Origin of the sequence: Serratia sp. P2ACOL2, from assembly GCF_003691565.1 — a bacterium.
In the GTDB taxonomy this organism is placed as follows: Bacteria; Pseudomonadota; Gammaproteobacteria; order Enterobacterales; family Enterobacteriaceae; genus Serratia; species Serratia liquefaciens.
This window is the reverse complement of the sequence record NZ_CP033162.1, coordinates 1,890,942-1,946,999: the sequence shown is the minus strand read 5'-3', so window position 1 is coordinate 1,946,999 and position 56,058 is coordinate 1,890,942. Positions and strand designations below refer to the sequence as shown.

The window sequence follows — 56,058 nt, the reverse complement described above, 5'->3', positions numbered from 1 at the left end:
GAAACGCACCGGGCTGTCGATCAAGATCAATCGGTAAAGGATGGGAATCGCCCACTTCCCTGCAACCAGATTCACGAAGTCCACCATCGGACAAGGTTCGCCCGCTGTCGGCAACCCGGCTAAATTTTTTTCCGTAGCAGAAAGCCCAGCTTTGCTCATTTCATCCCTCTTCGCCCGTTAGTATCCAAAAGGTGCCTACTATGCAAAGGATACTATAGCGCAAATAATGGCCTTATCGACAATAAACAGGAGTGGGCTATGTCACGACTACAAGGCAAATACGCGTTGATCACCGGCGGCACCAGCGGCATTGGTTTGGAAACGGCGCGTCAGTTTATCGCCGAGGGGGCCACCGTGGCGATCACCGGCCGCAGCCAAAGCGGCCTCGAAGCAGCGGGAAAAGAACTGGGTGACGTGTTGCTGTTACGCAGCGACGCCGGAGATATCACTGAACAACGTACATTGGCGCAGCAGTTGGCCAACCACTGGCCGCGCCTCGACGTGCTGTATATCAACGCCGGTGACGTCACGCACCATCCTTTGCAGGAGTGGGATGAACAAAGTTATCAGCGACTGATGGACATCAACCTGAAGGGGCCGTTCTTCCTGATCCAGGCGCTGCTGCCACAGCTGGCTAATCCGGCGTCGATTATTTTGTGCGGCTCGGTCAGTGCACATATCGGGCTGCCGTTAAGCAACGTTTACGCCGCCAGCAAGGCCGGGCTGTTATCGCTGGCCCGAACGCTTTCCGGCGAACTGCATCCGCGCGGCATCCGGGTTAACGGCCTCAGCCCCGGCCCGACAGAAACCCCGGCGCTGGGCAAGCTGGGGTTAAATGATGCCGATGAACAGGCCCTGCGCGACGAGATCCGCGCTCTGGTGCCTATCGGCCGCATGGGTACGGCATGGGAGCTGGCAAAGGCGGCAGTCTTCCTGGCATCGGATGAGTCCGCCTTTATGGTGGGCAGTGAGTTGCTGATCGACGGTGGCGTAGGGAATCTTTAGTCGTGTTGATAATCTGAAAATAAAGACCGCTCTCGCGGTCTTTATTTAATAATTACTCAGCCCACTCCCTGAATAGGGTTGGTGTTAAATGTATAAACTACAATTTTCCAATACCCCTGCTGTTTTTCTAAAATAAAGACTTCCCGATTCAAATCAATTAGCGTTGCGCCATCGCTAATTCGACTAACCGTCGCCCCACGGTGATGGTGAGTACGCACATAAGCCATATTGCCGTTAACGCGAACGCTGTCATAGGCGAATTCTGTTTCAAACTTCTCTTTCTTAAATAATTCGTCATATTGCTGGCGGCGTTTTTCGCTAGTGTCCGCGGTTGGCTTTTCATTCCATTGTGAGTAACTCTCACTCGCGAACAACGATAAAATAGTGTTGGTATCACCCGCATTAAGCGCAGTCTGATAGCGATTTATCGTATCGTAAACGGCTTTTTGTTCCGCCGCTATACCAGCATCAGCAGAAACTTTATAACCTTGATGCGCCAGATTATTTTCAGCCGCGTAGGCTTGAGTGAACAAACCTGGCCCCACCAGCAATAAAGCAGCGATTATTTTTTTCATTGAATATCCTTAACATATTATATTTAACCATGCGGTAAATTACGTCATCATTAAACGACAGATGATGAAAATAATTTAATCAACTTCGCACCTGATTGACAGTGGGCAAATTTAAAAATATTCTTTTAAAAATTTAAATAATGGACGTAGCCAAAATGAATGAATTGCACGCCCTGCGCGTTTTCTGTCAGGTAGTGGAAATGGAAGGGTTCAGCCAGGCTGCAACTAAACTGGGTTTATCACCCGCCAGCATCACTTACAGCATTAACCAGCTCGAGAAGCAGTTTCAACAGCCGCTTTTTAAACGCTCAACCCGCCGTTTTTCGCTGACTGCGGCCGGTGAGCGCTGCTATCGTTCGGCGCAAGAGATATTGCAGCAGTTTGATCGACTGAAGAACGATATGTCGGATGAATTTGAACAACCCCGCGGCCCCTTGCGCGTTGAGATTGCCTCGATGCTCAGCAGTATGCATATCGCCCCTGCACTGCCGGCATTTCTGGCACAGTATCCGGAAATACAGCTCAGCGTGTCGGTAAGCGATCGGCTGGTCAATCCGGTAGAGGATCGTGCAGACGTGTTTATTCGAATCGGCGCCAACGATGTTCCGGATATGGTCAGCCGCAAACTATTCCAACCGCACTACCTGTGTTGCGGTTCAAGTGTCTATTTTGACCATTATGGCCGGCCGGAACACCCGCAACAGTTGCAACAACATGTGCGGCTTGGTTTTATCCGCTCAGGTGAAGCAATGGCAGATCCGTGGCAATTTATTCGTAACGAGCAAGTCTATCAACTGTCCCCCAGCCCACTGCTGAGTTTTAATCATTCGCAGTCTTTATGCGAAGTGGCCAAAAACCATCTCGGACTGGTCTATTTGCTGGATTGCACGTTAGAAAGTTACCTGCTGGCGGGGACACTGGAGCCGGTCTTACAGGAATGGGCTCCCGTTGGCGCCCCCGTCAATATCCTTTACCCAAGGTTGCGCGACCGCAGCCATAAAATACGCGTATTCGTCGACTTTATCAGCACGCTTTTTTCCGGGAAGCAAGAAAAGGGAGCGGCGTAATCTGAGGTAAAAAACTCAATGAGATGAGACGGATAACTACGCCAACCCTGCCTTTTCTACCTTAAATGAAAGGTTAGGCCATAAAACTGTTTGCAGGACCCCGAATATTATAAACATGCGAATTATTTCTCATGAAACAGTTTTACATGTCCGCTTAGAAATGAATGATTCCGTTTACATCAACGCCACCGCAGCCGCTGGAAGCCAGGCCTAGACTGTATGAACAGGGCGTATTGCGGATCCCAAACCGCCAGCCGTTAGTAGACTGACTTAAGGCTATCCCTCCCCCCTCAATTGTTTATCACTGATAACGCTATGGCCAAACCACCGTATGCCATACGCATTAAAGGACATTGAGATCATGAAAATGAAAGTCGTTACTCATGCCACACTGGTCATCCTGCCTCTGTTGTTAAGCGGGCTCGCGCGGGCCAACGATCAAACCATTCCCTGGGCGGAAAATACCGGCGGTGTGGAGTCTAATCATATTGCTGCCGTTGGCCAAAACCTGAATGCCGCTCACCAACAGGTCACCAAGACTCAGGAAGGCGTATGGGCGGCAAATACCGGCAGCATCTCCGACGATGAGAAGGCTCTGACCCAGGGACAAAACCCAACGCCAAAAACGACGCCTTAACGGGAGCTCGCCGTTGCCAGGCCGTGACACTGGGTTGCACGGCTTGGTATCAGCCCAGACCGGGAATGGCGACACCGAAGGTTTGCAGCAGCAGCACCATGTTGAGCAGAATAATAATCACCGTACCGATGATCGATACCAGGCTGGTCAGGCGGCTATTCACGAACTCGCCCATGATGTCGCGGCGACGCGTGAACATCACCAGGGCAATCATCGGCGCCGGCAGCGCCAGGCTCAATACGACCTGGCTGTAAACCAGCGCGTCGGTGGCATTAACCCCCAGAGCTACCACGATGAACGCCGGCACCATGGTGACCATGCGGCGTACCCATACCGGGATACGGAAACCGACAAAGCCCTGCATGATCATCTGGCCTGCCATCGTCCCCACTACCGAGCTGGAAATGCCGGAAGCAATCAGCGACATCAGGAAGATACCCGCCGCCGCAGCGCCAAACAGCGGCGTCAGCGTATGGTAGGCGGTGCCAATCTCCGCCACGTCGCTGTTACCGGCATGGAAGGCGCTGGAGGCCATAATCACCATGGCAATATTCACCAGCCCGGCGACAGATAAGGCAATCACCACCTCAATATTGGAAAAGCGCAGCAGTTTACGCCTTTCACCACTGTCACTGGCCGGCGCACGGTGCTGAGTCAGCCCTGAGTGCAGGAAGATGGCATGCGGCATCACCGTGGCGCCGATAATCCCCACCGCGATGGTCAACGCCTGTGCATCCGGCAACTGCGGCGTAACCATGCCCATGCCCGCCGCAGCCCAATCCACCGGTACAATGAACATCTCGACCAGGTAACACAGGGCAATAATCGCGACCAGGCCGCCGATCATCAGCTCTACCGGGCGGAACCCCTTTTTCTCCACCATCAGCAAAGCGTAGGTAATGACCGCGGTCACCCCCATTCCCGGCAACAGCGGCATATGGAACAGCAAGGCAAGCGCTATAGCCCCGCCGAGGAACTCCGCCAGATCGGTTGCCATCGCCGCCACTTCACTGAGCAGCCACATGCCGATCACCACCGGGCGCGAAAATTGATCGCGGCACATCTCTGCCAGATTACGTTGAGTGACGATACCCAACTTGGCCGACAGCGCCTGAAACAGCATGGCGATCAGGTTGGCCATCACTACCACCCATAGCAGGCTATAGCCGTATTTCGAGCCGGCCTGAATATTGGTGGCGAAGTTACCGGGGTCCATATAAGCAATGGAGGCAATCACCGCAGGCCCGGCGAACAGCAGCGGCGTGAATGCGCCACGCTTGCGCCCGGCAAGCGCGTTACCTATCGCCGTATTGGTTCGTTCGGTTAACGATGTGGTGGTTGCCGCATCACGCATGGTTTACCCTCAATCTTTTTCTGGTTATTTTTCACCCAACACTCTCAGCAATGTAGCATCGGCTACACTTTATGCAAAATGGAAGATACTCTACCTTTGTGTACAAATATTTCTAATTTCCACCCAATGCGTCTGGCGAATTGATAATGCGTCGCCTTTGGACTAACGTATGGCGGAACTGCATTAATCTGCAACTCACTGGATTTACGTTTAAAGGACGTCTCAGAATATGGCAACAAGCGCACCAGATGACGCCGACCGCCCCGTTGTGGCCGAAATGCCAGACGAGGCTGAACATGCCCTGCGCTTCACCCGCGCTCGAGAGGCGCAGTCCAATGCGCTGATTGAAGATTATGTCGAGCTGATAGCCGACCTGCTGGTCACCACCCGCGAAGCAAGAACCACCGATATCGCCAAACGTTTCGGTGTGTCGCACCCGACCGCGATCAAGAACATTGCCCGGCTGAAGAGTGCAGGTCTGGTGGAGTCACGGCCTTATCGAGGGGTTTTCCTGACGGAGGAAGGTGAACAACTGGCGCAGAAGGTACGCCGTCGTCATCGGATAGTGGTCGACCTGCTGGTGTGCCTTGGGGTACCGAACGAAACGGCGGAGTTGGACAGCGAAGGGATCGAGCACCACATTTCCAGCGACACTCTGGCGGTGTTTGAACAGTTCCTGCAAAAACACGCGGAAAAATAGCGCCTCCCGGCTCTTGCTTTCTCTTCAGTCTTAAGGACCCCTGGCTGCGCCGGCGGCTTGAGATCCAATAGGTCTTTCACCCAGTGAGAAAACGCTGGGTGAAATGCAGAGGCTGGAATACTCAACTTCTACATTTGACCAGCAGTGCTAAGGGGAAGTCATTGCATACATGACTACCGAACCAAGGGCATTGTTTCTCTTCTCTACAAAGATCTCGTTATCGAACGCATAGTTACCCGCGGGATGACATATTCTTATGTTCGTCCCCAGGTCCGGATCGTCAACATCGGCGCCAGAACAACTTTTCCTGCTACCTTCAGCATAAGAGTAAGCCGCCGTGTAGGTCACGACCGGCCCTGGCAGCAGGTAGGTCATGGTGATTAATGCCATAGCAAAGACAAAGAACAAAACAATGCAGGCCCCGCCATAAAACTTGAGATAATCAATGTGCTTATTGCTTTTTACGGCGCCACGGCCAATAGCGTAAATTGAAATAAACAAAGCCAGTATCATCGCTGCAACGATCATATAGCGCGTTGTCGAGACACTGAGAAAAGTAATGCGGTAAACCTCTCTATGCCACCACATCACTCCATACACCAACCCTAAAAAAGCGATGGTCGCAGAAAAGAGAAAAGGATAAGAATACTTTTTCACGCTCCAAAATCCTTCTGGCAGATCACCTACTCATTGAAGTAAAACCATTATCTTTGTTGGCACTGCCACATGCAATCATCCCGACGGGTTGCACCACGTTGGTAGAAAATGGCCTTCAGAGATTTATTTAAAAGCCGACAAAAAACCAACAAAAAAGGGAGGCTTTCGCCTCCCTTAAAACTCCCCTGCCTGACCTGAATTAATGGTTACGGATGTACTCGTCCATATCCGTTTTCAGGTTGTCAGATTTGGTGCCAAAGATAGCCTGAACACCCGAGCCTGCGACGACAACGCCGGCAGCACCCAGTTTTTTCAAGCCAGCCTGGTCAACCTTGCTCACGTCCGCCACGCTAACGCGCAGTCGAGTGATACAGGCATCCAGGTTGGTGATGTTCTCTTTACCACCGAAAGCCTGAACCAGTGCTGCAGACATTTCAGAACCGCCCTGGGCAACCTGCTCAGAAGCCGTGTCTTCGCGACCTGGTGTTTTCAGATCCAGTTTGGCAATCAGCACGCGGAAGATGGTGTAGTACACCAGACCGTAGATGATACCGACCACTGGGAACAGCCAGATTTTGCTGCTGTTACCGCTCAGTACGATAAAGTCGATCAGACCGTGCGAGAAGCTGGTGCCGTCACGCATCCCCAACAGGATACAGATCGGGAACGCCAGGCCAGCCAGAATGGCGTGGATTGCGTACAGGATCGGCGCAACGAACATGAAGGAGAACTCGATCGGTTCGGTGATACCGGTCAGGAACGAGGTCAGCGCAGCGGAGATCATGATACCGCCGACTTTTGCGCGGTTTTCCGGCTTGGCCGAGTGCCAGATGGCAATCGCAGCAGCAGGCAGACCGTACATTTTGAACAGGAAGCCACCGGACAGTTTACCCGCAGTCGGGTCACCTGCCATATAACGTGGGATGTCGCCGTGGAATACCTGGCCCGCCGCGTTGGTGTATTCACCAATCTGCATCTGGAAAGGTACGTTCCAGATGTGGTGCAGACCAAACGGCACCAGCGCACGTTCAACCACGCCGTAGATACCAAATGCCACTACCGGGTTCTGATACGCAGCCCACTGTGAGAAGGTCTGGATAGCCGTACCGATAGGAGGCCAGATGAAGGACAGCACTACGCCCAGAACGATTGCCGCCAGGCCGGAGATAATCGGCACAAAGCGCTTACCGGCAAAGAAGCCCAGGTATTCCGGCAATTGAATGCGGAAGAAGCGGTTAAACATATAGGCCGCGATGGAGCCGGAGATAATCCCCCCGAGCACACCGGTATCCGCCAGGTGTTTGGCCGCGATCTCTTCAGCCGGCAGGTGCAGCACCAAAGGCGCTACTACTGCCATGGTTTTCACCATGATGCCGTAAGCCACTACTGCGGCTAACGCGGAGACACCGTCGTTATTGGTGAAGCCCAGGGCAACACCGATGGCGAAGATCAGCGGCATGTTGGCGAAAACGGAACCGCCGGCTTCCGCCATCACGTGGGAGACTACCGCAGGTAGCCAGCTAAAGTTGGCGGAACCGACGCCCAGCAGGATACCTGCGATAGGCAATACGGACACCGGCAGCATTAGCGACTTACCTACTTTTTGCAGGTTTGCAAATGCGTTCTTGAACATAGTTGAGTGTGCTCCTGAGTAATAGTGCTTTGCTACTTTCCGCGATTCTTCGCGTTGCAAGGGGGGGAGAAAAAACCCCTGCAATTCAGGGTGTCTGAGCACCCCTTGAATTTTTACGCAGAGTAAAATAAATAGGCTGCGCAATGTTTGATGGCAGTCACGTTTCAATGAACAAAACCGGGTATTTTTCTTAAATCGCCTATTTTTTGTCAAAAAAGAGGAAAAAACGCCCGCACCTCGCCCTAAAACGGGTGGGAACATTACCCGTTTCGGCGATTAATTACGAGCTTAAAAAAAATTCCAGAATCGATGACTACAGCTATAGCCTAGGCCAAAGATCAGAGTTCGATGTGAAATAAGCGTGAAAAGTTGGCGGTAGTGGCTTCGGCCAGCGTTTCCAGGCTCACGCCCTTCAATACCGCCATGTATTCAGCCACATCGCGCACGTAGGCAGGTTGGTTTTCTTTGCCGCGGTGCGGCACCGGAGCCAGATACGGCGAGTCGGTTTCCACCAGAATGCGGTCCAGCGGCACATAGCGCGCCACATCACGCAGCTGCTCGGCGTTGCGGAAGGTCAGGATGCCGGAAAAGGAAATGTAGAACCCCAAGTCCAACAGGGCTTCGGCCGTGGCGCGATCTTCGGTGAAGCAATGCAGTACGCCGCCACAGTCCTGGGCATTTTCTTCCCGCAGGATCGCCAGCGTGTCTTCACGCGCATCACGGGTATGCACAATCACCGGTTTGTTCAGATCGCGACCGATGCGGATATGCTCACGAAACGAGGCTTGCTGCAGTTCAAGATTGTCTTTCTGATAGAAATAATCCAGCCCGGTTTCCCCCAGCGCCACCACCTGCTCTGCCGCCGCTAAACGGCGCAGTTCCGCATAGTCGTAGCCGCCTTCCAGATTGAGCGGATGCACACCGCAGGAGAAAGCCACGTCGTCGCGTTGGCCAATCAACTGCGTCATGGCCTGATAGCCCGGCAAGGTGGTAGCGACCGCCAGCACGTAACCGACATCGCGCGCCTTGGCTTTGGCCAGTGCGTCATCCACGTTTTGGTGCAGGGTTTGGTAATCCAGGCCATCGAGGTGGCAATGAGAATCTACTAACAACATAATATTTAACTCTTTTACAGCGAATGAGGGTGAGAATAGCCGGTAGCGCCGAGCATCTGCTCCCAGCCAAGTAACTGTTCTGTCAGCAGCAGTTCACGGTTAACGCCGACCACGCTGAGCAACTGGTGGCGGCAATTAAGCCATTGTTGCACCACTTGCTGCAGCGAGCTGCTGCTCAAACAGCTGGCCAGTTGGTGCACCAAGGGTTGCTGATCCTGGTTGAGGGCAAAACTCGCCGCCCCCTGCTGCCATTTCATGGCGTCAACCAGCAATGCGCATAACCAGTGTAGCCGCTCGGCGACGTCTTCGTGATTCAACACCGGCAGCAAGGACAGCATGTCATGCTGCGGCAAAGCGGCGCTCAGGGCGGTACACAGCGCGCTACGCTGCTGCCAACGTTCCGGCTGCAACAACTGCTCGGCGGCCAGAGGAGCGCCATCATGCAGACGCAATGCGGCCAGCAGATCGACCTGATTTCCCGACGTCTGTCGGTTTAACCACTGCAGGCTGAGCTGTTCGTCCGGGCTGGCGAGGTGCCAGTACAAACAGCGGCTGCGCAACGTCGCCAACAGGCGGGAAGGCTCACGGCAGCTCAGCAGGAAATAGGTTTTTTCCGGCGGCTCTTCCAATGTTTTCAACAACGCATTGGCAGCCGCCTCGGTCAGCAGCTCCGCCTGCGGCAACCAAATAACCTTGGCTCCGCCCTGCTGAGCATGGGAGTAAAGGATCTCAATCACCTGACGAATGGGCTCCACGCCAAGACTGCTTTTGCCCTTTTCCGGCGTCAGCACATGATAATCCGGATGATTGCCCGCCAGCATTAACCGGCAGCTATGACATTCACCGCAGCTTTTCTCTCCGTTACGGCGCTGGCAAATCAGCCAACGGCTCAGCCCATAGGCCAGTGCTTCTTCGCCATTGCCCGCCGCCGCGTGCAGCAGCAAGGCATGATGACCGCGATCGGCAGCATATTGCCCGACCAACTGCCGGTAAGGGGTATTCAGCCACGGGTACCAGTTCATTACGCGCCTTCCTGCTGCAGCCATTGGCTGACGCTGTGACGAATCGCTGCCGTCACCTGCTCCAGCGATTGGGCCGCGTCAACGGTGACAATGGACTCGTCCTGCGCCGCCAGTTCCAGGTAGCGCGCGCGGGTGCGTTCAAAGAACGGCAGCGCCTCTTGTTCGATGCGATCCAATTCGCCACGTGCGCGGGCACGTTGCAGCCCCACTAACGGCGGCAAATCCAGATACAGCGTCAGGTCCGGGTGAAAATCGCCCAGCACGGTGTCACGCAGCGAGGCCATAAGTTGCTGATCGACACCGCGACCGCCCCCCTGATAGGCCTGAGAAGACAAATCGTGACGATCGCCAACCACCCAGGCACCACGCGCCAACGCAGGTTTGATCACCGTTTCCACCAATTGCACGCGGGCTGCGTACAGCATCAGCACCTCGGCTTTGATGGTCGGCAGCTCACCGTCCACGCCGCGCTTGAACAGGTCGCGCAGCTTTTCTGCCAACGGCGTACCACCAGGTTCACGGGTAAAGACAATATCGTTGATGCCGTGCTGGCGCAGTACGTCGACCACGGTATCGCGAGCGGTAGTTTTGCCCGCGCCCTCAAGCCCTTCGATAACCACAAATTTACTTTTCATTCTTTTCCTTCAGCGCCTGGCGATAGGCGCGCACCGCCTGATTATGGCTGGCCAGGTTAGTGGTAAATTGATGCCCGCCTTTGCCGTCGGCAACAAAGTACAGATAAGGAGTTTTCGCCGGATTGGCGGCGGCGGCCAGCGAAGCCTTGCCAGGCATGGCAATCGGCGTTGGCGGCAGGCCGTTGATCACATAGGTGTTGTACGCCGTCGGCGTTTCCAAATCTTTGCGGGTGATATCGCCATTATAGCTATCGCCCATGCCGTAAATCACCGTTGGGTCGGTCTGTAAACGCATGCCAATGCGCAGGCGGTTAATAAAGACGGAAGCCACCTTGGTGCGTTCTTCCGGCACCGCGGTCTCTTTCTCAATGATCGAGGCCATGGTCAGCAGCTCTTCGGGCGTTTTGTACGGCAGGCTGGTGTCGCGACCTTGCCAGGCATCTTCCATCGCCTTGGTCATTCGCAAATGAGCACGCTTTAACAACGCAATGTCGCTCATGCCCGCCGTGTACAGGTAGGTATCGGGGTACAGGCGTCCTTCAGGATTAGTCCCCTCCGGCAAGCCCAACGCCACGGCAATTTCCGTTTCGCTTTTGCCCGCCAGCGTATGTTTGAGGTATTTGGACTGTTGAAGCACCGCCAGCCAGTCACGCAGGCGAGAGCCTTCGATAAAGCGCGCGCTGAACTGGGCTTCTTTGCCGCTGGCCAGCAGTTTGAGCATCTCGCGCACCGTCATGCCAGGCGTAAAGCGATAGGTACCGGCCTTAAACTCCGCCAGCTGCGGCTCCACACGCAACAGCCACGGGAACCACATTCCGTTGCGGATCAGCTTGTCACGAACCAGCAGCCCTTCCAGCGCTACCCGCCCGGTACCCGCCGGCAGTTTAAAAATGGCTTCCTGCTGGATCGCCAGAGGCGTATCCGCGAAGCGTTCAATCTTCTGATATCCCCACAACAGCAGGCCCAATACCAGAACAACAATAATAGAAACGAACTTCAGCTTTCTTTTCTTCATCAATCAGCCATCGTTAACAGTGTGGGCGCAAAAAATCATAGAGTTGGCGCGAAGAGTAGTGCCAGGATTGCGCGATGTTCACCGGCAGCAATGGCATTAGCGCATTGCTCACCAGCACTTCTTCGGCGTCGGCCAGCGTCTCCAGTGGCTCACTGACGTAATGTAATGAGTACCGGCTGCCCGCGAGCAGCTCAATCACCCGGCGCCGCATCAGTCCAGCCACGCCCGCCTGGCTCAGATCCGGCGTGAAGACCGCTTTTCCCTTTCGCCAGAACAAATTAGCCGCACAGCATTCCACCAGCATACCGGCAGTGTCAAGCACCAGCGCCTCGTCGGCGGCCGTCTGGTCAAGATGCGCGCGGATCAACACCTGCTCCAAACGATTCAGGTGTTTCAACCCCGCCAGCAGCGGATGACGAGCCAGCGTTACCGGGCTAAGCGCCAGGCTGATGCCCTGCTCGCGCCATTGCAAATAGTGCATCGGGTAGGCGCTGCGAGAAACAATCCGCGTGGGATGCTCACATCCTTTTGGACTGTAACCTCGCCCACCGCTGCCGCGCGTCAGTATCGCTTTGACCACGCCCTGCGGGATAGATTCTGCCGCGCGCACCATTTCATATTCCAACGCATCCCAGTCACAGGCAGGCAGCATCAGCCGCTGTGCCGACTGCTGCAGACGTTCGATATGCCAGGGCAGCAGATCAATCTTGCCCTCAACCACTCGTGCGGTAGTGAAACAGCCGTCGCCAAACTGCAAGCCGCGATCGCTTGGCGCCAGCGCATCGTGTTGCTGCCCGTTTATCCAGTACATAGACTTCCCCTGACCGCTTTGGTTTCCACTACAGAATAACAGGCGCCGACGCCATTAGCAGCAGTTGGCCGCTCGACAAAAGCATCGCCTAGCCGGGCCCCGACGGGTCAGCGCCATAAAAAAAGCCCGGTTTAAAAAACCGGGCTTTTTACCGTCCGCCAGCAGAGGTTATTACACCTTGCGGAAGATCAGAGAACCGTTGGTGCCGCCGAAACCGAAGGAGTTACACAGCGTGTACTGCATATCGCTTACCTGGCGTGCTTCGTGCGGAACGAAGTCCAGATCGCAACCTTCATCCGGGTTATCCAGGTTGATGGTTGGCGGAACGGCCTGGTCACGCAATGCCAGTACGGTGAAGATCGACTCAATTGCACCCGCCGCACCTAACAGGTGGCCGGTCATCGATTTGGTTGAGCTGACCATCACGCGCTGCGCATCGCTGCCAAATACCGACTTCACTGCCTGCGTTTCGGCTTTGTCGCCGGCCGGCGTTGAGGTGCCGTGCGCATTGATATAGCCGATTTGTGACGTGGTCACACCGGCATCAAGCAACGCATTTTCCATCGCCAGTGCAGCGCCCGCACCGTTTTCCGGTGGTGACGTCATGTGATAAGCATCGCTGCTCATCCCAAAGCCGACAACTTCAGCATAAATTTTTGCGCCGCGTTTTTTGGCGTGCTCGTACTCTTCCAGCACCATCATGCCGGCACCGTCACCCAGAACAAAACCATCACGGTCCTTGTCCCAAGGGCGGCTGGCTGCCTGCGGATCTTCGTTGCGGGTCGACAACGCGCGTGCTGCGCCAAAGCCGCCGACGCCCAACGGGGTACTGGCTTTTTCTGCCCCACCGGCCAGCATGACGTCAGCATCATTGTAAGCAATGATACGCGCGGCGTGGCCGATGTTGTGCACACCTGAGGTACAGGCGGTGGCGATCGAAATGCTCGGGCCACGCATGCCGTACATGATAGTCAGGTGGCCTGCAATCATGTTTACTATGGTTGACGGCACAAAGAACGGACTGATTTTCCGTGGGCCACCGTTAACCAGTGAACTGTGGTTCTCTTCAATCAAACCCAGGCCGCCAATACCGGAGCCGATAGCGGCGCCAATGCGGCTGGCGTTAGCCTCGGTGATATCCAGTTGTGCGTCCTGCATGGCTTGCATGCCGGCTGCGATACCGTACTGGATGAAGGCGTCCATCTTGCGCGCATCTTTGCGGGAGATGAAATCTTCTGAATTAAAATTCTTTACCAGGCCTGCAAACTTGGTCGCATAGGCAGAGGTATCGAAATGGTCGATCAGGCTGATGCCACTCTGACCGGCAAGAAGAGCGTTCCATGTGGACTCTACCGTATTGCCGACAGGAGACAACATGCCCAGTCCGGTCACAACTACTCGACGCTTAGACACGTTTGTCCTCCAAGGAGGGAAAAATATGACACTAGGGATAGAAAAAACTTAGGCGGTCGAGTGACCGCCTAGATATGTTCTCTTACTGCTGGCTGGCGTTGATGAAATCAATAGCTGCCTGAACAGTAGTGATTTTCTCAGCTTCTTCGTCTGGAATCTCGGTGTCGAACTCTTCTTCCAGAGCCATTACCAGCTCAACGGTGTCAAGAGAATCAGCACCCAGATCTTCAACGAAAGAAGCGTTATTTAAAACTTCTTCCTGTTTAACACCCAACTGCTCAACAATGATTTTCTTAACGCGTTCTTCGATAGTGCTCATACTCTTAAATTTCCTATCAAAACTCGCTTTCGCGATGGTTTTCGTAGTGTATAAAATGTTGAAAAAGATGCAACTAAATCCCGGCTGGTCAAACCACGATTTTACGCTATTTTGCGGTTTTTACCCCAAATAACGCAAATAGTTTTCGCATTTTTTAAATCATGTACATGCCGCCATTGACATGTAACGTTTCACCGGTGATGTAGCCAGCCTCATCAGAGGCTAAAAATGCAACAGCGCTGGCGATTTCTTTAGCATCCCCCAGCCGATTGGCTGGAACTGATGACAAAATGCCTGCGCGTTGATCATCTGTCAACGCCCGTGTCATGTCCGTCTCAATAAAGCCAGGTGCCACGACGTTGACCGTAATGCCACGCGAAGCAACTTCACGTGCCAAAGACTTACTAAAGCCAATCAGACCGGCTTTAGCCGCCGCGTAATTAGCCTGCCCTGCGTTCCCCATGGTACCGACAACGGAACCGATGGTGATGATCCGGCCAAACCGCTTTTTCATCATAGCTCGCATTACCGCTTTTGACAGACGGAATACGGAAGTCAGATTGGTGTTCAGGATATCCTGCCACTCGTCGTCCTTCATACGCATCAGGAGGTTATCACGCGTAATGCCGGCATTATTCACTAAAATGTCGATTTCGCCAAATTCAGCACGAATAGATGCCAGAACGCTGTCGATAGATTGAGCATCGACCACATTCAATGCAAACCCTTTGCCGTTCGCGCCCAGGTAGCTGCTGATAGCCTCAGCGCCGCTTTCACTGGTGGCGGTGCCGATCACTTTAGCGCCGCGTGCCACAAACGTTTCTGCAATAGCCCGGCCAATACCCCGGCTCGCGCCGGTGACCAGAACAACTTTACCTTCGAAGCTCATTGTTTTCCTCTTTATTGTTCAAGCGCCGCTGTCAGGCTGGCAGCGTCATTCACCGCCGCCGCCGTCAGGGTATCAACAATACGTTTAGTCAGACCGGTCAGAACCTTGCCCGGACCAACCTCTAGCAGCGACGTAACGCCCTGTGCTGCCATAAACTCAACGCTCTCGGTCCAACGTACCGGGCTGTACAACTGACGCACCAGCGCGCTGCGGATCGCTTCTGGATCGCTTTCAGCACGCACGTCGACGTTATTTACCACCGGCACCTGCGGAGCGCTGAAGGTGATGTCCTGCAACGCCACGGCCAGTTTGTCTGCAGCCGGCTTCATCAGTGCACAGTGCGAAGGCACGCTCACCGGCAACGGCAGCGCACGCTTGGCGCCAGCCGCTTTACAGGCTGCGCCTGCACGTTCAACCGCTTCTTTATTGCCGGCGATCACCACCTGGCCCGGGGAATTGAAGTTCACCGGGGAAACAACCTGCCCTTGGGCAGACTCTTCACAAGCCTTGGCGATAGCCGCGTTGTCCAGACCAATGATGGCGGACATCGCGCCAGTGCCTTCCGGCACCGCTTCCTGCATCAGTTTGCCGCGCAGCTCAACCAGGCGGATTGCCGCCTGGAAATCCAGCACGCCCGCACAAACCAGCGCCGAGTACTCGCCCAGGCTGTGGCCGGCCATGATGGCAGGCATTTTGCCGCCCTGCTGCTGCCAAACGCGGAAAATCGCCACTGAGGCGGCCAGCAATGCCGGCTGCGTTTGCCAGGTTTTGTTCAGTTCTTCCGCCGGCCCTTGCTGCACCAGTTGCCACAGGTCGTAACCCAGAACGGAAGAGGCTTCGCTGAAAGTCGCTTCAACGATCGGATATTGAGCGGCCAAATCGGCCAGCATGCCCAGGGACTGTGAGCCCTGGCCTGGGAAAACAAAAGCAAATTGCGTCATTTTTTCTTCCTGTTAATCAGAAACGAACCAGCGCCGAGCCCCAGGTAAAGCCGCCGCCGAAGGCTTCCAGCAGCACCAGTTGGCCGCGCTGGATCCGCCCATCGCGCACCGCTTCATCGAGCGCTGCGGGGACCGAGGCGGCAGAGGTGTTACCGTGACGATCAAGCGTCACCACCACTTTATCCATCCCCATACCCAGTTTTTTTGCCGTTGCGCTGATAATGCGCAGGTTGGCCTGGTGCGGCACCAGCCAATCCAGCTGGCTGCGGTCCAAATCATTGGCCTGCAGCGTTTCGTCAACGATGTGAGCCAGTTCGGTAACCGCAACCTTGAAGACTTCATTGCCTGCCATGGTGACATAGGCCGGCTTTTCCTGATCCTGACGATCCTTGAATGGCAACGTCAGCAGGCCGCCGTAGGTGCCGTCCGCATGCAGGTGAGTCGACAGAATGCCCGGCTCTTCAGAAGCGCCCAGCACCACCGCGCCAGCGCCATCACCAAACAGGATGATGGTACCGCGATCGTCAGGATCCAGCGTGCGAGAAAGCACGTCTGCACCAATCACCAGCGCACGCTTCACCGCACCGTTCTTAACGTACTGATCGGCAACGCTCAACGCGTAGGTGAAACCGGCGCAGGCTGCAGCCAGATCGAAAGCCGCACAATCTTTAATCCCGAGCATCTGCTGCACCTGGCAGGCAGAACTTGGGAATGCGTGGCTCGAAGTGGTGGTCGCCACAACGATCAGCCCGATATCTTCTTTAGCCACACCTGCCATTTCCAGCGCTTTTTCAGCAGCATGGAAGCCCATCGTCGCCACGGTTTCATCAGCGGCGGCAATGCGGCGTTCACGGATACCTGTGCGAGTGACGATCCACTCGTCAGAGGTATCCACCATTTTTTCAAGGTCAGCGTTGGTGCGCACTTGTACGGGTAAATAACTCCCCGTACCGAGAATCTTTGTATACATGTACGATCAGTCACTCTTAGGTAATACAGCTTCAAGGCGCGCAGCAATCCTGTCAGGGACTTGCCGCTGCACCGCCTGCACAGCCTGTTCGATTGCAACTGCAAACGCGTGCGGGTTCGCAGCGCCGTGGCTCTTGATTACGGTGCTGCGCAATCCTAACAGACATGCGCCATTATACTGGTCGGGGTTCAGGTGGCCGAACCGCTTTACCACCCGTTTTTGCAACCAACGGCCCAACAATTTTAACCACCACGCCTGCTTGCCACCGTCTCCGGATGATTTCAGCAGCGATAAAAATACTCTTACCACCCCTTCCATGGTTTTCAGGGTGACGTTACCCACAAAGCCGTCGCAGACCATCACATCGGTTTTCCCGGTGAGAAGATCGTTGCCTTCCAGGTAACCAATATAGTTGATTGCCGGAGTATTTTTTAGCACGGCGGCCGCTTCGCGGATATTATCCAGACCTTTGGTTTCTTCTTCACCAATATTCAGCAGCGCCACGCGTGGTTGCGCAATCCCCACCACCTCTTCGGCCATCACCGCGCCCATCACCGCAAACTGCACCAGCATGGTGCTGTCGCATTCGACGTTGGCGCCCAGATCCAGCACCACGGTTTTACCGCCCAGCTGATTCGGGATCACCGTCATCAGCGCCGGACGTTCAATACCGTCCAACGGCTTAATCAGCATCTTCGCCAACCCCATCAGCGCACCGGTATTACCCGCGCTGACACAGCCCTGTGCATCACCGTTTTTGGTCAGTTCCAGCGCAATGCGCATGGAAGTGCCACGGCTGGCACGAATCGCTTGTGAGGGTTTGGCGTCGCCGGCAATCACAGATTCAGCGGGCACGACTTGCAAACGTTCCAGAAGAACCGGATCGGCTTTGGCAAGTAAAGGAGAGAGGGTGTCGGGATTGCCGACCAGCAGAAGATGAAGCTGTAAATTAGAGGCCAGTGCCTGCAATGAAGCAGGCACTGTGACGCAGGGACCGAAGTCCCCGCCCATTGCATCTAACGCCAGGGTTAGACGAGTCAAGGTACCGCTACTTAGCCGATAACCTTGCGACCGCGGTAGAAACCGTCGGCAGTGATGTGGTGACGACGATGAGTTTCACCAGAAGTCGCATCAACAGACAAAGTGGTGGTGGTCAGAGCATCGTGTGAACGACGCATGCCACGTTTGGAACGGGTTGGTTTATTTTGTTGTACGGCCATGGACCTTACTCCTTAATTACTTACGCTTTAAACTGGCTAATACGGCAAATGGGTTTGGTTTCTCCGCCTCTGGAGGCAGTTTGCCAAAGACCATGTCCGCTTCGGACACTTCACAGTGTTCAGATTCATGTACCGGGACGACAGGCAGTGAAAGAATAATTTCGTCTTCAATCATTGCCAGCAGATCAACTTCGCCAAACTCATCGACTTCGATCGGCTCGTACGCCCCCGGTAATGCCTCAGCCTGCTCATCATTGACGACCGGGCTAAAACAATATGTTGTGTGAACATGGTGTTCGAACGGGACTCCGCAGCGTTGGCACATCAGCATTACCTGGACGTCCGCATGCCCTGTTATCACCGCGAGGCGCTGGTTATCAATATCGAAAGATAACGAGACCTCAACATCACTGTCCACACTGACCACAGAGGCAGCAACACGTGTAACCTGCTCAGGCGCATAGGAACCAACATAGTCCAGGCGTTTCTGAGCGGTACGTACCGCATCAATGGTCAAGGGTAATTTTACCTTTTGCATAGGGCGCGCATATTAACTTTGTAACGACTTAGAGTCAAAGAAAAAGGCCGTAAAACGGCACCTTTCACCAATATTCGCTTCCTCAGCGGCGGACAGTTTAAAATGACCTCTCCATTTACGCTATGGTTTACGAAAAAAATATGCAGAGACTACTCCTCGCCTCCACCTCGACCTACCGCAAGATGCTGTTGGAAAAACTGCATCTGCCTTTTACCTGTGACGCGCCGCAGGTCGATGAAATCCCATTGGCCGGGGAAACCGCCGAAGCGCTGGTCTTACGGCTGGCGACGGCGAAAGCCCAGGCATTGGCCATCGCCTATCCTGACCATTTGATTATCGGTTCCGACCAGGTCTGCGTGATCGACGGTGAAATAACCGGGAAACCGCATACCGAAGAGAACGCCTGCGCGCAATTGCGCCAGGCCAGCGGCCAAAGGGTGACGTTTTATACCGGTCTGGCGCTGTACAACAGTCGCAGCCATCACCTGCAGGCGCTTTGCGAGCCCTTCCATGTGCATTTCCGTGCGCTGAGCGACGCAGAAATCAGCGCTTATGTGCGCCTTGAACAGCCGCTCAACTGTGCGGGCAGTTTTAAAAGTGAAGGTCTGGGTATTGCGTTGTTCGATAAACTGGAGGGGCGAGATCCGAATGGGTTGATCGGTCTGCCGCTGATAGCCCTGCTGGAGATGCTGCGGGCTGAAGGCATCAACCCGCTGGTATAAAATACTTTTACTTACTGGCCTTTGGCCTGCTTGCGCAATACCTGCAGGCAGTGGCGCAACTCCTGGTCCATCGGCGCTTCGATACGCATGGTTTCGCCAGTGCCCGGATGTTCGAACCGCAGTGCCGCGGCATGCAAGAACAGGCGTTTGAGCCCGGTACCGGCCAACTGGCGATCGAATTCACGATCGCCATAGCGGTCATCGAAGGCTATCGGGTGCCCTGCGTGCAAGGTGTGAACGCGGATCTGGTGGGTGCGCCCGGTAATCGGGCTCGCCTTTACCAGCGTGGCATGCTCAAAACGTTCCTCTACCTTGAAGCGGGTTTCCGACGGTTTGCCTTCGCTATTGACGCGCACGATACGTTCGCCGCTTTGCAGAATGTTTTTCAGCAACGGTGCCTGCACGGCCTTGCAATGCGACTGCCATTGGCCGCGCACCAGCGCCAGATAATCCTTCTGCATGCCTTTCAGCCGCAATTGCTCATGCAGCGAACGCAGTGCAGAACGTTTTTTCGCCACCAGCAACACGCCGGAAGTATCGCGATCCAGTCGGTGCACCAGCTCCAGGAAACGGGCTTCCGGGCGCAGCGCGCGCAGGCCCTCAATCACGCCAAAGCTCAGGCCGCTGCCACCGTGCACCGCGGTGCCTGAAGGCTTGTTCAGCAGCAGCAAATGATCGTCTTCATACAAAATGCAATCGGCCAGTGCCGCCACTTTGTCCAGCTTGGCGGAAACCGGCGCGTCTTCACGTTCGGCAACGCGGACCGGTGGTACTCGCACCACGTCACCAGCCGCCAGCTTGTATTCAGCCTTGATGCGTCCTTTATTAACCCGTACCTCGCCTTTGCGTACGATGCGGTAAATCATGCTCTTCGGCACGCCTTTCAGGCGAGCAAGCAGAAAGTTGTCGATTCGTTGACCGGCTTCGTCGTCAGAAATCGTGATTAATTGTACTGCAGGAATGTTCGTTTTCATGGAGCGGGATTCTAAATAGAGCGCGTAAATAGCGCCACTTCTTTTTCTGTGCTTAACTGTCTCTCTGACTGCAGGAGAAACCCTGACGGACAATAAGGCAGCAAGCCGGTTTGAACGTTTGCGATTTCTTCCGCAGTTAAGGAAAAGTCACCTTGCTATAACAGTATCAGCAGTGGAATAATGCGTTTACTTTCCACGTTGATTCTCGTTAAACAGGGAAAACGGTGGAATTATAAAATTTGTCTGATGGCGCAAAAACGCAGCAATGGCGTAAGACGTAATGTGAAATCAAACAATTAGCGGGCTGCGGGTTGCAGCTTGGCCGGCAAATGGAATCAGATCTGTCGACGTAAATCAGAGGCTATTCCCCTAGTAAAAGTGCTGTTTTTCACAAAGAAATACAGGCTTACCGAGATAATGCGCCCCTATGCAGGCGACAACCGTGAGGTTGACGGCTTTGCGAGAAGACACGGGGTTTTCGGTTTTAATCCGGCCATGAGGTTATTTTGCCCGCAGCTTTGTCGATAATGTAAAAATAACGAGTAAGTTAAGATGAAAAGAATGTTGATTAACGCAACTCAGCAGGAAGAGTTGCGTGTTGCCCTCGTAGATGGACAGCGGCTGTATGATTTGGATATTGAAAGTCCGGGTCATGAACAGAAAAAAGCGAATATTTACAAAGGCAAAATCACTCGTATAGAACCAAGTCTTGAAGCAGCGTTCGTAGATTACGGCGCCGAACGACATGGTTTCCTCCCTCTTAAAGAAATCGCTCGCGAATACTTCCCAAGTAACTACTCCTCCCATGGTCGCCCGAACATCAAAGATGTGCTGCGCGAAGGCCAGGAAGTGATCGTTCAGGTTGATAAAGAAGAACGTGGCAACAAAGGCGCCGCCTTGACCACCTTCATCAGCCTGGCCGGCAGTTATTTGGTTCTGATGCCGAACAACCCACGTGCCGGTGGTATTTCACGCCGCATCGAAGGTGACGACCGCACTGAATTGAAAGAAGCGCTTTCTTCTCTGCAACTCCCGGATGGCATGGGCCTGATTGTTCGTACCGCAGGCGTTGGCAAATCGGCCGATGCATTGCAGTGGGATCTCTCTTTCCGCCTGAAGCACTGGGAAGCGATTAAAAAAGCCGCTGAAGGCCGCGCTGCGCCCTTCCTGATCCATCAGGAAAGCAACGTCATCGTACGTGCATTCCGCGACTATCTGCGCCCGGACATCGGCGAAATCCTGATCGACAATCCAAAAGTTCTCGATCTGGCCAAAGAGCACATCGCTGCCCTGGGCCGTCCGGATTTCAGCAGCAAAATCAAACTGTACAGCGGTGAAATCCCTCTGTTCAGCCACTACCAAATCGAATCTCAAATCGAATCCGCCTTCCAGCGTGAAGTTCGCCTGCCTTCCGGCGGTTCGATCGTTATCGACTCTACCGAAGCGCTGACCGCTATCGACATCAACTCCGCGCGTGCAACCCGCGGCGGCGATATCGAAGAAACTGCGTTCAACACCAACCTGGAAGCGGCAGACGAGATAGCTCGCCAGCTGCGCCTGCGTGACCTCGGCGGTCTGATCGTTATCGACTTTATCGATATGACCCCGGTTCGCCACCAGCGTGAAGTTGAAAACCGCCTGCGCGATGCCGTGCGTCAAGACCGTGCGCGTATCCAGATCGGCCGCATTTCCCGTTTCGGTCTGCTTGAGATGTCGCGTCAGCGCCTCAGCCCGTCACTGGGTGAATCCAGCCATCACGTTTGCCCGCGCTGTAACGGCACCGGCACCATCCGTGATAACGAATCTCTGGCGCTTTCCATCCTTCGTTTGATCGAAGAAGAAGCGCTGAAAGAAAACACCAAAGAAGTTCACGCTATCGTGCCAGTTCAGGTGGCTTCTTACCTGCTGAACGAAAAACGTGAATCGGTGAGCGCGATCGAAAAACGTCAGGGTGGCGTGAAAGCGATCATCGTGCCGAACGATCAGATGCAAACCCCACACTACTCTGTGCTGCGCGTACGTAAGGGTGAAGAAACACCAACCCTGAGCTACCTGTTGCCGAAACTGCACGAAGAAGAGATGGCTCAGCCGTTGGAAGATGCGCCGATGGAGCGCAAACGCCCGGAACAGCCGGCTCTGGCCTCGTTCTCGCTGGCCGCCGATGCACCACCACCGGCTGAAGAAGCCGTTGCTACTCAGCCCGCCGTTGCGGCAACAGCAACCAAACAAGCTGCACCAGCCGCTGCCAAACCTGGCCTGTTGGGCCGTCTGTTTGGTGGTCTGAAAGCACTGTTTGCCGGTGAAGAACAGCCGGTTGTCGAAGCCAAACCTGTGGTTGAAGCGCCTAAGACCGAAAGCAACGGTGAAAACCGTCGCCAGGATCGTCGTGGTCAACGTCGTCAGGGTACCGGTCGTAAAGACCGTGGTGAGCGCGGTGAACGTAGCGATCGTCCAGAACGTGGTGAACGCAAAGAGCGCGGTGAAGGCCGTGATAACCGCGATCGTGATAATCGTGAGCCGCGTGAAAATCGCGAACCGCGCGATAACCGCGAAGGCCGTGAAACACGTGAAGTGCGTGACGAGCAGCGCCGCAACCGTCGCAATGCGCAGCAAACCACTGCCACGGTTACCGATGAGCCGCAGTCTGAAGAAGCCGCCAAGGCACAGCGCGAAGAGCAGCAACAGCGCCGTGAGCAGCGTGCCGAGCGTCAACGCCGTCGTCAGGAAGAAAAGCGTCAGGCTCAGCAAGAAGTGGCCGCACTGGAAAGTACAGAAGCTGCTACTGCCACCACCGCCAGCGATGAAGATCACGAAGAACGTCAGATGCAGAACATGCAGCGTCGTCAACGTCGTCCTCTGTCGCAGAAGGTTCGTGTGCTGTCCGCGGAAGAAGAGCTGCATCGCGCAGCGGAAGAGCTGCTGGCACCTAAAACGCCGGTAGCGAAAGCTCAGGACGCGAAACCTGCTCAGGCCGAAGACAGCGTTAAACTGCTGCCGGAAACCGTTGAAGCGCAGGCCGAAGACGATGCACAGGGTGACAACCGCGCTAGTGGCGAAAACGGCATGCCACGCCGCTCACGTCGTTCACCTCGCCACCTGCGCGTTAGCGGTCAGCGTCGTCGTCGTTACCGTGACGAGCGTTACCCAACTCAGTCGCCAATGCCACTGGCGGGGGCTTTTGCCTCACCAGAAATGGCGTCAGGCAAGGTCTGGGTGAGTTACCCTGTCACACAAGCTGCGCAAATGGTTGAAGAGGCTCAAGTTCAGGCTGAAGCTAGCCAAATCGCTGCCGACAACGTCATGGCACCAGAAGCCGTCAGCGTGGCCGCTCCGGTGGTTGCCGCGGTCGCAGAGCAGGAAACCGCACCGGTTAACCAGCCGGAAGCTGTGGCAGTCGCGGTTGAAGCAGTTGAAGAAGCCCAACCGGTTGTTGTAACTGCCGAGCCAATCATTACTGTTCAGGCTGAAGAAACTCCGGTAGCAGCTGAAACACCAGCGGTTGAAGAAACCGCAGTGGTTGAAGCAGCCGCTGCGGTCGAAAAAGCCCCAGCCGTTGAAGCGGCACCAGCGGTTGAAACTGCTCCTGAGGTTGAAGAAACCCCAGTAGCAGAGGCAACACCAGTCTTGGTGGTGGAAGAAACGGCAACAGTGGCAGAAGTCGTCACCGAGCCGGCTGCCGAGCCTGCTGAACCTGTCGTTGAAACTGCCCCGGTTCAGGAAACTGTAGCTCCGGCCGTTGTTGAAAAACCAGCGCCGGCAGTGCAACAGCAACCCGCACCGGTACAGGCTGGTACGCTGTACAAGCATATCGCTACGGCGCCAATGACCAAGGCCCCTGCTCCGGACTATGTGCCTGAGCAGCAGCAGCACAGCGATTGGCAGCGTCCTTCCTTCGCCTTCGAAGGTAAAGGCTCAGCCGGTGGCCATGCGGCGGTAAATCAAGCTACCGCACCGGCAACCAAACCGCAGCCGGTTAACGAATAAGGTAATCTGCTTCGATAAAAAAACCCGCCTGATGGCGGGTTTTTTATTGCCGAAATAAACTCAGGCAATTTTTTTCAATTGTTTGATATCCAGCAAATCTAGCTTGCCGTCAATGCTGGCGACAAACCGCTTAAAATGCTCGGTGGCGTTGTGTTTCTCCAGCGCCTCCGCGCTTGCCCAGCGTTCAAAGAACACGAAAGTTCCTGGCTTCTCGAGATCGCGGTGCAGGTCATATTGCAGGTTGCCCAATTCCTGGCGGCTTGGATCGATAATCTCATGCACCGCATCGCTGACGGCCGAAACAAACTCGGGTTTAGCCTGCAGGGTGGCAATAACTCGCACTTCCATTTTATTCTCCCATTCCAATGTGATTAATGTTGATAACCCGAAAGTTTTGGCTCGGGGATCATTAGAATCCTTGTCACTATGCACCCGATAACCAATTGATTTCAACTTGCCGTGAACAAACAGATGCATCCCAGGCACTTTCCGCTTATCCTTATGCCCCGGCGTGAATAAGCCCCATTATTCGCTTTTACTTAGACCCGAATCTAACCGCCGGAGCCTTGTAACATGACCGCACAGCCTCAAGCCCTGAAAATCCGCCGCCCTGACGACTGGCATATCCATTTGCGTGACGACGATATGCTGAAAACGGTTTTGCCCTATACCAGTCAGGTATTTGGCCGGGCGATTGTGATGCCCAACCTGGCTCCGCCAATTACTACCGTAGAAGCCGCCCGAGCGTATCGCGATCGCATTCAGGCAGCAGTCCCTCAGGGGCACAACTTTACCCCACTGATGACCTGCTACCTGACTAATTCACTGGCCGCGGCAGAACTGGTTAATGGGTTTGAGCAAGGCGTTTTCACTGCGGCTAAGCTCTACCCTGCCAATGCCACGACCAACTCCAGCCATGGCGTCAGCGATGTGAAGGCCATCTACCCGCTGTTTGAGCAAATGCAAAAAATCGGCATGCCACTGCTGATTCACGGTGAAGTGACCGATGCCGCCGTCGATATTTTCGATCGCGAGGCTCGCTTTATTGAACAGGTTATGGAGCCGATTCGTCGCCAGTTCCCGGAGTTGAAAATTGTCTTCGAGCACATCACTACTAAAGAAGCGGCGCAGTACGTGCAAGAAGGCAATCGATTCCTTGGCGCGACTATCACCCCGCAGCATCTGATGTTTAACCGTAACCACATGCTGGTGGGGGGCATTCGTCCGCACCTGTTCTGCCTGCCGATCCTCAAGCGTAATATTCACCAGGATGCGCTGCGCAAAGCCGTTGCCAGCGGTTCGGAGCGTTTCTTCCTCGGTACCGACTCCGCCCCTCATGCCAAACACCGTAAGGAATCGAGCTGCGGTTGTGCAGGCGTATTCAACGCGCCTAACGCTATTCCGGCCTATGCCAGCGTGTTCGAAGAACTGGGCGCATTAGAGCACCTGGAAGCTTTCTGTTCCCTGAACGGGCCAGGCTTCTATGGTCTGCCGGTGAATGCCGACTTCATCGAACTGCAGCGCGTGCCAACCACTCAAGCAGAAGAGATCGCCATGGGCAGCGAAACGGTGGTGCCCTTCCTTGCCGGAGAGACGCTGAAGTGGTCAGTGAAAGCATAATCTTCTTTTTTTAACGCAGCCTATTGCCCCCACGCGCGGTTAACTGTATAAATATCCAGTAAATCGCTTCGGGGGCAATTATGCGTGTTGAAGTCACTATAGATAAAACCAAACCGCTACCGGCAGGCGCCATTGAAGCGCTGACCGGCGAGCTGGGCAAACGGGTAAACCGCCAATTTCCAGATGCCGTGGTTCAGGTGCGTTATGCCGGTTCCAACGGGCTCTCAGTACTGGGCGGCCTGAAAACAGATAAAGACCTGATCGAGGAAATTCTCCAGGAAACCTGGGAAAGTGCCGACGATTGGTTTAGCGCAGAATAATACTGCAAGGTAGTTTTTGCCGGGGGTCGCTCTCCGGCTTTTTTGTATTTGAAGCCTGGCAACGCGCGGTTAAATTTCTGCTGGAAGAAAAGCCTTATCTGGTCTGTACTGAATGCTTTAACAGGAGATCTTTGACATGGCCCCGGACAAGGTTAAAACCGAAGAAACGATGACCTTTGGCGAACTGCTGGCGCTGATTGCCGATCAAAAACGCCGGCTGAGCGTACTTGAAGTGGCATTTTCCTACCTGGCCTTTGGTTTGGATGACAAAGCCAATCAACTATTGATTCACAGCCTGAAGCTGGAATCGCAGAATCAAAATCGTGATGCGGAAACGCAGAATCACTTTGCCCATCTGGCCGCAGAACTGGAAAAACGGTTACATGCCGCCCCGCCCCCTCCTGCTGTTGAATGACGGCGACGTCCCCATGCTGTATGTATTCTCATGGCGTGCTGCAGAATAATCACTCAAATAAATATTTATTTTACAAAATAAGCAGGGAAAAGCTCCACCCGCGAAACCAGATGCGTATACTGTAAAGGCCCACATGATGATGGGCCGCATTGATCCTCGTTAGTCACTCACGGTAGTTACTACTCAATAAGGGGTCTTTATGGACAGAAATGATGAAGTAATTCAGACGCACCCGCTTGTTGGTTGGGATATCAGTACTGTCGACGTTTATGACGCCATGATGATACGCCTTCATTACCTGTCTTCACTAGACCAGACGCCCGAAGACGCCCAAGTAGACAGAACGCTTTGGCTCACCACAGATGTCGCACGTCAATTAATCAATATCTTAGAAGCCGGCATCGCCAAGATTGAAGCAACGGATTACCAGGACCTTGATCGTAGAAAACACTAATTCACCGCACCAAAAAACCTAAGGCGCCAGCGATTTTCTCTGGCGCCTTTTTCTTTGCCGATAGGCAGCGCAACGGGTGCATTGCGGCGCTCAACCTTTTATCATAACGAAATAAGAAACGTATAACAGAGAGGTTACGGCACGTGGAATATGACTTAATTGTTGTGGGCAGCGGTTCGGTAGGTGCGGCGGCAGGCTACTATGCGACTCGAGCCGGCTTGAAAGTGTTAATGATAGACAGCGCCATGCCTCCACACCGTAACGGCAGCCACCACGGTGACACCCGCATCATCCGCCATGCCTATGGCGAAGGCGAAAAATATGTCCCGCTCATTCTCCGCGCCCAGGCCTTATGGAATGCGTTGATAAAACAAACCGGCGAAGAACTGTTTCAGGACTGCGGCGTGCTGAATATGGGTCCAGAGCAGTCTGAATTCATCCACAATGCGCAAAACAGCGCGAAGAAATTCCGCCTTAACACACAATTTCTGAGCGCAGAACAGATTAACCAACGCTGGCCGGAATTCAATGCACCGGAAGGTTACGTCGGCGTGTTTGAACCTGATGCCGGGTTCCTGCGTTCTGAAAAGGCGGTTGCCAGCCTGATCAAGCTTGCCAAAGAAGCCGGTTGCAGCCAGCTGTTCAATTGTCCGGTCACGGGGGTGCAACCTGTCGAGGGCGGTGTCGAAGTGGTCACCTCCGAAGGTCGCTTTCAGGGCCGTAAGGCCGTGGTCACCACCGGTACCTGGGTCAAGGCTTTGCTGCCGCAATTGCCGATTTCGCCGCTGCGCAAAGTATTTTCCTGGCATCAGGCCGACGGCCGCTACAGCATAAACAACCGTTTCCCGGCGTTCACCGTCGAAGCGCAAGACGGCAGCCATTATTACGGCTTCCCTGCCGATAACGACGGACTGAAAATCGGCAAGCACGATGGCGGGCAACCGATGGAAACGCCGGATCAGCGCAAGCCCTTTGGCAGTTTCACCAGTGACGGAACCGAGGTTTTCCACTTCCTTCGTCAATTCTTGCCGGGTGTAGGGGTATGTTTACACGGCGAAGCATGCAGCTATGATATGAGTCCGGATGAAGATTTCATTATTGATACCCTGCCGGACTGCGATCGCTTGATGGTTATCAGCGGCCTGAGCGGCCACGGCTTCAAATTTGCCAGCGTGCTAGGCGAGATTGCCGCCCTGTTTGCCGAGGACAAAACCTTACCGATAGATATCTCTGCCTTTACGCTCAAACGCTTTAAATAACCCTCCTCAATGGACACAACCGCCCCCGTCAACACGTTCGGAGGCGGTTATGCCCCGCAGTTACACGCTGAATTTAGCGTATCAATTTGAAATATATTGGGAATAATATTTCAACGGAAATTTCTGGCGCAAGTATCCGGATTTCCGAATTGATCCCCTGTGGTGTAAGTTCTATTTTACAGCTGATATGCCCCTGGTAATTTCTCGCTCAACAAGGACGTCACCATGAAACTGCTTGTCGTGGACGAATGCTGCTTCACCCGGGTCGGTATCGATAACTATTTTACGGACAATGTTTTCAGCCAGGTAAAATGTTGCCACAGCCTGGAACAAGCAACTCCGCTGCTGGATCACTACCGCCCAAGCCATATCCTGGTCAACCTTACCAAACACTGTCGTTACAGTGAGGATGATGCTCAATTGCAGGCTTTTATCGAGGCCACCCCATCCGCGCTGTTGTTTATTTATCTGGACACGCCGTACCCATACAGCGAAACACCGATGCGCATCGCTGACCACGCTTTCCTGTTCAACAAAGCCACATTACCCGTCACCCTGCGCATGATGCGGGAAAAGCCGGTCTCACTGATGGATTGCAGCGTGGAACACTCTCTGTTCAGCCCGCAGGAGCTGACGGTGATGAAACACTGGATGGCGGAAATGCCCAATTACCGCATCGCAAAAAAGCTGCAAATCAGCTCGCACACCGTTTATGTGCACAAACGCCACATCACAGAGAAAATCAACGCCCGTAATCGGCTAGAATTTTATTCGCTGTATAACGTGCTGCGCTATTTTTATCCGCCGAGCGTTCCCGTCAGCGCTATGTCACCTTCGTTGATGGCGGTATAACCGAAGCCTGCTGCAAAGCAGGCTGTTTTCACACGAAGATTCACCCCGATACCCGACTTTGCCTTCTCGGCAGTATTAACGCTGGCTGCAAAAATACTATAATCAGCCCGTCCTTATCTTTTGGCTGCTGAGAATGCTAAACAAAATACTGTCGGCGATCGTCAACAACGTCCGCGAACATCTGGTGCTGTATATCTGCCTGTGGCTGGTGCTGTTGGCGCTGGACGTCTATTTCTTCTTTATGCCTTAACCCCATGCCGCAGACTTTTCCCCGTTTGCGCTTTTGCCAATTCGGTTCACCGGACCAGGTGATTGCCCTTGAAGATGCCGTCATTCCGGCACCACAGCCCAATCAACAGCTAGTGCAGATGCGCTACGCACCGATAAATCCATCCGATTTGATTCCCATCTATGGTCAGTATGCACACCGTATTCTCCTGCCTCAGGTTCCTGGTTACGAAGGGGTTGGGGTCGCGGTTGATCCTCGCGGTCAATCTACCGACAGACGCGCGCTCACCGTCATGGGCAATGGCAGTTGGCAAAGCTTTGTCACTATCGATAGCGCCAAAGCGATTTGGGTACCGGACGACATCGACGACGCCACTGCGGCACAAATCTACATTAATCCGCTGACCTGCTGGGTATTGCTGACACAATGGCTGCCGCTAAACGCGGGGGACATCCTGATGATTAACGGCGGCGGTTCGGCGATCAGCCTGCTGTTTTGCCAGTTGGCGGTTTTGCGCGGTATCAGATTGGTGGTTGTGGTGCGTAATCCCACCCATCGCCAGGCGCTGCTGAATGCCGGTGCCTGGCGGGTTGTAGAAGGACAATTACTGCAGCAATATCGTTTGCAACAGCTCACGGGCCATGCGGCGCGTGCCGCGATCGACTGCGTCGGCGGTGAAGATGGCTTGCATCTGGCACTTTCGGTCAGCGTGACCGGCGATTTTGTCGCCCTGGGGTTGCTCGGCAACCGGCAGGTGGACTGGCAGTATATTTCTCGCCAACTCCGGCTTCGCACTTCCCTGTTTCACCTGCGCAAATGGAACGCACAGGCAACTGCGGTGCAGTGGCAGGCGGCATTCCAACAGCTGTTCAATCTGGTGAGACGCGGCCAATTGGTGTTGCAAAGTCCGGCGGCTATTTATCCGTTGCGGCATTATAAACTGGCACTGCAACACGCCGCCGACAGCAAAACCCAGGGGAAAGTCTTCTTTACTCCGGGGTAACCGGTTTGCCTGGCTGACCATCGCCGAGAATAACCGCCAATTTATGTCCCCCTTCGGTGGTCTCCAGGGCAATGCGGGTAATAATGGTCAGCGGCACCGACAGTAACATCCCTACCGGCCCCATCAGCCAGCCCCAGAAGATCAACGACAGGAAAACCACCAGCGTCGATAACCCAAGTCCTCGCCCCATGACGCGCGGCTCCAGCATATTGCCAATCACCAGATTGATCGCGATAAAACCTGCGGCTACCACCAGCGCATCACCAAAGCCGTTAAACAGCAACGCCTGGATCAGTGGCGGAACCGCGGCGATCACCGAGCCGATGTTGGGAATATAATTCAGCAAAAACGCCAGCAGCCCCCAAATAAAGGCAAAGCGCACGTCGACCGCAGCCAAAAATCCCCAGACGATGACGCCGTTTTGATCACCAGATAACGCGTGACGCCGTCTAACGCACGCCGAATATTGGCGATGCCTTCGCTAGGTTTATCCAGCGCCTGCTGCAGTTTGTAAGGCAACAGCTGCACTTCAAACAGCATAAATACCACGGTCATCAGCAGCAGGAAAATATTGGTCATGGCCCCCGAGAAACGGCTTAACAGGCGGGTGATCAAATTCATCGCCGAGCTGGGGTCAACATACTGCAGCATCGCTTCGGGGGATATGGTGATGTTGAGGCGATCGGCGTAATGCTGCAGCTCACTCAGTTTTTCCATCATCATGCCGCGGTACTGGGGGAGCGAACGGGCAAATTCGTTCAGCGATGCGCCCAATATGCCGATGAACAACATCAACGCCACCACGACCAGCACCACCAGTAAAGTCACACCGAGCACGCGCGGTATACGCCAGCGTTCTAGCTGCGTTACCAGCGGATTCAGTACCATAGCGAGAAACACCGCCAGTAAGAATGGCACCACAATATCCGCAGCCGCTTTGACGCCGGCGAGAATAATGACCAACATTGCCAGCAAGATAGCCAGACGCAGGCTTCGATCGGTCAACAGGGTTCGGCCCATGACATTTCCTTTGTGTTAATGGTGTGACCCTGCGGGCCATCCGATGTGTCTTATGTTAGCAAACTCTGTTGTCCTGCCGCAGAGGTATTGCTGTATGAATAAACGTCCCGCTTTTGCAGAACATTGACTGGAAATAATCGACAAACTTGACTAGCGATTTATTCTCCAGAACAATCCACGCTATTTACGTAAAATGACAAAAGCTGACAATAATAAATAAAACCATTATTTTTCAATCAATAACAATCCAACAATACACAATCACAATTATTACCTTCAACGATTTCACTGATTAACCTGACGCTATCTCAGCCAAATTCACTGATTAATATTTTAAAGAAGTAACATAGTTAAATTTATTATTGATTTTATGTTTCTTAAAGTTTAATTATTGCAGCCAGAAAATGTTGAAAGTAGGGAAACACCATGCTTTGGAAAAATACCGCCAACCGCTTTGGTCATATTTCAGTGTTGATCCACTGGTTGGTTGCGCTGACGGTGTACGGCATGTTCGCCCTGGGCCTATGGATGGTCACGTTGGGCTATTACGATGTCTGGTATCACCAGGCACCGGAAATTCATAAAAGTATCGGCACGCTGCTGTTCATCGTGATGGTGGTCCGGGTGATCTGGCGTTTTGTTTCGCCGCCGCCCAAACCGCTGGCCAGCTACGGTCGTTTTACGCGCGTCAGTGCGATTCTGGCCCATCTGGCGCTGTATGTGGTGCTGTTCAGTATCCTGATTAGCGGCTACCTGATTTCGACCGCCGACGGTCAACCAATCAGCGTATTCGGCTGGTTCGATATCCCTGCGACCGCCACAGGCATGGCGGAGCAGGCCGATACCGCCGGTACCATTCATCTTTACCTGGCTTGGGCCGTCGTGGTGCTGTCAGTACTGCACGCTCTGGCTGCGCTTAAACATCACTTCGTTGATCGTGATGTTACTTTGAAACGGATGCTGGGTAGCAGCGCCGATTAACCTTTGGACTTATGGAGATTGCTATGTTGAAGAAAACCGTACTGGGCTTGACCGCAGGTGCCCTGCTGCTGAGCGCTGGTTCCGCGCTGGCTGCCGACTACAAAATTGACAAACAGGGCCAGCACGCCTTTATCGAATTCCGCATCCAGCACCTGGGCTACAGCTGGCTGTACGGCACCTTCAAAGATTTTGACGGCGGCTTCACCTTCGACGAAAAAGATCCGTCCAAGGACAAGGTTAGCGTCACCATCAACACCGCCAGCGTCGACACCAACCACGCTGAGCGTGACAAGCACCTGCGCAGCGCAGAATTCCTGAACGTCGAAAAGAATAAACAAGCCAAGTTTGAATCCACCGAAGTGAAAAAGAACGGCGAAGGTTATGCGGTTGTCGGTAACCTGACGCTGAACGGCGTGACCAAACCGGTAACGCTGGACGCTAAACTGATCGGTCAAGGCAATGACCCTTGGGGCGGCTACCGTGCCGGCTTCGAAGCCAACGGTAAAATCAAGCTTAAAGACTTCGGCATCACTACCGATCTCGGCCCGGCGTCTCAGGACGTAGAGCTGATTATTTCCGTGGAAGGCGTTCGCGCGAAGTAATGCAAAAGCGCGGCAAGAACGCCGCGCTTATTTCAGGCTCAGCTGGCTGAGCCTTTATCTTCTTCCGGTGCCGGAATATGCATCGTGGTCTGCAATAACCCTTTCGACTTATTGAAAATCTTGATGCCATTCTCACGGCCGGCGCGGCGTGCACGCTGCTCTTCACGCGGCAGCTTCAGCTCTTCGCGGCAGATCTCGCTGCAGCAACCTTCAAATTTGGCGGCACAGCTCGGGCACTGAATAAACAGCAGGTGACAGCCGTCATTCTTGCAGTTGGTATGGGTATCGCAAGGTGCGCCGCACTGGTGACAATTGGCGATCACATCGTCAGAAATCCGCTCGCCCATGCGCTCGTCAAACACAAAGTTTTTGCCGACGAACTTCAGCGGTAACCCCTGCTCTTTCGCCTTGCGCGCGTACTCAATAATGCCGCCTTCCACGTGATAGACGTTTTTGAAGCCGTTATGCAGCATATACGCACTGGCTTTTTCACAGCGAATACCGCCGGTGCAATACATCACAATATTTTTGTCTTTATTGTCCTGCAGCATCTCGACCGCCATCGGCAACTGGTCGCGGAAAGTATCTGAAGGCACTTCGATGGCGTTCTCGAAGTGGCCGACTTCATATTCGTAGTGGTTACGCATATCGACAAACAGCGTATCCGGATCGTCAATCATCTGGTTTACGCGATCGGCCTGTAAATACTCACCGACATTCGCTGGGTTGAAGCTTTCATCATCGATGCCATCGGCGACGATGCGATCGCGCACCTTCAGGCGAAGTACCCAGAAGGATTTGCCGTCGTCTTCCAGTGCGATATTCAGACGCACCTGATCCAGAGCCGGATGCGAGGCAAACAACGCGGCTTTAAACGCTTCGAACTTGTTCTGCGGTACGCTGATTTGCGCGTTGATGCCCTCTTTCGCCACATAAATGCGGCCAAACACCTTCAGCTTGTCGAACTGAACGTAGAGGCTGTCGCGAAACGCTTTGGGATCGTCGAGGGTGAAGTATTTATAAAAAGAAACTGTGGTGCGCGGCTCGGTTTCCGCCAGCATGCGCGCCTTCAGTTCCTCGTTAGAAATTCGGTTATGTAACACTGGCATGGTGTACTTTCCTGTCTTTCGGAGGTGACTGATTTTGATGCGCGCCAGCCGCCGGCCCACGCGCGGCGCACATAATACCCGAAAATGTAGCTCAAAACAGCATTAACGCACCGGTGATAACAAAGGCTGGAAGCTTGACGTCGCTCACAAATCTCGATATGCCTTAAGGGAGCTTATCCCCTTTTTACCACGGACCTGGAGGACGTCATGAGTCAGCTATTTACCCCGATTACGCTGGGGAAACTGAGTTTGCCCAACCGTATAGTTATCGCACCGATGTGCCAATACTCCGCCGATAACGGCAAGGCCACCGAATGGCACACGATGCATCTCGGTCATCTGGCATTGTCCGGCGCAGGCCTGTTGATTGTCGAGGCCACGTCGGTCGCCCCCGAAGGACGCATCACCCCCAACGATCTCGGCCTGTGGGACGACGCGACGGAACAGGCGCTTGCAGAAGTGATACAAGCGGTAAGAAAACACGCCACTTTGCCACTGGGCATTCAGCTCGGCCACGCCGGGCGCAAAGCATCCTGTGCCGTTCCCTGGGCCGGTGGGGGCCAACTGAACAGGGCAGACGGCGGCTGGCAGACGCTGTCCGCCTCGGATATCCCCTTCGCCCAGCATGATGCCTCACCGGCAGCAATGAGCCTGGAACAAATTGAACAATTGAAAGCGCAGTTCGTTACCGCGGCGAAACGCGCCGAACGGCTAGGTTTTGAACTGATTGAACTGCATGGCGCACACGGTTATCTGCTACACCAGTTCCTGTCACCGCTGTCTAACCAACGTAACGACCAGTACGGCGGTTCATTGCAAAACCGCATGCGTTTACTGCTGGAGATTTACAATGAAGTGCGCGCCGTATTCCCGGCACCAAAAGCGGTTGGCGTGCGTATTTCCGCTAGCGACTGGGTCGAGGGCGGCTGGGATGAACAGCAGTCGGTAGCCTTGGCAAAAGCACTGAAGGAGCTGGGTTGCGACTACATCCATGTTTCCAGCGGTGGCCTTTCGCCATTGCAGAAAATCCCGGTGGGGCCGAATTACCAGGTGCCGTTCGCCGAGACCATCAAGCGGGAAAGTGGGCTGCCGACCATTGCCGTGGGGTTAATCACCGAGCCGGAACAGGCGGAAGCGATTGTCGCCACCGGGCAGGCGGATATGGTGGCGCTGGCGCGGGGTATCCTTTACAACCCACGTTGGCCATGGCACGCCGCCGCCAAATTGGGCGAGAAGGTCAGCGCGCCACCGCAATATTGGCGTTCTGAACCGCACGTATTGAAAGGGTTGTTCAAAAACGACTGATGATTCTGGGGTAGATGCTCAGCCTCTGCCCCGACATTCGGTAAAACCGGAAATCACGATACCTGCCAGCAATGCGACACCTGCCACCAGCAGTAACGGATTTAACTGCAGGTGTGCGCCAACGCTGCCCAACAGTGCTCCTGAGACTAATAAACCCGCACTTAACCATGAAGCCAACATACATCCCCCTAAAAATTTGGGCAAAATTATACGCCGCCCACGACTGCCAACCTTATCCTTTTGAGCGCATCAGCCCAATTAATCGCCAAATCATGTCCATTCATCACTAAAAATTATGTTTTAATGCGGTGTTTTTTCACGTTGCGTGATAAAAGTGCCACAATACTCGGTTATAAACGGCAGAAAATGGATAGACGGCCAAATCTCTTCTGGATGTCAGCCATACTATCACTCTGTTATTATCATTAAATGACTGCTTCTAAGCTGAGAACACATGACTCAAGTTCCCTCTTTTAATCGTTCTTTACTGCATCCGCGTTATTGGCTTACCTGGTTCGGTATCGGTTTGCTCTACTTATTGGTCTTGCTGCCTTATCCGATTATTTATCGTCTTGGCACTCGACTTGGCCGTTTTTCCATGCGTTTTCTCAAGCGCCGCGTGGCGATTGCCCAACGTAACCTGGTGTTGTGCTTCCCGGATATGCCACAGGCCGAGCGCGATGCGCTGGTGGTACAGAATTTTGAATCCGTCGGCATGGGGCTGTTTGAAACCGGCATGGCGTGGTTTTGGCCGAACTGGCGTATCGAGCGTTGGTTCAAAGTCAGCGGACTGGAGCATATCCAAAAAGCGCGCGACAACCATCAGGGCGTTTTGTTGATCGGTCTGCACTTTCTGACGCTGGAACTGGGCGCCCGCATCTTTGGCATTCACAATCCGGGCATCGGCGTTTATCGGCCGCACGACAACAAGCTGATGGACTGGCTGCAAACCTGGGGCCGCATGCGCTCCAACAAATCCATGCTGGACCGCAAAGACGTGAAAGGCATGATCCGGGCTCTGAAACAGGGTGATATTATCTGGTACGCTCCGGACCACGACTACGGCCCGCGCAGCAGCGTGTTCGCCCCGTTGTTCGCCGTTGAAAAAGCCGCCACCACCACCGGCAGCTACGTGCTGGTACGAATGGGTAAACCGGCCATTATTCCCTTTACCCCACGCCGCTTGCCGGACGCTAAAGGGTATGAGCTGATTATGCAGCCGGCGGTGGAAAACTTCCCGCTGGATAATGAGCTCGAGGCCGCTGCGTTTATGAATAAAGTGGTCGAAAAAGAGATCCTGATGGCACCGGATCAATACATGTGGCTACACCGTCGCTTCAAGACCCGCCCAGAAGGCGAGCCTTCACTCTACTGACTTCTGACCCGCCGTTTGGCGGGTTAGTTTAATGACAAACACCCGAAAAACGTGGTTTTCGGATGTTTGGGGTAAAGCTGAAGACATAATCCTTCGTTTTTACCAGTAAACAAAACATAACGTCTAAGTACACAGAACTTTATCAACATCCTGACCCGCCGTTTGGCGGGTTAGTTTTTTATGCCGCAGATCTTGAGAAACGACGGCAACGGTGGGATGGTAAAGCCTTCGTCGTTCATCCAGGAGCCGTTATGTACATCGTTAGCCTGACCTACCATCGCCCGATAGAAGAAGTCGACAGCCACCTCGAGGGGCACATCGCCTGGTTGAAAAAATACTTCCAGGACGGCACCTTTATCGCCTCCGGTCGCAAAAACCCGCGCACCGGCGGTGTGATCCTGGTGAAAGGGATAGATCGTTCACAGTTGGATACCATCGTGGCGCAAGATCCCTTCAATGCCGTGGCTCACTATGAGATAACCGACGTAACCCTCTCGACAACCTCCAGCGGTTTTGAACTGCTCGCCGGGCTTTAAGTAAGCTTTTTTCCGCGCGCACAGCGCGGAATACTGTCTATATTCAATTTTTAAAACTTTATTTCATTTTCAGAATATCCCCTGCCACATCGATTGATGCCGCCTATAATTAAGCGCATACTTACCAGGCTAACTTTTTTGCTTTGCCCCATTGCCTGTGCACACGCGCAAAGCGCTCCTCCTTTTGCAGCAGGAATTTATGGCTTCGGCACCAGAACCCATCAACTGGAAACGCAACCTTTTCGTCACCTGGCTGGGGTGCTTCCTGACCGGTGCCGCGTTCAGCCTGATCATGCCCTTCCTGCCACTCTATGTAGAAACCCTTGGTGTTACCGGTCACGAAGCCTTGAACATGTGGTCCGGTCTGGTATTCAGCATCACCTTCCTGTTTTCAGCAATTGCTTCCCCTTTCTGGGGCGGTCTGGCCGACCGCCGCGGGCGTAAGTTGATGCTGTTGCGATCGGCGCTGGGCATGTCGATTGTGATGCTTTTAATGGGTATGGCGCAGAATATCTGGCAGTTCTTGGCGTTGCGCGCGGTGTTGGGCCTGCTCGGTGGCTTTATTCCCAACGCCAACGCGCTGATTGCCACCCAGGTACCGCGCAATCGCAGCGGCTGGGCGCTGGGCACCCTGTCCACCGGCGGCGTCAGCGGGGCATTGATTGGCCCGTTGATCGGCGGTTTACTGGCCGACCAGTACGGCCTGCGACCGGTGTTCTACATCACCGCCGGCGTGCTGTTGGCCTGCTTTGTTTTAACGCTGCTGTACGTTAAAGAACAATTCACCCCGGTACAGAAGAAAGACATGCTGCATGCTCGCCAGGTTTTCGCAGCACTGAAAAGCCCCAAGCTTATCCTCAGTCTGTTTGTGACCACTATGATTATTCAGGTTGCCACAGGATCCATTGCGCCGATTCTGACCCTCTACGTGCGCGACCTGGCTGGCAATATTCATAACCTGGCCTTCGTCAGCGGCCTGATCGCTTCTGTCCCCGGCGTCGCCGCACTGATGAGCGCACCGCGGTTAGGCAAGCTGGGCGACCGGATAGGTCCGGAGCGCATTCTGGTGTTTATGCTAATCGTATCGGTGCTGTTGCTGATCCCCATGGCCTTTGTGCAAACCCCATGGCAGCTCGGCGTGTTGCGCTTCCTGCTTGGTGCCGCCGATGGCGCACTGCTGCCGGCCGTACAAACACTGTTGATTTATAACTGCACCAATCAGGTGGCCGGCCGGATCTTTAGCTATAACCAGTCATTCCGGGATATAGGCAACGTCAGCGGCCCGCTGATGGGCGCAGCGGTTTCTGCCAGTTACGGCTTCCGGGCGGTGTTCTGCGTGACCGCAATGGTGGTGCTGTTCAATGCAATTTATTCCTGGTGGTGTTTGCAACGACGCCCGACGCGAATGCGTGAAGACACCCTGCAAGAAGAGTAATAGCCGTATTTATCACCAGTTCTGTGCTCAAACAGAGCCGAGTCCCTGTTTACCTTACTTTTAGTATTGATACCCTCTGCGCCTCTCCACCCTATTCCCATAAGAATAATCTCAATGTAATTCCATGTTTTTGAACAGATAATTAACTTTTAGCGCAATAAACCAGCTGTCAATAACAATCCCGCCTTAACCAACATAAAAACCAGGAAAGGAGATGTTTGTCGACTTTTCATCTAAAAAATGGGATACAGGGACTAGACAAAACCATCATCCAGTTATCAAATGGTTAAATAATATCACGCCAGTTGTAAATCATTGGCCAAGTGAAAAAAGGCTAACGCGCTTTCCACGGTTAACGGGCGCTGCAGCAACGGTTTTGTCGGGTAATCCACATTGGGTGGATCACCTTCCTTAAATACACATACATACCACAGTATAAGCTGCATCATTGCGGCGCATTTTATTGGGAAGACGTTATGCAATCCTCTGTTAATAAACAAGAAAGCCGGACCTTCTTCGGCCATCCTTATCCGCTCGGATCCCTGTTCTTTACCGAAATGTGGGAGCGGTTCTCGTTTTACGGCATTCGCCCATTACTGATCCTGTTCATGGCCGCCACCGTTTACGACGGCGGTATGGGGTTGGCACGTGAAAACGCCTCGGCGATTGTCGGCATTTTCGCCGGCAGCATGTACCTGGCTGCCCTGCCGGGCGGCTGGTTGGCGGATAACTGGCTTGGCCAGCAAAAAGCGGTGTGGTACGGCTCGATTCTGATCGCGCTGGGCCACCTGTCGATCGCGCTGTCTGCCGTCATGGGCAATAACCTGTTCTTCATCGGCCTGATGTTTATCGTGCTGGGGTCCGGGCTGTTCAAGACCTGTATCTCGGTGATGGTCGGCACGCTGTATAAGAAAGGCGACAACCGCCGCGACGGAGGTTTCTCGCTGTTTTATATGGGCATCAACATGGGCTCGTTCATCGCCCCGCTGATCTCCGGTTGGTTGATCCGTTCCCACGGCTGGCATTGGGGCTTCGGCATCGGCGGGATCGGGATGCTGGTGGCGCTGGTGATCTTCCGCGTCTTTGCGGTACCGGCGATGAAACGCTATGACAGCGAAGTCGGCCTGGACTCCACCTGGAACAGCCCGGTCGCCAAGAAAAACGGCGTCGGTCGCTGGCTGCTGGCGTTAGCCGTCGGCGTGGCGGTGGTTATCACCCTGATTGCCCAAGGCATCATCGTGATTAACCCGGTAGCGGTAGCCAGCATGCTGGTTTACGTGATTGCCGCCTCGGTGACCCTGTACTTTATTTATCTGTTCGTGTTTGCCGGCCTGAGCCGCAAAGAGCGTGCCCGCCTGCTGGTCTGCTTTATCCTGCTGGTGTCAGCCGCCTTCTTCTGGTCCGCATTCGAACAGAAACCGACCTCGTTCAACCTGTTCGCTAACGACTACACCAACCGTATGATCGGCGATTTCGAGATCCCGGCGGTGTGGTTCCAGTCAATCAACGCCCTGTTTATTATCCTGCTGGCACCGGTATTTAGCTGGGCATGGCCTGCACTGGCACGTAACAAGGTACGCCTGAGCAGCATCACCAAGTTCGTTATCGGTATTCTGTTCGCCGCAGCAGGCTTTGGCCTGATGATGCTGGCCGCGCAGAACGTGCTGAGCAACGGCGGTGCCGGTGTGTCGCCGATGTGGCTGGTGGGCAGTATCCTGATGCTGACGCTGGGCGAACTCTGCCTTAGCCCAATCGGGTTGGCGACCATGACTCTGCTGGCCCCGGAAAGAATGCGCGGCCAGATGATGGGCCTGTGGTTCTGTGCCAGCGCGCTGGGTAACCTGGCTGCCGGCCTGATCGGTGGCCATGTTAAGGCCGACCAACTGGAAATGCTGCCTAACCTGTTCGCACGCTGCTCGATTGCGCTGCTGATTTGTGCCGCGGTATTGACCCTGTTGATCGTCCCTATCCGTCGCATGATGGAAAATACTCAGGGTAAAAGCGCGCAGAAACCGGCGACCAACGCCTGATAGCCTTTTCGCTTGACCCTTTCAGCCAGCGCCCGGTGCGCTGGCTTTTTTATTGCCCCCACACCTGCTGTTGCAACACTACCCGGTAACCGTCCGGATCTTCAAACGTCTGCCCATGGGAATCCCAGTAGGGATTGTAGGCCGCAACGCGCCGAAAACCGGCGGTCAGCATGCGTTTGCATCCTGTAACCCACTCCTGTTCATCCGGCAGATAAAACACCAGCAGATGATCCTGCGTCGGCGCCTGCCCCACCTCCACTCCCCGATGATGAGTAAACTCAAGGTGATAACCCCGTTGCGGGTGCCCGACCATTACGCCATCAAAACCCTGATGATCGCGGAACTCACCCAGCCGTTCGAAGCCCAAGCCCTGGCAGTACAGGGTCGCAATCTCCTGTAACCTGTCGGTCGGGCGGGCAATGCGCAACACCGCGTTAGCTATCGGCATTATTTTCTCCAAAACAGAATAACTTCATACAACGCCATTCCTGCCAGCATTGCCGCAACGAACTGCCAGCCGGCTGACGAGCCCGCACCAGCCAGCACCCAGGCCGGGCCGGGACAGATGCCCGCCATTCCCCACCCGATGCCAAACAGCGCGCTGCCTGCCAATAAGCGGCGGTCGATGCGGCGGGAAGATGGGAGTTGTACTGTTTCACCCAACAAGGTACGTGGTCGGCGGCGAACCCAAAAGAACGCCGGTGCCACCACCGCAATCGCTCCCACCATAACCAGGGCCAGTGACGGATCCCAGTGGCCGGTGACATCGAGAAAAGCCAGCACCTTGGCGGGATTGGCCATTCCGGCGACGATCAGACCAAGGCCAAAGATGGCGCCACTCAGTAAGGCAAACACGGATCGGTACATCACGTTAAACTCCCCCCCACTGGCGGACGGCCCATGCCGTAATAAACCCCAACAGCATAAATACCGCCGTGGCCACTAACGAACGCGGAGACAATCTCGCCACGCCGCAAACACCGTGACCGCTGGTACAGCCGCCGCCCAGGCGAGTACCCAATCCGACCAATATCCCGGCGGCGATCAGCCATAAACTGCTGCCGTTAACCGGCATGTCCGGTAAAGGCCTGGCGATACGATACAGCCAGGGCGAAATCAGCAACCCGACAAGAAATGCGGCCCGCCAGCCTTTCTCTTTGCCCTGCGGCGTCAGCAGGCCACCGGTAATGCCACTGATGCCGGCGATGCGGCCGTTAAACAGCAACAACAGCGCCACCGCACTGCCGATTATCCCCCGCCGACCAGCGCGGACAGCGGGGTAAAATGCAACCAGTCGACGGTCATGGCCTCTCCTCCCGTGCCGGGCAAAAGAGTTGATATAAAGTATTAAGCAGCACCAGCGCCTTCCGATCGCAAACGGCATAGTAGATTTGTTTACCGTCTCGCCGCGTTGATACCAGCCCTTCCTGACGCAATACCCCAAGCTGTTGCGAAAGCGTCGGCTGGCGGATCTCCAGCGCCTGTGACAACTCCCCCACCGACATCTCGCCCTGGCTGAGTTGGCACAGCAGCAGTAAACGATCTTCATTGCCCAGCGCCCGCAGCAATGCCCCGGCCTGCGTTGCCGCCTGCCGCATACTGTCGATATCCATCTTCCCTCCAAACAATTTACTAAATTATATATTGTTTATTTATAGACTATAACGCCTCACCGTACCAGAGGCTGGTATGAAAGGTATCGGCGTGGCATGCTGCCATTATGATTTTCCGTGGACCGGGGATGCCCCAAGAAATGCTGCTTTTTCATGATGCTGTGCCCGCGAACCGCTCGATTGTGCCGGTCGCCAAAGATTATCAGCACGGCGAGTTCGAACCGCTCCATTACCACGACTGTGCACAGTTGATTCATAGCCTGAGCGGCGTAGTGCAGGTGAATACTCGTCTGGGCAGTTGGGTGGTCCCCCCTGGGCGTGGCGTTTGGCTGCCTGCGCGCGTAGAACACAGTCTGCAGATCACCGGCAAAGTGGCGGCAAGAGCGCTGTTAGTCGATCCGCTGGCACGAGCCGACCTGCCGGCAAGCTGCGAAGTGGTGCAAATATCCCCGTTGCTGCGTGAGCTGATTATCTGTGCGATGGACATTACGGCGGATTATCCGGCGGGAGGTCGTGAAGAGCGAATTATGGAGCTGATCCTGGATGAATTGCGTGTGCTGCCAATCCTGCCGCTGAATTTGCCCGAACCGCGCAGCGATGCCCTATTAAGATTGTGCCGGCATATTCAGCAATCGCTGGCACACCCCTGGGAGTTAGAACAGGCCGCTGGTTACATCAACGTCAGCGGCCGCACGCTGTCACGACGTTTTCAACGAGAAACCGGGCTGCGTTTTGGCGACTGGGTGCGCCGCGCCCGTTTGCTGGCGGCATTGAATGCCCTGGCCGCCGGGCATTCGGTGCTGGAAGTGGCGCTGGACTTGGGCTATGACAGCCCCAGTGCTTTCAGCGCCATGTTCCGCCGCCAGCTGGGCGTTGCACCCAGCACTTATTTCGCTAAATAACGCGCAGCCACGTTGAACAAAGCCTGCAGGGAAGCGCTGGCAGAATCGACGTCGATGCCGACCCCGTAAGCCGCCTCTCCGTGCGCCAGCGTACAGCGAATATAGGCCACGGCACGGCTTTGGCTCTGATGCCCCAGCGTGTGTTCATGGTAGTCCTCTATCGCCAAATTCAAGCCAAAGCGCTGGCGCAGCGCATCCACCGCGCTGGACAACAAACCGTTCCCTACCCCCAGCAGCCGTTGCTGTTGCCCTTCGAACAACACCCTGGCACTGAAACTATAAGCCTCGATGCTGTGGCTTTCGGTCTGATAGCTCAGCAACTGCAGCCGCGGTTGTTCCACCAAACCATAGCTGATTCTAAACAGCCGCCACAGCTCGGCGGTGGTCATCTCTTTGCCGCTGCCGTCGGTCGCCTGCTGCACCACCTTGCTGAAATCAATTTGCAATCCACGCGGCAACGACAACCCATGGTTCTGCTCCAGCAACCAGGCAGCGCCGCTTTTGCCCGACTGGCTGTTAACCCGGATCACCGCCTCATAGCTACAGCCGACGTCCGCCGGATCGAGCGGTAAATAAGGCACCTGCCACAGACCGTCCTGCCTATGCTGTTGGGCGGCAAAGCCTTTTTTAATCGCATCCTGATGAGAGCCGGAAAAGGCGGTGAACACCAACTCACCGGCGTAAGGATGGCGCGGATGAACCGGCAGTTGGTTACACTGCTCAACCACCTCCACCACCTGCTTCAGTTGGCTGAAATCCAGCCCCGGCGCAACGCCCTGGGTATACAGGTTGAGCGCCAGCGTCACCAGATCGACATTGCCGGTGCGTTCACCGTTGCCGAACAGACAACCTTCGACCCGATCGGCACCGGCCAGCATTGCCAGCTCGGCGCAGGCCACTCCGGTACCACGATCGTTATGCGGATGCACGCTGATGGTCACCCGGTTGCGCTGACTGAAACGCCGGCAGAACCACTCAATCTGGTCGGCGTAGACGTTCGGCGTACTGACCTCCACCGTGGCCGGCAGGTTGATGATCATCGGCCGCCCCGGCCCAGGCTGCCAGACATCGGCAACGGCTTCACAGATCTCCAGCGCAAACTCCAACTCGGTAAAGCAGAAAGTCTCCGGTGAATATTCGAAGGTCCATGCCGTTTCCGGCTGCTGCTCGCACTGCTGTCGAATACGCAGCGCGCCGTTAACCGCCAGCGCTACCGTTGCCGCCTTGTCCTGTTTGAAGACGATTTCACGAAACATCGGTGCGGTAGCGTTATACAGGTGCACGATGGCGCGTGGTGCACCACGCAACGCGTCGAAGGTACGGTCGATCAAATCGTCTCGCGATTGGGTCAGCACCTGAATACTGACGTCATCCGGGATCAACTGCTCATCAATCAGCGAGCGGACAAAATCGAAGTCCGTTTGCGAGGCAGAAGGAAACGCCACCTCAATCTCTTTGAACCCGCACGCCAGGAGCATCCGGTAGAACTGGTGTTTGCGGGCGTTATCCATAGGTTCCGCCAGCGCCTGATTGCCGTCACGCAGATCGCTGGAGCACCAGCGCGGTGCCTGCTGCAAAGTGCGGCCTGGCCACTGGCGATCCGGCAAGGTCACGGGCGGGAACGGACGGTATTTGATTGAAGGGTCGGTTAACATGGCACTCTCCTGGCGGTAATAAGCAATGCCCTATTATTTCCTGCCGTGATCCCTCCTGCTCCCGCTTAGCGGACAACTATCGTCGCGAAACGGACAACAAAAAAATTTGCATCCTGCGCCAGTGCGGCAACAATTACTTCTGACGTTTGTCATGGCGCTTCGGCGCACCCAGCCCTGAGCAATGCTTATCCTGACTGGAGAAAAATATGAGCCTGTATGCAACCCTGGAAGAAGCCGTTGAAGCGGCGCGCGAGGAGTTTATCGAGTCTGCCGAAGGCGGTAACGACGACGAACCGCCGGTGCCGCAACAGTTCAATCTGCAAAAATACGTGATGCTTGATGGTGATATCATGTGGCAGGCCGAATTCTTTGAACAAGAAGGCGAATCGGTCGAATGCCTTACGTTACGCAGCGGCGCTGCCGCTCAGGCTATTTTCGACGGGGATTATGACGAAGTCGAAATCAGCGCCGAATGGATTGAGGAAAATACGCTGCACGAGTGGGAAGAAGGAGACTTCCAGCTCGATCCGCCGTTGGATACCGAAGAGGGCCAAACAGCCGCCGACGAGTGGGATGAGCGTTGAATGATCACGGGCGGGAGCAGACAATCCCCCGCCCTTCACCCTATGATTTTCTGAGAGGCTGCATGATTATCCGCCAGGCGCGTCCCGAAGATTTCCCCGCGATTTTGCAACTGCAAACACAAAACACCCCGGCAAACTTGAGCGACAGCCAAAAACGCCAGGGATTTATCGTCTCGCGCATGAATGAAGCGCAGCTCACAAGCATTAACCAGGGGCTGGGTATTCTGGTGGCGGTCGAAGGTGAAGCCCTGGCCGGATTTGTCTGCCTGATGCCGACGAATGCGCAACCGCACCCGCCGGTGGTGGATGCGATGCTGGACACGCTGGCCGGCCAATCATTCAAGGGACGGCCACTGAGTGAGCAGCGGGTGTTTCTGTATGGTCCGGTGTGCCTTGACAGCGCCTGGCGTGGCAAAGGCGTGCTGAAGCAGCTCTACGCCGCCGTCAAGGCGCGTACCCGCAAGGAGTTCGACGTTGGCGCGCTCTTTATTGACGACAGTAACCCGCATTCGTTGGCGGCCCATGTACAGGGCTTGCAGATGACGGCGCTGGCTCCGTTCCGCTGTGGTGATCAGGGTTACCAACTGGTGGTATTTGCCACCGGGGATTAGCTTATTCGTAGGGGCCGTGTTGGGCGTCAAACGGCAGCATAAAGGTATCTACCACCATCGACAGCGGCACATCAATGACCGTGATATACCGCCAGGGGCTATCGCGCAGATCCCACTGAACGCCCGGATAATATTGATGGCCGTGCCCGGCCCCCGGCACTGTGCGACTGATAATACTGCCGCAGCCGGTTAACGCCGTGACTCCTGCCACCAGCAATACCAGACGAAGAAGAGAAGAGAGATTCACCAAAATGATTTTTGCCCCGATTGTTTTGTGGGGCCACAACGCCCGGCGCGAATTTTAACACAGTTTTTCACGCGAGTTTGTCGGCGTTGCGTAAGCCAAATACCAAAAAAAACGGGGAACACACGATGCGTATTCCCCGTACAGGTCACCCGATCAGCCTTTAACGCTGCCCCACCGGATGAGCCCGCTCATTGTGCGGCAGTTGCTGATAAAACTCGCGCCAGGCGGCGCCCTGCGGCAGTAGCCAAACCCGCTGATGCAAACGCGACAGCGCGACAGGATCGCTCAGCAGCTCAAGACGTTTGCCTTTCACCAGCTTCTCCGGCCCCAGCTCCAACGCCTCGTTCACTCGCTCTTCACGATTACGCTCGATGGCACCGCGCAGATGGTGACGCGCAGTAGCCAGCGCCGTCGCCAATGCATTGAATGACGGATTGACCACAGCGTGCATAAAGCCATTGCTCAGTGCGCGTTCACGGTTAAGCTGCAGATATTCTTCCGTTGCCACCAGTTCGCGAGGAGGAGAGTACTCTTCCGGGATCAGGAACAGCTTGGCGCGCTTGCTCTTGATACCTAACGTCGCACGGCTCGACAAGACCGAAACGAACGGCGACAGGATCAGCGAGAAGACGATTGGCGACAGCCACCACAGGAAGCGCAGATCCAGCCAGGCCATACCGCCAGCCCAGACCAGACCGAGCAGCATCTGTGAACCGTGGCGTTTAAAGGCTTCGCCCCAAGGGGTGTCATCATCGTCACGCTGTGGCGAGTTCCATACCACTTCCCAACCCAGGAAGGCACTGACCACGAACACCGTGTGGAACAACATGCGCACCGGGGCCAGCAGCACCGAGAACAGCATTTCCATCAGCATCGACAGGAACAGGCGTATACCGCCGCCGTACTCCCTGGCACCCTTCGCCCAGATCAGCACAATGCTCAACAGTTTAGGCAAGAACAGCAGCACCAGCGTGGTAGAGAACAGCGCTATCGCCAGTTCAGGACGCCACTGCGGCCACACCGGGAACAGCTGGCGCGGTTGCAGGAAGTACTGCGGCTCCATCAGGGTATGCACCACCTGCAGCGCGGTAGACAGCGCCAGGAACATAAACCACAGCGGTGCCGACAGGTAGGACATCACACCGGTCAGGAACACCGCACGGTGTACCGGGTGCATGCCCTTGACCAGGAACAGGCGGAAGTTCATCAGGTTACCGTGGCACCAGCGACGGTCACGCTTCAACTCATCCAGCAGGTTCGGCGGCAGTTCTTCATAGCTGCCCGGCAGATCGTAAGCAATCCACACGCCCCAACCGGCACGGCGCATCAACGCGGCTTCCACAAAGTCATGCGACAAGATGGAGCCGGCAAAAGAGCCTTCGCCAGGCAGTGGTGCCAGCGCACAGTGTTCGATAAACGGCTTCACGCGGATAATGGCGTTATGGCCCCAATAGTGCGATTCACCCAACTGCCAGAAATGCAGACCGGCAGTAAACAGTGGCCCGTAAACCCGGGTGGCAAACTGCTGCACGCGGGCATACAGCGTATCCATGCCTGATGCTTTCGGCGCAGACTGAATGATACCGGCGTTCGGGTTGGCTTCCATCAGGCGCACCAGACCGGTGAGACACTCACCGCTCATCACGCTGTCGGCATCCAGGATCACCATGTAGCTGTATTCGCCACCCCAGCGACGGCAGAAGTCGTCGATGTTGCCGCTTTTGCGTTTCACGCGGCGACGGCGACGGCGATAGAAGATACGGCCATGGCCATCTACGTCGCGGCACAGTTCCATCCAGGCTTTCTGTTCCGCCATGCAGATATCCGGGTCGTAGCTGTCGCTCAGCACGTAGATATCGAAATGCTCGAGCTGGCCGGTGGCCGCGACGGACTCATAGGTCGCGCGCAGGCCGGCGAACACGCGCTCGACGTCTTCGTTACAGATTGGCATGATCAACGCGGTGCGATGCGTCGGGTCGATCGGCTCATCGCCTTTGATGGTGGAAGAAATACTGTATTTGTCTTTGCCGATCAGCAACTGCAGGAAGCCCATCAGCGCAGTCCAGAAACCGGCGGAGACCCAACAGAACAGGATCGCGAACAGGATCAAAATGCCGGTTTGCAACACATAAGGCAGCAGTTGCAGCACCGACTGCATCAGATCCTGATCCCACATGGCCATCGGGTCGATCAGCGCCCAGCCCTGATACGGCAGAATCGTTTTCATGTACCAGGTGGCGATGCCGGTCTGCACCAGCATCAGCACCAACAGCACATAACGACGCATCGAGCCGACCACGCGCCAGCGGTTTTCCGCCGCGGCTTCTTCTTTGGAGGCGTGACGGTTGTGTGGCGTGCGTCCCAGCAGAGAATCCCAGAAGCGCGCTACCGGGTTGGTTCGCCAGGCTTCCGGGAACATGCTGGTGCGTTTGATTGGCGGCGTAGCCTTGAGAATGCTGCGCCCTTCCACGTCGGTATCGAAATCTTTGTCGCTAACCGCATCCGGCCAGGCGTCTTCGATTCGTGTTTTGACCGAGGCCAGCGTGACGTCATCGGCAGACAGCGTATTGACGTTGGCATCATCAGCGCCCATCTTGCGATGCAGCGCCTCAAAAGCCTGGGCGTCATCCGCCCCCGGCTGTGGTTTAAGCGCCTCTGACCGCTCAGCGGTCAGAGGCATTGCCGCAAGATAATCCTGGGCAAGTTGAGTAGGCTTATTCATTGGCAGGTAGCTGATAGCTCCAGGTTTCCGACAGGGTCTTATCACCATTGACCAGCGCTGCGCGCATTTCTACCGGCTTCTTGTCGTCTTTCACTTTCAGACGCAGCGTCAGGCGCCAGCCTTTGGTCACTGGATTATAGCGGACATTGTTTTCTACCATTTCACCGTTGTCACCGATGCTCACCTGAGAGGCAACCGGCGTAGCGCCGTCCAAGCCTTTCAGTACCGGGCCAACGAAGTCAACCAGGAATGCCACGCTGCCGTCTGGCTCGCGGATCAGGTTGGACTGCTTCACGTCACCGGTTGAACGCATGGTCTGGCTGACGTAGGCAATGTCCTGCGAATGCAGTTTGTCTTCGTCACGGGTGAAATGCAGGCGATAGCTCAACGCCAGCGGAGTTTTGGCGTCCGGCAGAACGTCTGGCGTCCAGAAAGCAACGATGTTGTCATTGGTTTCATCCGCTGTCGGGATCTCCACCAGTTCAACCTTGCCCTTGCCCCAGTCGCCGCGTGGCTCGATCCAGGCGCTTGGGCGCAGATCGTAGCGATCGTCCAGATCTTCGTAATCCTTGAAGTTACGGCCGCGCTGCAGCAGACCGAAACCTTTCGGGTTTTCGACCTGGTATGTGCTGACGGACAGATGCTTCGGATTATTCAACGGACGCCAGATCCACTCGCCGTTACCGGCATGGATAGACAGACCGTTGGAGTCATGCAGCGCCGGACGGTAGTTCAGGGTTGGCGACGGCTGGCTCGGCCCGAACAGGTACATGCTGGTCAACGGTGCCATACCCAGTTTGCCGACTTTGTCGCGCAGGAACACTTTGGACTCAACGTCCACGGTGGTGTCGCGGCCCGGATAAACCACAAAACGGTAAGCCCCGGTAGCACGCGGTGAATCCAGCAGCGCGTAAATCACCAGATGCTTGTCGCCCTGCTTCGGACGTTCAACCCAGAATTCGCGGAAACGCGGGAATTCTTCGCCGGACGGCAACGCAGTATCAATCGCCAGGCCACGTGCGGAAAGCCCGTAAACCTGCCCTTTACCTACCACGCGGAAGTAGCTCGCGCCCAGCAGGCTCATAATTTCGTCGTTCTTATCCGCACTGTTGATCGGATAAATCACCTTGAAACCGGCAAAACCGAGGTTTTTTACCGACTCCGGATCGTGTTTTACCGAACCGAAGTTAAAGTAGTCCGGGCTGTACTTGATCTGTTTTACGCTGGTCGCGGTGACTTCATTGATTTTCACCGGCGTATCGAAGTACATCCCCTGATGATAAAACTCAAGCTTGAAAGGGGTTTTCAGTTTGCTCCAATAGGCTTTATCGTGATTGAACTGAATCTGTTGGTAATCCGCGAATTTCATCTCACGGAATTGAGAAGGAAGGTTGCTCTTCGGGGCTTCGAAGCCTTTTCCTGCCAGATCCTGCGCCTGCTTGGCCACATCATCTATAGAAAAAGCCCATGCCGGCGAAGTAAACAGCGTGAACAATACGGTCGCACCTAACCAACGTACGCTCGCGGCGCGTGGTTTTTTGGATAATATATTAACTAGCACATCCCCCCCTATTCGTGTGCTCAAATCATTTAAATCCATATTAATGGATTATTCAGCTTTCCGACAACATGATAAATGGATGGTTCATGTTTATGGCTCATAGTTTAAGCAGCTGACTAAACACCAGCGTAGCAAGCCGCGCATCAAGACGCTATGGAAAAATGTGAAACGGTATAGTAGGGTTTGTGATTCGATTTAACCATTGCCGACTTATTAAGCGTGTTAATGACCACTCGATAAAATCACCAGCGGTAACCTATGACTAAAGGCAGCAACCAACGCGAGTTTTTCCTCGATTCGATCCGGGCTTATTTGATGTTGCTCGGCATCCCTTTTCATCTTTCTCTGATTTATTCCAGCCATACCTGGGCGGTGAACAGCGCCAGCCCCTCCTTCTCGCTGACGGTGCTGAACGACTTCATCCATGCTTTCCGCATGCAAGTGTTCTTCGTGATTTCCGGCTACTTCTCTTACATGCTCTATGAGCGCTACGAGCGCCACCAGTGGCTGAAGGTCAGGCTTGAGCGAGTGGCGATCCCCCTGCTGAGTTCGATTCCCTTAATAACTGTGCCGCAGTTTTTCATGCTGAAATACTTCACGGACAAATTAAACGGTTGGGAAAATTTTTCGCTCTATCAGAAAATAAATGTAACAGTTTGGGAGCTGGTTTCTCACCTGTGGTTTTTATTAACCCTGTCATTGCTGACTACCCTGTGTTTTTATCTGTTCAAAAAAATCAAGGCACTTAAAAATAATACCGTTCCTTACCCGATAAATAAAATGACCGGATTAAGAAACATCTCACTGCTCTTTCTTATTTATGCTTTATGCTATTCGGCCGCGCACCGTATTATCCTAATTGCTGCCCCGGGTTTACTTTCCAACGGCCTGTTCAATTTCGTGGTGATGGAGACGATGTTCTATCTTCCGTTCTTCATCCTGGGCGCTTATGCCTTTAAGTACGTGTGGCTGAAAGAGATTTTCCTCAAGCCGTCCCTCGGCGCGCTGCTCGGTTCGCTGTTGCTGTTCATTGCCTATATGCTGAATCAGAAGTTTTTGGCCCACAGCAGCTATATGTTTGAACTGGAAGTGCTGATCAAAACCCTGCTGGGGATCCTGATGGCCAACGTGATTTTCTCATTCGGACATAATCTGCTGAACTATCACTCGCCACGCATCACTTATCTGGTGAATGCATCACTGTTTATATATCTGGTGCACCATCCGCTGACCCTGATATATGGCGCTTTTGTGACGCCGCATATCAACAATAACCTGCTGGGTTTTCTGGCCGGATTGGTGTTTGTCTTCTCTTGCGCCTTCCTGTTATATGAACTGCACAAACGTATCCCGCTGTTCCGTTTCCTGTTCTCAGGTAAACCGCAATAATCCTACTGCCCGGCGGCCGTTTCGGCTTGCCGGGTGCCTACTGTCATACATCTGTCTACCAGAACCACTATCATTCCTCTTCGTGCCGGCAACGCCGTCAGCTTAATCAGGCTCTGAGCACAGATTGCTCACCCCCGTGGCGAAAGTTAAGGCAAAGTTATGCTGGAGCATATTGCCGCTAGTTGTTATAACGGCAATGCATAAGTGGAAATCCACATCCCTGCCTTACGGTAGCGATTGGGCTCAATGAACCCTAAGGGACGGCTTTGTCATCATCGCGACAAGGCTTGCAGCATCTCCCTTCCGTCACGACAGAGAGGATTTTTAATGACTGATAAAGACACTTCGGCTCAGGAAGCCGTGCCAGAAAACGCCACCCTGCTGAAAATTCTTGGCCGGTTGCTTTCCGCACTGGATTCGTCGATCAGCGGCAAGGATCGCAGCATTCTGGTCGCCGAACTTTCCAGCCTTAACCTTGACGGTATCTCAGAGTCAGAAAGAAAACTGGCTGCCGAGCTTATCAGACGGGCCCTGCAGTCACTCGACCATTTATAACGCCTCGCCTGCAAACCATTAAGCCTCCTGGAGGGGGTTTAATGGTTTTTCCTTATCCGGGCACGGAAACGCCCACCATTTATTGCCTAAACCAAATCACAGCAAGCTGATAAATATAGATAAAAGAAAGAAGTTCACCGGTTTCTCCCCACTTCCATATGCTTCTCCGCTTAAATGACAATAAAGGTCAAACTGTTTTATGAATCAGCCTTGGCGTTTTACCTGAAAAACAGGCTATCATCAGGGGGTATCTGCGCTAGCGCGCAACGCCCTTCCCCCCAGCCTGCAGGAGAACGTCATTTTGGATGCCAGCACCATTAACAGTTTGTTCATCATCGGTGCCGTGTTGGTGGGAGCAAGTATTCTTCTCAGTTCATTTTCGTCACGCCTGGGTATTCCTATTCTGGTGATCTTCCTGGCCATTGGCATGTTGGCGGGGGTCGATGGTCCGGGCGGTATCGTTTTCAGCAACTATCCGGTGGCCTATCTGGTCAGTAACCTGGCGCTGGCGGTGATCCTGCTGGACGGCGGGATGCGCACCCGAGTCAGCTCATTCCGCGTCGCGCTGTGGCCAGCACTTTCGCTGGCAACTATCGGCGTAGTGATCACCGCCGGGCTGACCGGGCTGGCCGCCGCCTGGCTGTTCAACCTCGACCTGCTGCAGGGCATGCTGATTGGCGCCATTATCGGCTCCACCGACGCCGCGGCTGTCTTCTCGCTATTAGGTGGTAAAGGACTGAACGAACGCGTCAGCGCCACGCTGGAAATCGAATCCGGCAGCAACGATCCCATGGCGGTGTTCCTTACCATTACGCTGATTGCGATGATCGCCGCAGGCGAAACCACGCTGAGCTGGATGTTCCCTCTCCATCTGCTGCAGCAGTTCGGCATGGGGATTATCTTTGGTCTTGGCGGCGGTTGGCTGCTGCTGACGTTAATCAACCACATTAAACTGGCAGAAGGGCTGTATCCACTGCTGGCCGTCAGCGGCGGCATTCTGATTTTTGCCCTGACCACCGCACTGGACGGCAGCGGCATTCTGGCGGTATACCTGTGCGGCCTGATGCTGGGTAATCGCCCGATCCGCAACCGGCACGGCATCGTGCAAACCTTCGACGGCCTGGCATGGCTGAGCCAGATCGGCATGTTCCTGGTGCTGGGATTATTGCTGAATCCGCATGAGCTGCTGCCGATCGCCATCCCTGCCCTGCTGCTTTCGCTGTGGATGATCTTATTTGCCCGACCGCTGTCGGTATTTATCGGGCTGTTGCCGTTCCGCAGTTTTACCTTACGCGAACGCAGCTTTATCTCCTGGGTCGGCCTGCGCGGGGCCGTACCGGTGATTCTGGCCGTCTTCCCGATGATGGCCGGCCTGCCCAATGCTCAGCTGTTCTTTAATGTCGCCTTCTTTGTGGTGTTGGTTTCCCTGTTGCTGCAGGGCACCACCCTGTCGTTCGCCGCGAAGAAAGCCAAGGTGATCGTTCCGCCGGCGCTAGCGCCGATTTCACGGGTTGGGCTGGATGTTCATCCTGAAAACCAGTGGGAGCAGTTTGTTTATCAGCTGTCGTCCGAAAACTGGTGCGTCGGTGCCGCGCTGCGTGAGCTGAAAATGCCACCGGGTACGCGCATTGCCGCATTGTTCCGAGGCAAAGAGCTGTTGCACCCCAGCGGCAGCACACGACTACGCGAAGATGACATTCTGTGCGTTATCGGTCACGAACACGACCTGCCGGTGCTGGGTAAGTTATTTAGTCAGGCGCCGGTGGTTACGCTGGATGAACGCTTCTTCGGTGATTTTATCCTGCAGTCGGACGCGCGCCTGAGCGATATTTCACAGGTTTATGGCCTGAATCTGCACGAAGGCGTGGATGAACAGCAAACGCTCGGCCAATTCGTCATTCAACTGATTGGCGGCGAACCGGTAGTGGGCGATCAGATCGAATGGGATGGCCTGACCTGGACCATCGCCGAAATGGATGGCAATGCGATCAGTAAAGTCGGCGTAAGAATTGTTACTGACTGATCCCTCCGCATAACCGGTCTGCTGCGCGGCCATGCCCGCAGCGGACCTTTCAAACAGACGGAACTTATAAGCCTGGGAAGGTTCTTAACCTCTGGAATAACCCAAACCGGGCATTCAGCTCCGGCGTTTTAACCTTTACTCTGGGAACATCGCATCGCGGTGATGGGTATCGATTTGAACAGTAAAATTCGATTTCTATCGGCCATGTTGGGGCTCGCACTGACTGTTATAGTGCTGGACCTGGGCGTCGCCGATTTGGTCCATAGACTCTTAATTGGATAACGTTAACGTGGCACAGCAGCAAGAAAAAGACATTCTGGGAAAGATACTGGTTACCGTCTCCGCACTCTGCGTGATTATTGTGGCGGTATTGCTGATATGGGGATTTGTACTGGATTAATCCCCAGCCAGGCGCAGTAACATAGCAACACTACAACTACCGTTTTGTTACAAAACACCGAAATCACTCACCGGCCATTGCGCGTATGCTAAATGCAGAGGGTGATAAAAATGCACCTGATACCTATTAAGTGTTGGCCCGCCTGAAACGGGCTTTTTTTTTGCCTTCAGCCCCCCGAATTCGGGGCATAAAAAAACCGCCGAAGCGGTTCTTTAAAGGCGATGGCAATCAGATTTTACAGCCTTCGCAATCCGCCTCGTCCTCAAGGATCTCGGGGAGTTCTTTCACTTTCTGCGCCGCTTTTTCTTCTGCTTGCGCCAATTCGGCATCGATATCAAAATCGAAAATATCATCACTCATCGTAAATTCCTCAGGCTTTCAGGCTTATCTGACTTCAATGCGTGAGTATAATCGACAACCGCGCGAGCGGAAACCCTCAGTTAAGCACGGCCACCTGAGGCTGCTCATCCTGCGGCTTCTTTGAGTACGCCAAATCGTAGACGTCATAGAAGTCGATCTCGCCTTTATTGGCGATGATTTCCTGCATGCGAGTTTTCGTTGCGGCACCGATCGTCGGTTCATCCAGCAGTGCCTTCACCGACTGCGGCGACAGCGCGCGGGTGAAATACCACTCGCCGTTATAACAAACGCGCAGATCCAGCACGCCAATATCTTCAAAGCGATAGACCGGTTTGATTTCAATCAGCAGCATGGCGAACATGAACAGAACGAAAGCGGTGAAAGCCAAAAACGAGATGAAGCCCATGTAAGGAACCTGATACATCACGGCGATCACGGCAAAATAACCGGCAAACATGGCGAGACACAGATAACGGTGATCGCGAGCAAACTCGCTATTGAAGCGCAACTTGCCGTCACGTCCTTCCTGCCGATTGATCCGTTCGATTTCTTTTACCAAGATGCTTTTAATCGCGTCCATAGCTACAACCTTATGCCTTGGGGGGACATTATTGCTATCAATAATCATTCCTCAAACTAACACAGGTACAGTTTGCCCAGGTAGATCAGTTATGCAATTTAATATCGGTAACTGT

59 protein-coding genes and 2 pseudogenes (1 of these 61 cut by a window edge) are annotated in these 56,058 nt (G+C 54.5%); 28 read left to right on the top strand and 33 right to left on the bottom strand.

Going from position 1 to position 56,058, the window contains the following annotated elements:
* Positions 1–159 carry the start of a helix-turn-helix domain-containing protein gene (locus tag EBA31_RS09555; protein WP_075207786.1) on the bottom strand. Its footprint begins 219 nt before the window's first position, so 159 of the gene's 378 nt are visible here — the first part of the coding sequence; it begins with the start codon at positions 157–159; its stop codon lies beyond the left edge, outside the window.
* Between the two features lie 99 nt (positions 160–258).
* Between EBA31_RS09555 and EBA31_RS09550 the strand changes: the two genes are divergently transcribed.
* Complete coding sequence (locus EBA31_RS09550) at positions 259–1,005, top strand: SDR family oxidoreductase (RefSeq protein ID WP_122078596.1); 747 nt, start codon at positions 259–261, stop codon at positions 1,003–1,005.
* Between the two features lie 56 nt (positions 1,006–1,061).
* On the opposite strand, the gene EBA31_RS09545 is transcribed toward EBA31_RS09550, so the two are convergent.
* On the bottom strand, positions 1,062–1,580 hold the full coding sequence (locus EBA31_RS09545; protein WP_122078594.1) for a nuclear transport factor 2 family protein: 519 nt from the start codon (positions 1,578–1,580) through the stop codon (positions 1,062–1,064).
* Between the two features lie 155 nt (positions 1,581–1,735).
* Between EBA31_RS09545 and EBA31_RS09540 the strand changes: the two genes are divergently transcribed.
* Entirely contained in the window at positions 1,736–2,647 is a 912-nt protein-coding gene (locus EBA31_RS09540) for a LysR family transcriptional regulator (protein WP_046373907.1), read from the top strand.
* Positions 2,648–3,008: 361 nt separating this feature from the next.
* The gene (locus EBA31_RS09535; RefSeq protein WP_116690748.1) at positions 3,009–3,284 is read left to right on the top strand and encodes a hypothetical protein; all 276 of its coding nucleotides are present in this window, start codon (positions 3,009–3,011) and stop codon (positions 3,282–3,284) included.
* Positions 3,285–3,333: 49 nt separating this feature from the next.
* On the opposite strand, the gene EBA31_RS09530 is transcribed toward EBA31_RS09535, so the two are convergent.
* The gene (locus EBA31_RS09530) at positions 3,334–4,638 is read right to left on the bottom strand and encodes an Nramp family divalent metal transporter (RefSeq protein WP_020826348.1); all 1,305 of its coding nucleotides are present in this window, start codon (positions 4,636–4,638) and stop codon (positions 3,334–3,336) included.
* Between the two features lie 229 nt (positions 4,639–4,867).
* On the opposite strand from EBA31_RS09530, the gene mntR reads away from it, so the two are divergent.
* The gene (gene mntR / locus EBA31_RS09525) at positions 4,868–5,338 is read left to right on the top strand and encodes a manganese-binding transcriptional regulator MntR (protein ID WP_020826347.1); all 471 of its coding nucleotides are present in this window, start codon (positions 4,868–4,870) and stop codon (positions 5,336–5,338) included.
* A gap of 147 nt (positions 5,339–5,485) precedes the next feature.
* Here mntR and EBA31_RS09520 read toward each other — a convergent pair whose 3' ends face one another.
* The 15 genes from EBA31_RS09520 to yceD all read right to left on the bottom strand — a co-directional run bounded on the left by EBA31_RS09520 (position 5,486) and on the right by yceD (position 18,516).
* Entirely contained in the window at positions 5,486–5,995 is a 510-nt protein-coding gene (locus EBA31_RS09520; RefSeq protein WP_020826346.1) for a hypothetical protein, read from the bottom strand.
* A 199-nt stretch (positions 5,996–6,194) separates the two neighbouring features.
* Positions 6,195–7,628 carry a PTS glucose transporter subunit IIBC gene (ptsG, locus tag EBA31_RS09515; protein WP_020826345.1) on the bottom strand — a complete coding sequence of 478 codons (1,434 nt, stop codon included), beginning with the start codon at positions 7,626–7,628 and terminating at the stop codon, positions 6,195–6,197.
* Between the two features lie 338 nt (positions 7,629–7,966).
* Positions 7,967–8,743: a metal-dependent hydrolase gene (locus EBA31_RS09510; RefSeq protein WP_020826344.1), complete on the bottom strand. Its 777-nt coding sequence runs from the start codon at positions 8,741–8,743 to the stop codon at positions 7,967–7,969.
* Positions 8,744–8,757: 14 nt separating this feature from the next.
* Positions 8,758–9,765 (bottom strand): DNA polymerase III subunit delta', encoded by a 1,008-nt coding sequence (gene holB / locus EBA31_RS09505; protein ID WP_122078592.1) that lies wholly within the window; start codon positions 9,763–9,765, stop codon positions 8,758–8,760.
* Positions 9,765–10,400, bottom strand: a complete 636-nt coding sequence (gene tmk / locus EBA31_RS09500) for a dTMP kinase (RefSeq protein ID WP_020826342.1) — start codon at positions 10,398–10,400, stop codon at positions 9,765–9,767. Before tmk ends, holB begins: the two co-directional genes overlap by 1 nt.
* A complete protein-coding gene (gene mltG, locus EBA31_RS09495; protein WP_122078590.1) occupies positions 10,390–11,415 on the bottom strand; it encodes an endolytic transglycosylase MltG in 1,026 nt (341 codons plus the stop codon). Before mltG ends, tmk begins: the two co-directional genes overlap by 11 nt.
* Positions 11,416–11,428: 13 nt before the next feature.
* Positions 11,429–12,226 (bottom strand): aminodeoxychorismate lyase, encoded by a 798-nt coding sequence (gene pabC / locus EBA31_RS09490; RefSeq protein ID WP_020826340.1) that lies wholly within the window; start codon positions 12,224–12,226, stop codon positions 11,429–11,431.
* Positions 12,227–12,397: 171 nt separating this feature from the next.
* A complete protein-coding gene (fabF, locus tag EBA31_RS09485; RefSeq protein WP_041414447.1) occupies positions 12,398–13,639 on the bottom strand; it encodes a beta-ketoacyl-ACP synthase II in 1,242 nt (413 codons plus the stop codon).
* 82 nt (positions 13,640–13,721) lie between these two features.
* Positions 13,722–13,958 carry an acyl carrier protein gene (gene acpP / locus EBA31_RS09480; RefSeq protein WP_004719003.1) on the bottom strand — a complete coding sequence of 79 codons (237 nt, stop codon included), beginning with the start codon at positions 13,956–13,958 and terminating at the stop codon, positions 13,722–13,724.
* A gap of 154 nt (positions 13,959–14,112) precedes the next feature.
* Positions 14,113–14,847, bottom strand: coding sequence for a 3-oxoacyl-ACP reductase FabG (gene fabG / locus EBA31_RS09475; protein WP_020826338.1), 735 nt, complete (start codon positions 14,845–14,847; stop codon positions 14,113–14,115).
* An 11-nt stretch (positions 14,848–14,858) separates the two neighbouring features.
* Positions 14,859–15,788 (bottom strand): ACP S-malonyltransferase, encoded by a 930-nt coding sequence (gene fabD / locus EBA31_RS09470; protein ID WP_020826337.1) that lies wholly within the window; start codon positions 15,786–15,788, stop codon positions 14,859–14,861.
* Positions 15,789–15,804: 16 nt separating this feature from the next.
* Entirely contained in the window at positions 15,805–16,758 is a 954-nt protein-coding gene (locus tag EBA31_RS09465; protein WP_041414443.1) for a beta-ketoacyl-ACP synthase III, read from the bottom strand.
* A 6-nt stretch (positions 16,759–16,764) separates the two neighbouring features.
* Positions 16,765–17,799: a phosphate acyltransferase PlsX gene (gene plsX, locus EBA31_RS09460; RefSeq protein WP_071827011.1), complete on the bottom strand. Its 1,035-nt coding sequence runs from the start codon at positions 17,797–17,799 to the stop codon at positions 16,765–16,767.
* An 11-nt stretch (positions 17,800–17,810) separates the two neighbouring features.
* On the bottom strand, positions 17,811–17,978 hold the full coding sequence (gene rpmF, locus EBA31_RS09455) for a 50S ribosomal protein L32 (RefSeq protein ID WP_004943042.1): 168 nt from the start codon (positions 17,976–17,978) through the stop codon (positions 17,811–17,813).
* 16 nt (positions 17,979–17,994) lie between these two features.
* The gene (gene yceD / locus EBA31_RS09450) at positions 17,995–18,516 is read right to left on the bottom strand and encodes a 23S rRNA accumulation protein YceD (RefSeq protein ID WP_020826334.1); all 522 of its coding nucleotides are present in this window, start codon (positions 18,514–18,516) and stop codon (positions 17,995–17,997) included.
* A gap of 140 nt (positions 18,517–18,656) precedes the next feature.
* Between yceD and EBA31_RS09445 the strand changes: the two genes are divergently transcribed.
* Positions 18,657–19,238, top strand: a complete 582-nt coding sequence (locus EBA31_RS09445; RefSeq protein WP_122080603.1) for a nucleoside triphosphate pyrophosphatase — start codon at positions 18,657–18,659, stop codon at positions 19,236–19,238.
* An 11-nt stretch (positions 19,239–19,249) separates the two neighbouring features.
* Here EBA31_RS09445 and rluC read toward each other — a convergent pair whose 3' ends face one another.
* Positions 19,250–20,212, bottom strand: coding sequence for a 23S rRNA pseudouridine(955/2504/2580) synthase RluC (rluC, locus tag EBA31_RS09440; RefSeq protein WP_020826332.1), 963 nt, complete (start codon positions 20,210–20,212; stop codon positions 19,250–19,252).
* Between the two features lie 552 nt (positions 20,213–20,764).
* Between rluC and rne the strand changes: the two genes are divergently transcribed.
* Positions 20,765–24,196 carry a ribonuclease E gene (gene rne / locus EBA31_RS09430; protein ID WP_122078588.1) on the top strand — a complete coding sequence of 1,144 codons (3,432 nt, stop codon included), beginning with the start codon at positions 20,765–20,767 and terminating at the stop codon, positions 24,194–24,196.
* Between the two features lie 60 nt (positions 24,197–24,256).
* Here the strand turns inward: rne and EBA31_RS09425 are convergent, their stop codons facing one another.
* A complete protein-coding gene (locus tag EBA31_RS09425) occupies positions 24,257–24,544 on the bottom strand; it encodes a putative quinol monooxygenase (protein WP_020826330.1) in 288 nt (95 codons plus the stop codon).
* Between the two features lie 225 nt (positions 24,545–24,769).
* On the opposite strand from EBA31_RS09425, the gene pyrC reads away from it, so the two are divergent.
* The 8 genes from pyrC (at position 24,770) to EBA31_RS09385 (ending at position 30,348) form a co-directional block, all read left to right on the top strand.
* Entirely contained in the window at positions 24,770–25,816 is a 1,047-nt protein-coding gene (gene pyrC, locus EBA31_RS09420; protein WP_122078586.1) for a dihydroorotase, read from the top strand.
* Positions 25,817–25,896: 80 nt separating this feature from the next.
* The gene (gene dinI / locus EBA31_RS09415) at positions 25,897–26,136 is read left to right on the top strand and encodes a DNA damage-inducible protein I (RefSeq protein WP_020826328.1); all 240 of its coding nucleotides are present in this window, start codon (positions 25,897–25,899) and stop codon (positions 26,134–26,136) included.
* A 136-nt stretch (positions 26,137–26,272) separates the two neighbouring features.
* Entirely contained in the window at positions 26,273–26,551 is a 279-nt protein-coding gene (locus tag EBA31_RS09410; RefSeq protein WP_020826327.1) for a hypothetical protein, read from the top strand.
* A 199-nt stretch (positions 26,552–26,750) separates the two neighbouring features.
* On the top strand, positions 26,751–27,005 hold the full coding sequence (gene bssS / locus EBA31_RS09405) for a biofilm formation regulator BssS (protein ID WP_020826326.1): 255 nt from the start codon (positions 26,751–26,753) through the stop codon (positions 27,003–27,005).
* Positions 27,006–27,148: 143 nt separating this feature from the next.
* A complete protein-coding gene (gene solA / locus EBA31_RS09400; protein ID WP_122078584.1) occupies positions 27,149–28,264 on the top strand; it encodes an N-methyl-L-tryptophan oxidase in 1,116 nt (371 codons plus the stop codon).
* 225 nt (positions 28,265–28,489) lie between these two features.
* A complete protein-coding gene (locus EBA31_RS09395) occupies positions 28,490–29,116 on the top strand; it encodes a LuxR C-terminal-related transcriptional regulator (RefSeq protein ID WP_020826324.1) in 627 nt (208 codons plus the stop codon).
* 133 nt (positions 29,117–29,249) lie between these two features.
* Positions 29,250–29,366, top strand: coding sequence for a DUF2770 family protein (locus EBA31_RS09390; protein WP_012006315.1), 117 nt, complete (start codon positions 29,250–29,252; stop codon positions 29,364–29,366).
* A 4-nt stretch (positions 29,367–29,370) separates the two neighbouring features.
* Positions 29,371–30,348: a zinc-dependent alcohol dehydrogenase family protein gene (locus EBA31_RS09385; protein WP_122078582.1), complete on the top strand. Its 978-nt coding sequence runs from the start codon at positions 29,371–29,373 to the stop codon at positions 30,346–30,348.
* Here EBA31_RS09385 and EBA31_RS09380 read toward each other — a convergent pair.
* Positions 30,335–31,368, bottom strand: a pseudogene (locus tag EBA31_RS09380) (AI-2E family transporter). The gene EBA31_RS09385 and the pseudogene EBA31_RS09380 overlap by 14 nt on opposite strands.
* A 426-nt stretch (positions 31,369–31,794) precedes the next feature.
* On the opposite strand from EBA31_RS09380, the gene EBA31_RS09375 reads away from it, so the two are divergent.
* Both EBA31_RS09375 and EBA31_RS09370 read left to right on the top strand, forming a co-directional pair.
* Positions 31,795–32,349, top strand: a complete 555-nt coding sequence (locus tag EBA31_RS09375) for a cytochrome b (protein WP_046373919.1) — start codon at positions 31,795–31,797, stop codon at positions 32,347–32,349.
* A gap of 23 nt (positions 32,350–32,372) precedes the next feature.
* Positions 32,373–32,951: a YceI family protein gene (locus EBA31_RS09370; RefSeq protein ID WP_020826320.1), complete on the top strand. Its 579-nt coding sequence runs from the start codon at positions 32,373–32,375 to the stop codon at positions 32,949–32,951.
* A gap of 38 nt (positions 32,952–32,989) precedes the next feature.
* Here EBA31_RS09370 and EBA31_RS09365 read toward each other — a convergent pair whose 3' ends face one another.
* Complete coding sequence (locus EBA31_RS09365) at positions 32,990–34,060, bottom strand: rhodanese-related sulfurtransferase (protein WP_122078580.1); 1,071 nt, start codon at positions 34,058–34,060, stop codon at positions 32,990–32,992.
* A 207-nt stretch (positions 34,061–34,267) separates the two neighbouring features.
* Between EBA31_RS09365 and EBA31_RS09360 the strand changes: the two genes are divergently transcribed.
* Positions 34,268–35,365, top strand: a complete 1,098-nt coding sequence (locus EBA31_RS09360) for an NADH:flavin oxidoreductase/NADH oxidase (RefSeq protein WP_122078578.1) — start codon at positions 34,268–34,270, stop codon at positions 35,363–35,365.
* Positions 35,366–35,383: 18 nt separating this feature from the next.
* On the opposite strand, the gene EBA31_RS09355 is transcribed toward EBA31_RS09360, so the two are convergent.
* Positions 35,384–35,545: a histidine kinase gene (locus EBA31_RS09355; RefSeq protein ID WP_122078576.1), complete on the bottom strand. Its 162-nt coding sequence runs from the start codon at positions 35,543–35,545 to the stop codon at positions 35,384–35,386.
* Between the two features lie 274 nt (positions 35,546–35,819).
* On the opposite strand from EBA31_RS09355, the gene EBA31_RS09350 reads away from it, so the two are divergent.
* From EBA31_RS09350 to EBA31_RS09335, 4 genes are all read left to right on the top strand, one after another.
* The gene (locus tag EBA31_RS09350) at positions 35,820–36,740 is read left to right on the top strand and encodes a Kdo(2)-lipid IV(A) acyltransferase (RefSeq protein WP_044549768.1); all 921 of its coding nucleotides are present in this window, start codon (positions 35,820–35,822) and stop codon (positions 36,738–36,740) included.
* Positions 36,741–36,991: 251 nt separating this feature from the next.
* Entirely contained in the window at positions 36,992–37,276 is a 285-nt protein-coding gene (locus tag EBA31_RS09345) for a YciI family protein (protein WP_122078574.1), read from the top strand.
* A gap of 199 nt (positions 37,277–37,475) precedes the next feature.
* Positions 37,476–38,711 (top strand): multidrug efflux MFS transporter MdtG, encoded by a 1,236-nt coding sequence (gene mdtG, locus EBA31_RS09340; protein ID WP_122078572.1) that lies wholly within the window; start codon positions 37,476–37,478, stop codon positions 38,709–38,711.
* Between the two features lie 476 nt (positions 38,712–39,187).
* Positions 39,188–40,741 carry a peptide MFS transporter gene (locus tag EBA31_RS09335; protein ID WP_020826313.1) on the top strand — a complete coding sequence of 518 codons (1,554 nt, stop codon included), beginning with the start codon at positions 39,188–39,190 and terminating at the stop codon, positions 40,739–40,741.
* Between the two features lie 49 nt (positions 40,742–40,790).
* Here the strand turns inward: EBA31_RS09335 and EBA31_RS09330 are convergent, their stop codons facing one another.
* From EBA31_RS09330 to EBA31_RS09315, 4 genes and pseudogenes are all read right to left on the bottom strand, one after another.
* Positions 40,791–41,189 (bottom strand): VOC family protein, encoded by a 399-nt coding sequence (locus tag EBA31_RS09330; protein WP_122078570.1) that lies wholly within the window; start codon positions 41,187–41,189, stop codon positions 40,791–40,793.
* Positions 41,189–41,608 (bottom strand): YeeE/YedE family protein, encoded by a 420-nt coding sequence (locus EBA31_RS09325; protein ID WP_122078568.1) that lies wholly within the window; start codon positions 41,606–41,608, stop codon positions 41,189–41,191. Before EBA31_RS09325 ends, EBA31_RS09330 begins: the two co-directional genes overlap by 1 nt.
* Positions 41,609–41,612: 4 nt before the next feature.
* A pseudogene (locus EBA31_RS09320) lies at positions 41,613–42,046 on the bottom strand (YeeE/YedE family protein).
* Positions 42,043–42,354 carry a helix-turn-helix transcriptional regulator gene (locus EBA31_RS09315; RefSeq protein ID WP_122078566.1) on the bottom strand — a complete coding sequence of 104 codons (312 nt, stop codon included), beginning with the start codon at positions 42,352–42,354 and terminating at the stop codon, positions 42,043–42,045. The pseudogene EBA31_RS09320 and the gene EBA31_RS09315 overlap by 4 nt, the downstream one beginning before the upstream one ends.
* A 140-nt stretch (positions 42,355–42,494) precedes the next feature.
* Here EBA31_RS09315 and EBA31_RS09310 point away from each other — a divergent pair, with 140 nt between their 5' ends.
* Complete coding sequence (locus tag EBA31_RS09310) at positions 42,495–43,256, top strand: helix-turn-helix transcriptional regulator (RefSeq protein WP_046373925.1); 762 nt, start codon at positions 42,495–42,497, stop codon at positions 43,254–43,256.
* Here the strand turns inward: EBA31_RS09310 and leuA are convergent.
* On the bottom strand, positions 43,241–44,911 hold the full coding sequence (gene leuA, locus EBA31_RS09305; RefSeq protein WP_122078564.1) for a 2-isopropylmalate synthase: 1,671 nt from the start codon (positions 44,909–44,911) through the stop codon (positions 43,241–43,243). The genes EBA31_RS09310 and leuA overlap by 16 nt on opposite strands.
* A 206-nt stretch (positions 44,912–45,117) precedes the next feature.
* On the opposite strand from leuA, the gene EBA31_RS09300 reads away from it, so the two are divergent.
* Both EBA31_RS09300 and EBA31_RS09295 read left to right on the top strand, forming a co-directional pair.
* Entirely contained in the window at positions 45,118–45,495 is a 378-nt protein-coding gene (locus EBA31_RS09300) for a MysB family protein (RefSeq protein ID WP_020826306.1), read from the top strand.
* 62 nt (positions 45,496–45,557) lie between these two features.
* Complete coding sequence (locus EBA31_RS09295; protein ID WP_115059163.1) at positions 45,558–46,106, top strand: GNAT family N-acetyltransferase; 549 nt, start codon at positions 45,558–45,560, stop codon at positions 46,104–46,106.
* 1 nt (position 46,107) lies between these two features.
* Here the strand turns inward: EBA31_RS09295 and EBA31_RS09290 are convergent, their stop codons facing one another.
* The 3 genes from EBA31_RS09290 to EBA31_RS09280 all read right to left on the bottom strand — a co-directional run bounded on the left by EBA31_RS09290 (position 46,108) and on the right by EBA31_RS09280 (position 50,636).
* A complete protein-coding gene (locus EBA31_RS09290) occupies positions 46,108–46,353 on the bottom strand; it encodes a YceK/YidQ family lipoprotein (RefSeq protein ID WP_104410961.1) in 246 nt (81 codons plus the stop codon).
* Between the two features lie 160 nt (positions 46,354–46,513).
* Positions 46,514–49,075 (bottom strand): glucans biosynthesis glucosyltransferase MdoH, encoded by a 2,562-nt coding sequence (gene mdoH / locus EBA31_RS09285; protein WP_122078562.1) that lies wholly within the window; start codon positions 49,073–49,075, stop codon positions 46,514–46,516.
* Positions 49,068–50,636: a glucan biosynthesis protein G gene (locus EBA31_RS09280; protein ID WP_020826302.1), complete on the bottom strand. Its 1,569-nt coding sequence runs from the start codon at positions 50,634–50,636 to the stop codon at positions 49,068–49,070. The genes mdoH and EBA31_RS09280 overlap by 8 nt, the downstream gene beginning before the upstream one ends.
* A 258-nt stretch (positions 50,637–50,894) precedes the next feature.
* Here EBA31_RS09280 and mdoC point away from each other — a divergent pair, with 258 nt between their 5' ends.
* The 4 genes from mdoC to EBA31_RS27170 all read left to right on the top strand — a co-directional run bounded on the left by mdoC (position 50,895) and on the right by EBA31_RS27170 (position 55,003).
* Positions 50,895–52,025 (top strand): glucans biosynthesis protein MdoC, encoded by a 1,131-nt coding sequence (gene mdoC, locus EBA31_RS09275; RefSeq protein WP_122078560.1) that lies wholly within the window; start codon positions 50,895–50,897, stop codon positions 52,023–52,025.
* Positions 52,026–52,352: 327 nt separating this feature from the next.
* Positions 52,353–52,580, top strand: a complete 228-nt coding sequence (locus EBA31_RS09270) for a hypothetical protein (protein WP_020826300.1) — start codon at positions 52,353–52,355, stop codon at positions 52,578–52,580.
* Positions 52,581–52,881: 301 nt separating this feature from the next.
* A complete protein-coding gene (locus EBA31_RS09265; protein ID WP_122078558.1) occupies positions 52,882–54,603 on the top strand; it encodes a potassium/proton antiporter in 1,722 nt (573 codons plus the stop codon).
* A 274-nt stretch (positions 54,604–54,877) separates the two neighbouring features.
* Positions 54,878–55,003 (top strand): hypothetical protein, encoded by a 126-nt coding sequence (locus EBA31_RS27170; RefSeq protein ID WP_255417459.1) that lies wholly within the window; start codon positions 54,878–54,880, stop codon positions 55,001–55,003.
* Between the two features lie 228 nt (positions 55,004–55,231).
* Here EBA31_RS27170 and EBA31_RS27165 read toward each other — a convergent pair whose 3' ends face one another.
* Together EBA31_RS27165 and EBA31_RS09260 are read right to left on the bottom strand one after the other, a co-directional pair.
* Positions 55,232–55,363, bottom strand: a complete 132-nt coding sequence (locus EBA31_RS27165) for a hypothetical protein (protein WP_012006291.1) — start codon at positions 55,361–55,363, stop codon at positions 55,232–55,234.
* A 76-nt stretch (positions 55,364–55,439) separates the two neighbouring features.
* On the bottom strand, positions 55,440–55,943 hold the full coding sequence (locus tag EBA31_RS09260) for a YlaC family protein (protein WP_044549743.1): 504 nt from the start codon (positions 55,941–55,943) through the stop codon (positions 55,440–55,442).
* Positions 55,944–56,058 lie beyond the last annotated feature (115 nt).

Excerpts from the sequence above, each read along its gene's own strand:
- EBA31_RS09385 (WP_122078582.1), top strand. The coding sequence starts at position 29,371 with ATGCCGCAGACTTTTCCCCGTTTGCGCTTTTGCCAATTCGGTTCACCG.
- EBA31_RS09395 (WP_020826324.1), top strand. The coding sequence starts at position 28,490 with ATGAAACTGCTTGTCGTGGACGAATGCTGCTTCACCCGGGTCGGTATC.
- EBA31_RS09310 (WP_046373925.1), top strand. The coding sequence starts at position 42,495 with ATGCTGCTTTTTCATGATGCTGTGCCCGCGAACCGCTCGATTGTGCCG.
- EBA31_RS09345 (WP_122078574.1), top strand. The coding sequence starts at position 36,992 with ATGTACATCGTTAGCCTGACCTACCATCGCCCGATAGAAGAAGTCGAC.
- EBA31_RS09545 (WP_122078594.1), bottom strand. The coding sequence starts at position 1,580 with ATGAAAAAAATAATCGCTGCTTTATTGCTGGTGGGGCCAGGTTTGTTC.
- mntR (WP_020826347.1), top strand. The coding sequence starts at position 4,868 with ATGGCAACAAGCGCACCAGATGACGCCGACCGCCCCGTTGTGGCCGAA.
- bssS (WP_020826326.1), top strand. The coding sequence starts at position 26,751 with ATGGACAGAAATGATGAAGTAATTCAGACGCACCCGCTTGTTGGTTGG.
- EBA31_RS09360 (WP_122078578.1), top strand. The coding sequence starts at position 34,268 with ATGAGTCAGCTATTTACCCCGATTACGCTGGGGAAACTGAGTTTGCCC.
- EBA31_RS09390 (WP_012006315.1), top strand. The coding sequence starts at position 29,250 with ATGCTAAACAAAATACTGTCGGCGATCGTCAACAACGTCCGCGAACAT.
- dinI (WP_020826328.1), top strand. The coding sequence starts at position 25,897 with ATGCGTGTTGAAGTCACTATAGATAAAACCAAACCGCTACCGGCAGGC.
- EBA31_RS09325 (WP_122078568.1), bottom strand. The coding sequence starts at position 41,608 with ATGTACCGATCCGTGTTTGCCTTACTGAGTGGCGCCATCTTTGGCCTT.
- yceD (WP_020826334.1), bottom strand. The coding sequence starts at position 18,516 with ATGCAAAAGGTAAAATTACCCTTGACCATTGATGCGGTACGTACCGCT.
- EBA31_RS09530 (WP_020826348.1), bottom strand. The coding sequence starts at position 4,638 with ATGCGTGATGCGGCAACCACCACATCGTTAACCGAACGAACCAATACG.
- EBA31_RS09335 (WP_020826313.1), top strand. The coding sequence starts at position 39,188 with ATGCAATCCTCTGTTAATAAACAAGAAAGCCGGACCTTCTTCGGCCAT.
- EBA31_RS09465 (WP_041414443.1), bottom strand. The coding sequence starts at position 16,758 with ATGTATACAAAGATTCTCGGTACGGGGAGTTATTTACCCGTACAAGTG.
- mdoH (WP_122078562.1), bottom strand. The coding sequence starts at position 49,075 with ATGAATAAGCCTACTCAACTTGCCCAGGATTATCTTGCGGCAATGCCT.
- mdtG (WP_122078572.1), top strand. The coding sequence starts at position 37,476 with ATGGCTTCGGCACCAGAACCCATCAACTGGAAACGCAACCTTTTCGTC.
- fabD (WP_020826337.1), bottom strand. The coding sequence starts at position 15,788 with ATGACGCAATTTGCTTTTGTTTTCCCAGGCCAGGGCTCACAGTCCCTG.
- EBA31_RS09300 (WP_020826306.1), top strand. The coding sequence starts at position 45,118 with ATGAGCCTGTATGCAACCCTGGAAGAAGCCGTTGAAGCGGCGCGCGAG.
- EBA31_RS09365 (WP_122078580.1), bottom strand. The coding sequence starts at position 34,060 with ATGCCAGTGTTACATAACCGAATTTCTAACGAGGAACTGAAGGCGCGC.
- EBA31_RS09375 (WP_046373919.1), top strand. The coding sequence starts at position 31,795 with ATGCTTTGGAAAAATACCGCCAACCGCTTTGGTCATATTTCAGTGTTG.
- rluC (WP_020826332.1), bottom strand. The coding sequence starts at position 20,212 with ATGAAAACGAACATTCCTGCAGTACAATTAATCACGATTTCTGACGAC.
- fabG (WP_020826338.1), bottom strand. The coding sequence starts at position 14,847 with ATGAGCTTCGAAGGTAAAGTTGTTCTGGTCACCGGCGCGAGCCGGGGT.
- EBA31_RS09535 (WP_116690748.1), top strand. The coding sequence starts at position 3,009 with ATGAAAATGAAAGTCGTTACTCATGCCACACTGGTCATCCTGCCTCTG.
- mltG (WP_122078590.1), bottom strand. The coding sequence starts at position 11,415 with ATGAAGAAAAGAAAGCTGAAGTTCGTTTCTATTATTGTTGTTCTGGTA.
- EBA31_RS09350 (WP_044549768.1), top strand. The coding sequence starts at position 35,820 with ATGACTCAAGTTCCCTCTTTTAATCGTTCTTTACTGCATCCGCGTTAT.
- pyrC (WP_122078586.1), top strand. The coding sequence starts at position 24,770 with ATGACCGCACAGCCTCAAGCCCTGAAAATCCGCCGCCCTGACGACTGG.
- EBA31_RS09445 (WP_122080603.1), top strand. The coding sequence starts at position 18,657 with ATGCAGAGACTACTCCTCGCCTCCACCTCGACCTACCGCAAGATGCTG.
- EBA31_RS09270 (WP_020826300.1), top strand. The coding sequence starts at position 52,353 with ATGACTGATAAAGACACTTCGGCTCAGGAAGCCGTGCCAGAAAACGCC.
- EBA31_RS09510 (WP_020826344.1), bottom strand. The coding sequence starts at position 8,743 with ATGTTGTTAGTAGATTCTCATTGCCACCTCGATGGCCTGGATTACCAA.
- EBA31_RS09425 (WP_020826330.1), bottom strand. The coding sequence starts at position 24,544 with ATGGAAGTGCGAGTTATTGCCACCCTGCAGGCTAAACCCGAGTTTGTT.
- EBA31_RS09370 (WP_020826320.1), top strand. The coding sequence starts at position 32,373 with ATGTTGAAGAAAACCGTACTGGGCTTGACCGCAGGTGCCCTGCTGCTG.
- EBA31_RS09260 (WP_044549743.1), bottom strand. The coding sequence starts at position 55,943 with ATGGACGCGATTAAAAGCATCTTGGTAAAAGAAATCGAACGGATCAAT.
- leuA (WP_122078564.1), bottom strand. The coding sequence starts at position 44,911 with ATGTTAACCGACCCTTCAATCAAATACCGTCCGTTCCCGCCCGTGACC.
- EBA31_RS27165 (WP_012006291.1), bottom strand. The coding sequence starts at position 55,363 with ATGAGTGATGATATTTTCGATTTTGATATCGATGCCGAATTGGCGCAA.
- EBA31_RS09315 (WP_122078566.1), bottom strand. The coding sequence starts at position 42,354 with ATGGATATCGACAGTATGCGGCAGGCGGCAACGCAGGCCGGGGCATTG.
- EBA31_RS09410 (WP_020826327.1), top strand. The coding sequence starts at position 26,273 with ATGGCCCCGGACAAGGTTAAAACCGAAGAAACGATGACCTTTGGCGAA.
- holB (WP_122078592.1), bottom strand. The coding sequence starts at position 9,765 with ATGAACTGGTACCCGTGGCTGAATACCCCTTACCGGCAGTTGGTCGGG.
- EBA31_RS09540 (WP_046373907.1), top strand. The coding sequence starts at position 1,736 with ATGAATGAATTGCACGCCCTGCGCGTTTTCTGTCAGGTAGTGGAAATG.
- EBA31_RS09355 (WP_122078576.1), bottom strand. The coding sequence starts at position 35,545 with ATGTTGGCTTCATGGTTAAGTGCGGGTTTATTAGTCTCAGGAGCACTG.
- EBA31_RS09295 (WP_115059163.1), top strand. The coding sequence starts at position 45,558 with ATGATTATCCGCCAGGCGCGTCCCGAAGATTTCCCCGCGATTTTGCAA.
- pabC (WP_020826340.1), bottom strand. The coding sequence starts at position 12,226 with ATGTACTGGATAAACGGGCAGCAACACGATGCGCTGGCGCCAAGCGAT.
- ptsG (WP_020826345.1), bottom strand. The coding sequence starts at position 7,628 with ATGTTCAAGAACGCATTTGCAAACCTGCAAAAAGTAGGTAAGTCGCTA.
- rne (WP_122078588.1), top strand. The coding sequence starts at position 20,765 with ATGAAAAGAATGTTGATTAACGCAACTCAGCAGGAAGAGTTGCGTGTT.
- rpmF (WP_004943042.1), bottom strand. The coding sequence starts at position 17,978 with ATGGCCGTACAACAAAATAAACCAACCCGTTCCAAACGTGGCATGCGT.
- EBA31_RS09550 (WP_122078596.1), top strand. The coding sequence starts at position 259 with ATGTCACGACTACAAGGCAAATACGCGTTGATCACCGGCGGCACCAGC.
- acpP (WP_004719003.1), bottom strand. The coding sequence starts at position 13,958 with ATGAGCACTATCGAAGAACGCGTTAAGAAAATCATTGTTGAGCAGTTG.
- mdoC (WP_122078560.1), top strand. The coding sequence starts at position 50,895 with ATGACTAAAGGCAGCAACCAACGCGAGTTTTTCCTCGATTCGATCCGG.
- tmk (WP_020826342.1), bottom strand. The coding sequence starts at position 10,400 with ATGAAAAGTAAATTTGTGGTTATCGAAGGGCTTGAGGGCGCGGGCAAA.
- EBA31_RS09330 (WP_122078570.1), bottom strand. The coding sequence starts at position 41,189 with ATGCCGATAGCTAACGCGGTGTTGCGCATTGCCCGCCCGACCGACAGG.